33 protein-coding genes and 7 pseudogenes are annotated in these 49165 nt (G+C 56.8%); 17 read left to right on the plus strand and 23 right to left on the minus strand.

Annotated elements, in window-relative coordinates; translation table 11 throughout:
- Positions 1 to 230 precede the first annotated feature (230 nt).
- Together WFJ47_RS14740 and WFJ47_RS14745 are read right to left on the minus strand one after the other, a co-directional pair.
- Complete coding sequence (locus tag WFJ47_RS14740) at positions 231 to 1292, minus strand: hypothetical protein (protein WP_035444282.1); 1062 nt, start codon at positions 1290 to 1292, stop codon at positions 231 to 233.
- Between the two features lie 159 nt (positions 1293 to 1451).
- On the minus strand, positions 1452 to 2081 hold the full coding sequence (locus WFJ47_RS14745) for a recombinase family protein (protein ID WP_023977972.1): 630 nt from the start codon (positions 2079 to 2081) through the stop codon (positions 1452 to 1454).
- 94 nt (positions 2082 to 2175) lie between these two features.
- On the opposite strand from WFJ47_RS14745, the gene WFJ47_RS14750 reads away from it, so the two are divergent.
- Both WFJ47_RS14750 and WFJ47_RS14755 read left to right on the plus strand, forming a co-directional pair.
- A complete protein-coding gene (locus WFJ47_RS14750; RefSeq protein WP_023977971.1) occupies positions 2176 to 5073 on the plus strand; it encodes a Tn3 family transposase in 2898 nt (965 codons plus the stop codon).
- 33 nt (positions 5074 to 5106) lie between these two features.
- Positions 5107 to 5421, plus strand: a pseudogene (locus WFJ47_RS14755) (transposase); the annotation flags it as partial.
- Between the two features lie 106 nt (positions 5422 to 5527).
- Here the strand turns inward: WFJ47_RS14755 and WFJ47_RS14760 are convergent.
- The 7 genes from WFJ47_RS14760 to WFJ47_RS14790 all read right to left on the minus strand — a co-directional run bounded on the left by WFJ47_RS14760 (position 5528) and on the right by WFJ47_RS14790 (position 17865).
- Positions 5528 to 6409 carry a GyrI-like domain-containing protein gene (locus WFJ47_RS14760; protein ID WP_023977970.1) on the minus strand — a complete coding sequence of 294 codons (882 nt, stop codon included), beginning with the start codon at positions 6407 to 6409 and terminating at the stop codon, positions 5528 to 5530.
- Between the two features lie 482 nt (positions 6410 to 6891).
- Positions 6892 to 7770, minus strand: a complete 879-nt coding sequence (locus tag WFJ47_RS14765) for an ABC transporter substrate-binding protein (protein ID WP_023977968.1) — start codon at positions 7768 to 7770, stop codon at positions 6892 to 6894.
- The gene (locus tag WFJ47_RS14770; protein ID WP_023977967.1) at positions 7767 to 8348 is read right to left on the minus strand and encodes an ANTAR domain-containing response regulator; all 582 of its coding nucleotides are present in this window, start codon (positions 8346 to 8348) and stop codon (positions 7767 to 7769) included. The genes WFJ47_RS14765 and WFJ47_RS14770 overlap by 4 nt, the downstream gene beginning before the upstream one ends.
- Positions 8349 to 8351: 3 nt before the next feature.
- On the minus strand, positions 8352 to 12230 hold the full coding sequence (locus WFJ47_RS14775; RefSeq protein ID WP_023977966.1) for a bifunctional nitrate reductase/sulfite reductase flavoprotein subunit alpha: 3879 nt from the start codon (positions 12228 to 12230) through the stop codon (positions 8352 to 8354).
- Between the two features lie 6 nt (positions 12231 to 12236).
- Positions 12237 to 15122, minus strand: a complete 2886-nt coding sequence (gene nirB, locus WFJ47_RS14780; protein WP_336763988.1) for a nitrite reductase large subunit NirB — start codon at positions 15120 to 15122, stop codon at positions 12237 to 12239.
- A 17-nt stretch (positions 15123 to 15139) separates the two neighbouring features.
- Positions 15140 to 16663, minus strand: coding sequence for an alginate export family protein (locus WFJ47_RS14785; RefSeq protein WP_023977963.1), 1524 nt, complete (start codon positions 16661 to 16663; stop codon positions 15140 to 15142).
- The gene (locus WFJ47_RS14790; RefSeq protein WP_023977962.1) at positions 16660 to 17865 is read right to left on the minus strand and encodes a NarK/NasA family nitrate transporter; all 1206 of its coding nucleotides are present in this window, start codon (positions 17863 to 17865) and stop codon (positions 16660 to 16662) included. Before WFJ47_RS14790 ends, WFJ47_RS14785 begins: the two co-directional genes overlap by 4 nt.
- Before the next feature lie 405 nt (positions 17866 to 18270).
- Here WFJ47_RS14790 and WFJ47_RS14795 point away from each other — a divergent pair, with 405 nt between their 5' ends.
- Complete coding sequence (locus WFJ47_RS14795; protein ID WP_023977961.1) at positions 18271 to 18423, plus strand: hypothetical protein; 153 nt, start codon at positions 18271 to 18273, stop codon at positions 18421 to 18423.
- On the opposite strand, the pseudogene WFJ47_RS14800 reads toward WFJ47_RS14795, so the two are convergent.
- Both WFJ47_RS14800 and WFJ47_RS14805 read right to left on the minus strand, forming a co-directional pair.
- Positions 18412 to 18576: pseudogene (locus WFJ47_RS14800) on the minus strand (IS481 family transposase); the annotation flags it as partial. The gene WFJ47_RS14795 and the pseudogene WFJ47_RS14800 sit on opposite strands and share 12 nt — an antisense overlap.
- A 329-nt stretch (positions 18577 to 18905) precedes the next feature.
- Positions 18906 to 20015: an IS110 family transposase gene (locus WFJ47_RS14805; RefSeq protein ID WP_023977960.1), complete on the minus strand. Its 1110-nt coding sequence runs from the start codon at positions 20013 to 20015 to the stop codon at positions 18906 to 18908.
- Between the two features lie 102 nt (positions 20016 to 20117).
- Between WFJ47_RS14805 and WFJ47_RS14810 the strand changes: the two are divergent.
- A pseudogene (locus tag WFJ47_RS14810) lies at positions 20118 to 21306 on the plus strand (IS3 family transposase).
- A 59-nt stretch (positions 21307 to 21365) separates the two neighbouring features.
- Here WFJ47_RS14810 and WFJ47_RS14815 read toward each other — a convergent pair.
- Positions 21366 to 22066 (minus strand): annotated as a pseudogene (locus WFJ47_RS14815) (DDE-type integrase/transposase/recombinase); the annotation flags it as partial.
- Between the two features lie 608 nt (positions 22067 to 22674).
- Here WFJ47_RS14815 and WFJ47_RS14820 point away from each other — a divergent pair.
- Positions 22675 to 23157 (plus strand): phosphate-starvation-inducible PsiE family protein, encoded by a 483-nt coding sequence (locus WFJ47_RS14820; RefSeq protein ID WP_051395821.1) that lies wholly within the window; start codon positions 22675 to 22677, stop codon positions 23155 to 23157.
- A 219-nt stretch (positions 23158 to 23376) separates the two neighbouring features.
- On the opposite strand, the pseudogene WFJ47_RS14825 reads toward WFJ47_RS14820, so the two are convergent.
- Together WFJ47_RS14825 and WFJ47_RS14830 are read right to left on the minus strand one after the other, a co-directional pair.
- Positions 23377 to 24280: pseudogene (locus WFJ47_RS14825) on the minus strand (IS701 family transposase); the annotation flags it as partial.
- 99 nt (positions 24281 to 24379) lie between these two features.
- Positions 24380 to 24505: pseudogene (locus WFJ47_RS14830) on the minus strand (IS5/IS1182 family transposase); the annotation flags it as partial.
- 326 nt (positions 24506 to 24831) lie between these two features.
- Between WFJ47_RS14830 and WFJ47_RS14835 the strand changes: the two are divergent.
- Positions 24832 to 27660 carry a TonB-dependent receptor domain-containing protein gene (locus WFJ47_RS14835; protein ID WP_336763992.1) on the plus strand — a complete coding sequence of 943 codons (2829 nt, stop codon included), beginning with the start codon at positions 24832 to 24834 and terminating at the stop codon, positions 27658 to 27660.
- 199 nt (positions 27661 to 27859) lie between these two features.
- Positions 27860 to 28636 carry an endonuclease/exonuclease/phosphatase family protein gene (locus tag WFJ47_RS14840; RefSeq protein WP_200863457.1) on the plus strand — a complete coding sequence of 259 codons (777 nt, stop codon included), beginning with the start codon at positions 27860 to 27862 and terminating at the stop codon, positions 28634 to 28636.
- Positions 28637 to 28781: 145 nt separating this feature from the next.
- Here the strand turns inward: WFJ47_RS14840 and WFJ47_RS14845 are convergent, their stop codons facing one another.
- Together WFJ47_RS14845 and WFJ47_RS14850 are read right to left on the minus strand one after the other, a co-directional pair.
- A complete protein-coding gene (locus WFJ47_RS14845) occupies positions 28782 to 29123 on the minus strand; it encodes a transposase (RefSeq protein WP_200863456.1) in 342 nt (113 codons plus the stop codon).
- Positions 29120 to 29836 carry a transposase gene (locus WFJ47_RS14850; protein ID WP_200863455.1) on the minus strand — a complete coding sequence of 239 codons (717 nt, stop codon included), beginning with the start codon at positions 29834 to 29836 and terminating at the stop codon, positions 29120 to 29122. The genes WFJ47_RS14845 and WFJ47_RS14850 overlap by 4 nt, the downstream gene beginning before the upstream one ends.
- Positions 29837 to 30250: 414 nt before the next feature.
- Between WFJ47_RS14850 and WFJ47_RS14855 the strand changes: the two genes are divergently transcribed.
- Together WFJ47_RS14855 and WFJ47_RS14860 are read left to right on the plus strand one after the other, a co-directional pair.
- Positions 30251 to 31417, plus strand: coding sequence for an MFS transporter (locus WFJ47_RS14855; protein WP_336763996.1), 1167 nt, complete (start codon positions 30251 to 30253; stop codon positions 31415 to 31417).
- A gap of 160 nt (positions 31418 to 31577) precedes the next feature.
- Positions 31578 to 32307 (plus strand): annotated as a pseudogene (locus tag WFJ47_RS14860) (IS6 family transposase).
- Positions 32308 to 32559: 252 nt separating this feature from the next.
- On the opposite strand, the gene WFJ47_RS14865 reads toward WFJ47_RS14860, so the two are convergent.
- From WFJ47_RS14865 to WFJ47_RS14880, 4 genes are all read right to left on the minus strand, one after another.
- Entirely contained in the window at positions 32560 to 33666 is a 1107-nt protein-coding gene (locus WFJ47_RS14865) for a hypothetical protein (RefSeq protein ID WP_023977953.1), read from the minus strand.
- Entirely contained in the window at positions 33663 to 33953 is a 291-nt protein-coding gene (locus tag WFJ47_RS14870; RefSeq protein ID WP_023977952.1) for a type II toxin-antitoxin system RelE/ParE family toxin, read from the minus strand. The genes WFJ47_RS14865 and WFJ47_RS14870 overlap by 4 nt, the downstream gene beginning before the upstream one ends.
- Complete coding sequence (locus tag WFJ47_RS14875) at positions 33950 to 34192, minus strand: type II toxin-antitoxin system RelB/DinJ family antitoxin (protein WP_023977951.1); 243 nt, start codon at positions 34190 to 34192, stop codon at positions 33950 to 33952. Before WFJ47_RS14875 ends, WFJ47_RS14870 begins: the two co-directional genes overlap by 4 nt.
- A 422-nt stretch (positions 34193 to 34614) precedes the next feature.
- Entirely contained in the window at positions 34615 to 37086 is a 2472-nt protein-coding gene (locus WFJ47_RS14880; protein WP_336763999.1) for a DUF4238 domain-containing protein, read from the minus strand.
- An 844-nt stretch (positions 37087 to 37930) separates the two neighbouring features.
- Between WFJ47_RS14880 and WFJ47_RS14885 the strand changes: the two genes are divergently transcribed.
- Positions 37931 to 38875, plus strand: a complete 945-nt coding sequence (locus tag WFJ47_RS14885) for a hypothetical protein (protein WP_336764001.1) — start codon at positions 37931 to 37933, stop codon at positions 38873 to 38875.
- A gap of 58 nt (positions 38876 to 38933) precedes the next feature.
- Positions 38934 to 39620 (plus strand): hypothetical protein, encoded by a 687-nt coding sequence (locus WFJ47_RS14890; protein WP_336764003.1) that lies wholly within the window; start codon positions 38934 to 38936, stop codon positions 39618 to 39620.
- A 1231-nt stretch (positions 39621 to 40851) separates the two neighbouring features.
- On the opposite strand, the gene WFJ47_RS14895 is transcribed toward WFJ47_RS14890, so the two are convergent.
- The 3 genes from WFJ47_RS14895 to WFJ47_RS14905 all read right to left on the minus strand — a co-directional run bounded on the left by WFJ47_RS14895 (position 40852) and on the right by WFJ47_RS14905 (position 42559).
- Positions 40852 to 41424, minus strand: coding sequence for a hypothetical protein (locus tag WFJ47_RS14895; protein ID WP_336764005.1), 573 nt, complete (start codon positions 41422 to 41424; stop codon positions 40852 to 40854).
- Positions 41425 to 41604: 180 nt separating this feature from the next.
- A complete protein-coding gene (locus WFJ47_RS14900) occupies positions 41605 to 41958 on the minus strand; it encodes a hypothetical protein (RefSeq protein WP_336764006.1) in 354 nt (117 codons plus the stop codon).
- Positions 41951 to 42559, minus strand: a complete 609-nt coding sequence (locus tag WFJ47_RS14905; protein WP_336764007.1) for a recombinase family protein — start codon at positions 42557 to 42559, stop codon at positions 41951 to 41953. Before WFJ47_RS14905 ends, WFJ47_RS14900 begins: the two co-directional genes overlap by 8 nt.
- A 123-nt stretch (positions 42560 to 42682) precedes the next feature.
- Between WFJ47_RS14905 and WFJ47_RS14910 the strand changes: the two genes are divergently transcribed.
- From WFJ47_RS14910 to WFJ47_RS14935, 6 genes are all read left to right on the plus strand, one after another.
- Positions 42683 to 43291: a hypothetical protein gene (locus WFJ47_RS14910; RefSeq protein WP_336764008.1), complete on the plus strand. Its 609-nt coding sequence runs from the start codon at positions 42683 to 42685 to the stop codon at positions 43289 to 43291.
- 87 nt (positions 43292 to 43378) lie between these two features.
- Positions 43379 to 43828: a hypothetical protein gene (locus WFJ47_RS14915; protein ID WP_336764010.1), complete on the plus strand. Its 450-nt coding sequence runs from the start codon at positions 43379 to 43381 to the stop codon at positions 43826 to 43828.
- Positions 43829 to 44024: 196 nt separating this feature from the next.
- A complete protein-coding gene (locus WFJ47_RS14920) occupies positions 44025 to 44354 on the plus strand; it encodes a hypothetical protein (RefSeq protein ID WP_336764012.1) in 330 nt (109 codons plus the stop codon).
- Between the two features lie 413 nt (positions 44355 to 44767).
- Entirely contained in the window at positions 44768 to 45214 is a 447-nt protein-coding gene (locus tag WFJ47_RS14925; RefSeq protein WP_336764014.1) for a hypothetical protein, read from the plus strand.
- Positions 45215 to 45929: 715 nt separating this feature from the next.
- A complete protein-coding gene (locus WFJ47_RS14930; protein WP_336764015.1) occupies positions 45930 to 47366 on the plus strand; it encodes a tyrosine-type recombinase/integrase in 1437 nt (478 codons plus the stop codon).
- Between the two features lie 139 nt (positions 47367 to 47505).
- Positions 47506 to 48186: a ParA family protein gene (locus WFJ47_RS14935; protein WP_336764016.1), complete on the plus strand. Its 681-nt coding sequence runs from the start codon at positions 47506 to 47508 to the stop codon at positions 48184 to 48186.
- The last annotated feature ends 979 nt before the right edge of the window (positions 48187 to 49165 follow it).

Genomic DNA, 49165 nt, shown 5'->3' on the forward strand with positions numbered 1-49165 from the left:
GTGGCGATATCGGCGCTGCGGTCGAGGCAGCGATCGGATGGAATGATCTCGGCCGCGAGGTCGATGAAGCCCGCAAGCTGATCCGCCCCGATTCGGTCGATCCCGTCGCGGTCGCCGCGACCAATTAGGGGTCGGTTCAGGCTGAGGGCGAAATGACACCCTAAGCAGAATGGCGATTGCACGGCAGGAAGCCAGCACGTCTGATTTTGCGTTCTGCTGTGCTTAAAATCTCAAGGTTCCAGCAAGCGTTGCGTGGCGCCGTTCCAGCGCCATAGGGAGCTGCCGGTAAGCCGCGTGCCTCCCCACCAACGGTGAACCGGGTTGTGCTGCGACCAGTTTGCCGCACCGTCCCGCACCCGGCGCCCAAATTCTGTCAGAGTGACCGGCGATTCCATGAATGTCCGCCGTCGGGTCTCGTCATCATGCATGGCAAGGTCAAACGACGTCTCAGTGATGCCCGCCAACGCGGGCATGTGCGCTGTGCCGAGCGCGCACATCGTCTGGCCGAACTCCCAGAAACCGGGTGCCATGCGGGTGCTGACCTGTCCTACCCTCTGAAGCAGCGCCGTTGCCGGGCGATCCTTGTCCTTGAACGGGTAATCGACCGCTTCTCCGCGCGCTTCGATCTTGTCCCACCATTCGTATCGCTCGGTCAGGCGCAATATGCGTCGCGCGCCGGCGCCGAGGCCTGATGCGTCCGGCAACTCGTCGAGCATACCGAGGACGGCGTTGCGCAGGCCTGGCAAGCGACCAAGATCCTCGTTCAGCAGTGCAGCCCAGGCTTGCGGAGTGGAGGTGCGGAATGCCGCCCAGGCGCGGGACGCCAGCCCTACGTCTTTGATCGTGATGGGAACGGGCGGCATGAACCAGTTTCCCGGGTTGCGAGCGCCCAAACGCTCCTCTGATTGCTTAAGGCGCAGTTTGGGCAGGATCTCCGGGATGTGGCCGATCCAGTCGAGCAGCTGGATCAAGGTCAGCTGTGCGTTGGGATCAGGATCGATCCAGAACGTCACCTGGTCGAACTGACGGGCCAGATCCGGCAGGCCGGACCAAACGCGGATTTTGCGTGAGGGCACGCCCTTGGGTTCGACGTCGAACCACCAGTCTTCAAAGGGTAATCCTTCAGCTTCATATAGGGCACGGCGATCGGTGAAGAAGCGTTCTGGCGGGCCCGATGCCGGGATCGGCCCTTCGGCCAATCGGCGGACAAACGTCATGACGCGATCGCCGATACCGGCCGCGAGCAGATGGCCGCCACCGCTGTCGCAAGTGGTTAGAAGAAGCTCTGACATGGGAACCTCCGTGTTATCGCCATATCAGCCTCCATCGGTCACTTCGGGCAAGTGATCCTTGTAAGGTACGTTTGCTTTTTGGTTTGCTAAATTTAGACGCTGACGCTCGAGAGAAGAGTGAATATTGCCATCTTGGCAAGGTCATGGGTCTAGCCCCGCTCACCCCGTAATTCCGATATCAGAAACCGACTCCAGGCGCGATCGCCCAATGATCGCAGCTACTGTGTTTTTGCTGAGCCCGAGGTCGCGGGCGATCCACCGATAACTGCGTCCCTCCTCGACCAGGGCGAGTACCTTGGGCGCGAGCCGATCAGACTTTGGCCGATCGCCAAGTTGGCGTCCCAGCTTGCGACCACGTGCCCAGGCGGCGGCGAGGCCCGAGCGGACTCGCTCGCTCAGCATGTCGCGTTCAAACTGAGCGATACCGGCGAGTAGCGTCGCCATCATCCGACCGTGCGGGGTATCGACCTCGAAAGTCATGCCGCTCATTGCGACGACCGACACGCGCCAGCCCGACAGACGGTTCAGCGTATCGAGCAGGTCCTGCGTCGAGCGACCCCAACGACTCAGCTCAGTCACGAGGATCGCATCGATCCGACGTGCTTGCGCCAGTTTCATCACTTCGGTTCGCGCGGCCCGGTTTGCCTTCATGCCGGATGCGGTTTCGCGGAAGGTTCCGACCACCTCGTAACCGCCGCGCTCGGCAAAACCCGTCAGATCGCGCAACTGCCGCTCGCAGGATTGGTCCGCCGTCGAAATACGGGCGTAGATGACCGCGCGTTGTCCCAATTGAACCCCTCCGGATTTATGCCCCACAAACCCTTGATTGACGTGGGGTCAGTGTTGTCCAAAACAGACATCTGTTCAACTGGGACAATCGTGTATGCCTAGACGTCATATCCTCAGCGCCCGGCAACGAGCGGCCCTGCTCGATCTGCCGGTCGATGAGGTAGCGCTGCTCCAGCATTACATCCTGGCAAACGACGATCTGATCCATGTCAATCAGCGACGCCGTCCGGAGAACCGGATTGGTTTCGCCCTGCAACTGTGCGCGTTGCGTTACCCTGGACGGAGCCTGGCGCCGGGAGAACTGATCCCGCAGGCCATTTCCACCTTTCTCGGTGCCCAGCTCGGTATCGCCGGAGATACGCTTGTCCGGTATGCCGTGCGACGTCAGACACGTCAGCAGCACATGGAAGCCTTACGCCGTATCTACGGATACGGCACATTTCCCAGCCAGGGTGCTCGCGCCCAGGCTTTCCGAGACTGGCTGTCCGTCGAAGCCGAACAGGCGCGATCGAACGAGGATCTCGCTCGACGTTTCATCGCCCGCTGCCGCGCAACCATGACCATTTTGCCTGCGATCTCGACCATTGAGCGTCTGTGCGCGGATGCGCTCGTCGCCGCCGAGCGGCGGATGGAGAAGAAAATCGCCCAGCAGCTTGATCCCGCCGCCTGTTCTCGGCTGGACGACCTCACGACCGAAATACTGCCGGGCGGAATCACCCGGTTCATCTGGTTGCGGCGGATCGAGCCGGGCAACAATTCGGCCGCGGCAAACCGGTTGCTGGATCGCCTGGAATTTCTGCGTGCAGTGAATCTGGATACGCGATTGCTGGCAGGCGTTGCGCCGCATCGCGTCGCTCGTCTGCGCCGTCAGGGGGAGCGCTATTTTGCCGATGGATTACGTGACATCAACGCCGAGCGGCGCCGTGCCATTCTCGCTGTATGCATCATTGAGTGGGGCACCGCGACCGCCGACGCTATTATCGAAACTCATGACCGGATCGTCAGCCGCACCTGGCGGGAGGCGAAACAGTTACATGATGCGCGGATCGCAGACGCAAGAACGTCCGTGGCCGAAACGCTGGGCGGTTTCACCACTCTGGGTAGGTCGCTCCTCGCCGCCTACGGAGACGGTGCCTCTCTGGAAGAGGCGGTAGCGGATTCAGCCGGATGGGAGCAGCTGACCCGCCTCGTCGCCACTGGCATGCAACTGACAGACACGCTGGGTGACGATCCGCTGGCCCATGTCGATCAGGGTTATCATCGCTTCCGCCGCTACGCACCGCGCATGCTGCGGTGCCTGACGCTCGAAGCCGCGCCGGTTGGCCGCCCGCTGCTAGACGCGGCTATAGCCATCGCGATCAAGGGGGCCATTTCGGCAGGTGATGCCTTCCTCCGCCCTCATTCGAAGTGGCGCCGTCATTTGCGGGTGAAAAGCGACGATGACGCGCGCCTACGGGAAGTGGCGGTGATGTTTCACCTGCGAGATGCTTTGCGTGCCGGCGATATCTGGATCGAACGGTCGCACCGATATGGCGATCTCCGGGAGGTCCTGGTGCCGATGCCGGTCGCGCTGGCAACAACGCTGGCGGTCTCACCCGACCCGCATGTCTGGCTGGCCGAGCGCAAGGCGCGTCTCGCTGATGGGCTCGTCCGCCTGGGCCGCGCTGCCCGTAAAGGGACGATCCCGCAAGGCGTCATCGAGGACGGTGTGCTCCGGATCGACCGCCTGACTGCGGATGTTCCGGATGGCGTCGAGGCCCTGATGCTCGACCTGTATCGGCGAATGCCACCCGTCCGCATCACCGATCTCCTGTTGGAGGTCGATACGGCACTCGGTTTCACTGAACACTTCACGCATCTGCGCACCGGCGTACCCTGTGACGATCGGATCGGCTTGCTCAATGTCCTGCTCGCCGAAGGGCTGAACCTCGGGCTGCGCAAGATGGCCGAAGCGTCGAACACGCACGATTATTGGGAGCTTTCCCGGCTGGCACGCTGGCATGTGGAAAGTGAAGCGATGAACCAGGCGCTCGCGGCCGTGGTCGCTGCCCAGGGGGAGCTTCCCATGGCACAGGTCTGGGGCATGGGCACAACCGCATCTGCCGATGGGCAGTTCTTTCTAGCCGCGCGGCAGGGCGAAGCGATGAACACGATCAACGCCCGGTATGGCAATGATCCGGGCATCAAGGTCTACACCCATGTAAACGATCGTTTCGCGCCATTTGCCTCGCGCACGATCCCCGTCACGGTCAACGAGGCCCCCTACCTCCTCGACGGGCTGACGATGAACGAGGCCGGGCGACGGATCGAGGAGCAGTATGCCGACACAGGCGGTTTCACCGACCATCTGTTCGGGATCAGCGCGATGCTGGGTTACCGTCTGGTGCTGCGTATCCGCGATCTACCGTCCAAAAAACTGTATGTGTTCGATTCCGCCGCCACACCTCGGGACCTGAGACCTTTGGTCGGTGGCAAGGTGCGTGAGGCGCTGATTGTTGCCAATTGGCCCGATCTCTTCCGGTGTGCTGCGACCATGAGCGCAGGACAGGTCGCGCCGAGCCGGATTTTACGCAAGCTCGCAGCCTATCCGCGTCAGAACGATCTGGCGGCGGCGTTGCGGGAGGTCGGCCGGATCGAGCGCACCCTGTTCATTATCGAATGGCTTCTTGATGCCGGCATGCAACGCCGTGCTCAGGTCGGCCTCAATAAGGGGGAGGCACACCACGCGCTCAAGAATGCATTGCGGATCGGGCGCCAAGGCGAAATCCGCGATCGCACGACCGAAGGACAGCATTACCGGATCTCAGGCCTCAATCTGATCACGGCCATCATCATCTACTGGAACACGCTGCACCTTGGTCATGCTGTCGAAGCACGGCGCCGGGAGGGTCTCGACACGCCCGATCACCTCCTTGCCCATGTCTCACCGCTCGGGTGGGCGCACATTCTTCTGACCGGCGAATACCTCTGGCCCAAGGACGCAAATGCTTAGGGTGTCATTTCGCCCCCAGCCGGAACCGACCCCACTTATGTCGAACGCGTCCTCGTGCCGGATCTGCGCCCCGGCGACATCGTCGTCATGGACAATCTCGGCTCGCACAAGGGGCCGGGCGTGCAGGCGGCGATCGAGGCCGCCGGAGCCAGCCTGCGGTTCCTGCCGCCCTACAGCCCGGACTTCAACCCGATCGAGATGGCGTTTTCCAAACTCAAGGCCCATCTCCGCCGCGCCGCCGAACGCACCCGCGACGGGCTTTGGAACAGGATCGGCAAACTCATCGATCAGGTCGCGCCCGCAGAATGCGCCAACTTCTTCACCGCCGCTGGATACGAGCCAGATTGAGAGGAAAACGCTCTAGCAGCGCCTCCTTGCAAACGGTGATTGGTCAAGGAGGGGCACCTTTGTTTGCCAAAGGAGTCCACAAGACCAATACCGCCCTGCCACCGCACTATTTTAGCGGCAAGAACAGGTCTACGACCGCCTCATGCTCTGGCACCTCCGGAAAAAAGGCGATGCGCTGGCAATAGAGCGGAAAATCGCGCGCATTCTCCCCGCTGGCCGGTAGCCAATCACGGTAGAGATATAGGGCGGCAGGCTCCAGATTGTCGGTGTTGCCGACGACGCGCAGGACCGCGCAACGCCCGCCGGGGATGGTACCAGCCTCAATTTCCTCGCCGTTTTTCTCGATGGGGCGATCGGTGCCGACGCACAGATCCATCCGGTAATCGGAGGGCAGCGTCGTGCGCGGATCTGAGTGAAAGACGTTGAAGGTTGGACTGGTCTTCGGCGACAATCCGGCTGTTTTGCGCCAAGCGATAAAACGCTGAATGGTTGCGCCAATTGTCGCTGGATCACCGCGATGTTCCATAATCGCCACAGGCGTCGGGGCGACGTCTCGGATCGTTACGTCGGAAGGATTGAACGTGGTCTGCATAAGCTTGCTCCTCGCGTTATTGAGAGGCCGAAAGGCCGCAAGCCACGGCTCCCAACTGGGAGCTTTCCTGAACGATGACGGCGATTGCCCTACCCGTTGTCGAAAGGCGCGGGCAAAAGCATCCGGGGCATTGTAACCAGCATCCATCGCGATTTCGGTGACGTTCTGCGCGTCTCTATAGGCCAGTTGGTAGGATGCCCGTTTCATGCGGGCGAGCTGGATATAGCGATGCACGGACAAGCCGAAGGTCGCCGTGAATTGCCGGTGGAAATGATATTTCGAGAAGGCCGCAATGCCGCTTACCGCATCAAGGTCCAGATCGTCGTCCAGGTGCTGGTCGATGTGATTCAGCACCCTCTGCATCCGGGCATGGTAGTTGTGAAGTGCATCCCTCATCTCATCCTATCCTCCGTGGCAACACCAGCTAGACGGTTCCGGATGCGACGCGCTCGACCGATCTTGCGATTCTAGTATTGTCTGCGGGTATTTCCGATTGCTTATTCTGAAAAAAGCACGGCGTGACGGCAAAAATGGCGGTGTCCATCATGTCGGAAATCATGTATTTTTCGACATTGGACCGATCGCTTGGAAAATGGCTCGGGAAACGGATCTTCTGATATTCGTAAGACGCTGTTGGAATGCCCCTTGCATCGGAAACTGACCACTTCAGGTTTTCCAACACGCTAAACGTATATCCGCGCCCATTTTATGTACCACCCTCTATATTAGACTCTCTTCTGTGCGAATTAATCTTGTTTCGAATGCGCATGAAACTCGAACCTCGCTACCTTCCCATTGCTTTACGTCTTGCCAGACCTCCCTCACGCTCTTCTCTTTCGATCTGATCCCAGAAATCGCCGAATGGTCTTGCAACGGTATTATTTGCTCCATGGAAGGAGGTCGTCATCGGCATTTATCCAGCTTAGCGCCTGCATCTCGGCAGCGATCCAGTCGATGGACTGATCATGTGATCGCCCAAGCTCGATCGCATGTGGAGCAATGCGGCTAGGCATAATCGCCTGTACAGCTTTCGTCGGGAGGGCCAGCCCACCCGCGTCGACGGGACGGCTCAGCATGCCGAGCGACGTTTCATGCTCCGCTGGGTCGAGGCAATGGGCGATCGATGTCTTTAGGACGCGCGTCAGTTGCATGGCATGCACGGGGTGACGTTCCGCCCAAGTCTCGGTCACGACGCACTGCTTTTCCAGATGACCTGGCTTGATAGCTGCCGATCCGCTAACGATTCGCCCAAGTCCAGCCTGTTCCGCGGCAGTGCCCCATGGCGGTCCAGCGCAGAAACCATCGATTGTCCTGTTTGCCAGTGCTTCCAGCATCATATCGGGCGGCATGATGATCAGATGTTCGAGCGCGCGCGGGCACTGTGCGAGCAGATACCGCCTCAACAGCAGGAAATGCGTCGAATAAGGGTGAACAACTGCCATGCATGGTGCAGACCTCTCAAGATAAGTCTGGTCGCGTAGAACGATCGTGTTGCCACCGAAGGACAGATCGGCAACAACCCGTAACGGTGTCGGTCGGCCACGCTTACCCAGATAGGTCATGATCGCAAGCGGCGGGAAGACCACGGCCGCGTCCAGCCGTCCCCAGCTCAACCCGTCCGCGATATTGGCCCATGACGGTTCCACCACGATGTCAGCTTCAATATCGGCCTGCGCGAACAGATTTTTCTCATGAGCCATGAGAATCGGCAGACTGTCAGCTAACCGCAGGAGGCCGATACGAAACGGAACGCTCATGACTTCGGCCCCGGAGCCTTACGGTCGAGATACTGATGACAGATATCGACCATGCGGCGTCCATCCTGCATCGCGCGCTTTTGGAACCATCGATGGGCGGCGGCCTCACTGGTATTTTCAGATTTCATGAATAGTCTCTTGGCTTGATCGATTGCTGCGCGATCAGACAGATGGCGCTGTGCATCGCTCAGGGCGCGCGCCTGGGCCTGAAAGCGACCGAAGAGTGCTATTGCCGCTCTCAGTAGCGGCTTGACGTCGTGTGGGAGGGTCTCAATCACGTTATAGGAGCACACACCTGCATCAAAGGCTTCGCGCATCAGCGCCTCGTCATCCCGATCAACGAACAATGCGATTGGGCGATCCGTGCCTGCCCCAGCCAGCACGCGTACACTGTCAAGCGCATCGCGATCCGCACGGTCCAGATCGACCAGCACAATATCGGGTTGCACCATCCGCACCGCATCAAGCAGGGTCATGCCCGGTTCGGGCCGCATGACCGTCAATGCTGCATCGACACTCAGTATGTCTGAAAGGGCGACGGCACGACGAGGACTGGAATCGGCGATCAAGACACGCATGCCTTAATAGACATCCCTTGCATATCGTCCGGACCTCGTCATTTCATCCACATATCCCGCCGCTTGCGCGGGTTCCATATTCCCATGCTGCTCAATGATTTCGCGCAGGCACAGATCGACATCGCGAGCCATGTGGCTCGCATCGCCGCAGACAAAGACATGTGCGCCACGCGCGATCCAGTCCCATAAGGCAGGGCCAGCGGCCTTCATGCGATCCTGAACGTAGATGCGAGCCTCTTGATCACGCGAGAAGGCCAGATCGATCCGGGTGAGGATCCCGTGTGCCTGCAACGCCGCGAGTTCGTCGCGATAGTAAAAACCAGAGGCTGCATTGCGTTCACCAAAAAATAGCCATGCTTCGCCAGGTGCCCTCATGGCTGCGCGATGCTGCAGGAAGCCACGGAATGGGGCGATACCGGTGCCCGGTCCGATCATGATGATTGGGGTCGCGGTATCGTCTGGCAGACGGAAGTGTCCGGATTTCTGCACGAACAACGCCACATCTGCACCGATCTGCAGTCCCGCGAGCCAAGGCGAACATGTTCCGGGATAGGGCTCGCGCACGACCCCCACCGTGAGATGGACTTCGCCCGGATGGGCAAGAGGTGAGGACGCAATGGAATACAATCTTGGCTGCAGCCTGCGGAACAGGGTCGGAATCTTGTCCAGCGTGATCGCGCGCCCAGCGGACTGAAGCATCTGAGGCAAATACCCCGATTCTACCTCAAGATGCTCTTGCATGGCGGTATTGGCTCGCGACAGGTCAAAATGAGTCGTCAACGCCTCGCGTAATGTCACAGTACCAGACAATGGCAGATCGATTGGTGTTTCACCTTCGTATCCAAGGGCACATAATACTTGGTCGACGACCTCGACCCGATTGTGCGGCCAGACACCCAAAGCATCGCCTGGCTCATAGGCAAGATTTGTTTGCGCAATGTCGAATCCGATCAACCGTGTTTGCCGGCTGGCGCCTTCGGGCGTCAGCAGAACATTTTGGCACAGTTTCGCTATTACGGGCGTATTGCGTGGAGTGAGCGTAATGGTTGCAGGAGGGATCGACGCGCTGCTTTCTCCTAGGATCGCGCATAACCGTGCTTGCCATTCGGCGCGGCCGACGTCGTCATCAGGCTCGCAATCGTAGCGTCCCTGCAGCGTCTTGCTCCCAAGTTCCGCCAGTCGAGCATCCAAAGCGCGACCGAAACCGCAGAAATTCGCGTAACTCGAGTCCCCGAATGCTAGCACGGCATGGCGCATGTCGATGATCGGTGTGGAACGGGCCTGAAGCGCACCCCAGAATGAGGCAGCGCAATCGGGGGGATCCCCATCCCCGAATGTCGACACGACAAAGATTATATTCCCTTGGGGCAAATCATCAACGCTGGCTACATCAAGGCAGATGCATCGGCCACCCAGTGCAGCAGCTAGCCCTTTAGCTGCGTCTTCCGCTCGTCCGGTCTGAGAGGCCCAGAATACCGTCGGATGCGGGGAGTACGTTTCTAAGTTGCTCATCGGCGCGTCGTGCGGTTTGCGTGCATACAGGCCTGCCAGCAACCCATCGATCCGCAAGCGTTCCGTCTCGGAGAGCGGCGCGCGATGCGGCACGACCGGTAAATCATCCGAAGGGGGCGATAGGCGTAAGCCTTCGAGAAAGCCTGCAAGCCAGTGCTGTGCCATCTCTGACAAGGGAGCCGATGCTATCTCCCCGACCTTCAACTGAGCTGCAAGGCGAGAAACAATGTCTAACTCTGGCATAATTATAGGCGCTGCTACTCGCGTTAGGTTGACCGCACACAGCTTGAATCCGGGCTGGAGCGAGATCGGATCGACCGCGTCAGGCGTCAGGACATTAACCGCCAGATCCGCTCCGAACGCATCGTTCCAGTGAAACGGGGCAAAACACACACCCGGCGGCACACGGTCGCTGATCCGGACAGGCAAGGTCGCCGACCCGCGACGCGACCGGATCAGCACACGATCGGCAGGATCGAGCGCCAGATCGTGCGCAGTATCTGGATGCACCTCCAGAAACGGCTCCGGATGCAGCTTGCACAAGGAGTCGACCGTGCCTGTCTTGGTCAGCGTGTGCCAATGATGCTGCAGACGACCCGTATCCAGCACAAACGGATACGTTGCATCCGTCCGTTCGCCCTTTCCCAGAAAAGGCCGCGCAAGAAACACGGCCCGACCGTCATCGGTTGCAAACCGCGGACCCGACCGTGGATCGGGCCGGTAACGGATCGGGTGACGTGCCTTCGAATCGCCGGGGGGGCTCGGCCACTGAACCGGACCCTGCATCAGCCGCGCATGACTGATTCCTGAAATATCGTAGCCCGTCCGGGGGTTGGCAAACCCGGCCGCCTCGGCAAATACCTCGGCGGCACTGGTAAAATCGAATCCTTCATATCCCATGGCGCGCGCGACACGGGCTATAATGTCCCAGTCCGGCAAAGCCTCGCCTGGCGGCGGCACAGCGGCACGTGTCAGGGTCATGGTCCGCTCGGAATTGACCTGAACGCCATCCCCTTCAGCCCAAAGGGCACCAGGCAGAAGGATGTCGGCATAGGCCGTCGTTTCCGCACTCCTGAAAGCGTCCTGCACAATCACGCATTCCGCCTTCTGCAATCCGGCAATCACGCCATCGCGTCGCGCAACGCTTGCCACCGGATTGGTACAGATAATCCAGACCGCCCTGATCTCGCCCCGGGCCATCGCCTCGAACAGGCCGATCGTTCCGAAACCCTCTGCCTCGCGGATCGTATCGGGCGGTAGCCCCCAGACTTTCTCGGCAAAAAGACGATCCTCTGCCACCATTGCACTGCGCTGACCCGGCAGACCCGGCCCCATATAGCCCATTTCCCGGCCACCCATCGCATTGGGTTGACCTGTCAGGGAAAACGGACCGCTGCCGGGTTTGCAAATCGCCCCGGTCGCCAGATGCAGGTTGCACAGCGCGTTGGTATTCCAGGTTCCGGTCACACTCTGGTTCAGCCCCATGGTCCAAAGGCTCATCCAGGCCCCCGATTCCGCAATCCAGTAGGCAGCCTGCTTGAGATCGTCGATGGCAATACCCGTCGTTTCGGCCACCTGCTCAGGCCCGTACTGCGCCAGAAACGGGACCATTGCCTCCCATCCTCGGGTATGAAGGGCTATGAACTCCCGGTCGATTGCATCCCAGGCCAGAAGCAGATGCAGGATACCGTTCAGCAGGGCAAGATCGGTTCCCGGCCGGATCTGAAGAAACAGATCGGCCTTGTCGGCTGTCGCGGTCCTGCGCGGATCGACCACAATCAGCCGTGCGCCCTGCCGCTTGCGATCCAGCAGCCGCAGGAACAGGATCGGATGGCAGTCCGCCATGTTCGCACCGATAACGAAAAACAGATCGGCGTGATCGAAATCCTCATAGGAGCCGGGCGGAGCATCCGCGCCCAGCGAGGTTTTGTATCCTGCCCCTGCAGACGCCATACAGAGGCGCGAATTGGATTCGATATGCTGCGTGCGCCAGTACCCCTTGGCCAGCTTGTTGGCGAGATACTGCGCCTCCATCGTCATCTGACCGGATACGTAGAGCGCCAGAGCATCCGGCCCGTGCGCATCGAGAATGGCACGCAACCGCTGCGCCGTCCGCCCGATCGCATCCTCCATGTCCAGGCGCTGCGGCTCCGCATCCCGCGCAGGCCGGATCGCCGCATGGGTCAACCGACCGGGTGCTGTAATCGGCTTGTCACAGGAACTGCCCTTGGTGCAGAGCCGCCCGCGATTGGCCGGATGGTCCGGATCGCCGCGCAGCTTCACGATCCGGCCAGCCTCAACCTCGAAAACAATGCCGCAACCTACTCCGCAATAGGGACAGGCCGACCGGATGGCATCAGGCAGGGCCATATCGGCTCAGACCGGAACGAGGGCCGGTTCCGGCGTCCGGATCTCCACCCGTCCCTCATGAATCCGCGCATCCCATACGCGCAGGGCAACGCTTGCATCCTCTAGGCATTCCCCGTCACGCAGACGGAAATGCTGCTTGTAGAGCGGAGAGGCCACCACAATTTCTCCTTTCAGATCGCCTATTATTCCGCGTCCGATGACATTGGCCTTCGAAAAGGGATCATGATTGTCGATGGCAAAAATGCGCGCCGGCCCCCCCGTCGTTGCAGGCAGATAAAACAGGGCCACCTGTGCGCCTTCCCACCAGGCGACCACACCTGAATTGGGAACGAGATCTCCCTCCTCGCACAGTGTCTGCCAGTCACGGGGACCGACACCCGCCGGACTGCCGGAACCATTTTCCGCAGGTCTGACCTGATCACGCTCGGGCACGGTCTGCACGTTCGGGTCGGGTCGGCTGTCATTGACAAAGGTCCGGAACCGCTTGAGCTTGTCCCGATCCGAAAGTGCATCGCGCCATTCGCAGTGATAGCTGTCCACAACGCTCTGCATCTGGCGCTCGAGCTCGTCAGCAATGCCCAGGCTGTCCCTAATGATGACATCCCTGAGGTAATCGAGACCGCCTTCGAGAGTCTCCCGCCAGACGGAGGTCCGCTGAAGCTTGTCGGCCGTGCGGATATAGAACATCAGGAAACGATCAATATATCGGACGAGAGTCTCCGAATCGAGATCGGTCGCGAACAGTTCAGCATGCCGCGGACGCATGCCCCCGTTGCCGCAGACATACAGGTTCCAGCCGTTTTCAGTGGCAATCACCCCGACATCCTTGCCCTGCGCCTCCGCGCATTCGCGCGTACAGCCGGACACCGCGAATTTCAGCTTGTGCGGGCTGCGCAGTCCTTTGTAGCGGTTTTCAAGGTCGAGCGCCTGACCGACACTGTCCTGCACGCCGTAACGACACCAGGTACTCCCCACACAGGATTTCACGGTACGGGTCGACTTGCCATATGCGTGACCGGTCTCGAAACCCGCCTCGATCAGTTCAGCCCAGATATCGGGAAGCTGATGGATCTGCGCGCCGAACAGGTCAATGCGCTGTCCGCCCGTAATCTTGGTATAGAGCCCGTATTTCTTTCCGACCTGCCCCAGAACAATCAGCTTGTCCGGCGTGATCTCGCCGCCCGCAATACGCGGCATGACGGAATAAGTGCCGTTTTTCTGCATATTGGCCATGAAGGTGTCATTCGTGTCCTGCAGCGGAATATAGGCCGGATCGGTGATCGGCCTGTTCCAGGCAGAGGCAAGGATCGACCCGACTGTGGGCTTGCAGATATCGCAGCCCAGTCCGCCATTGCCATGCTTCTCCAGCAGCTCGCCAAAAGTCCGTATATTGTGAACCCGGACAAGCGCATAAAGCTCCTGTCGCGTATGGGAAAAATGTTCGCACAGGGAATGATCGACCTCGATCCCGCGTGCGGACAATTCCGTTTCGAACACGGATTTGAGCAGACCCGCACATCCGCCGCAGCCTGTCGAAGCCTTGGTCTGCGTCTTCAGCGCACCGAACTCCGTGCATCCTCCTTCAATGGCCGCGCTGATCGCCCCTTTGGTGACATTATGGCACGAGCAGATCATCGCCGTATCGGGCAGTGAATCCGCACCCAGAAGCACCGCACCCTCACCGCGGGGCAGGATTAGGGCAGCCGGATCGGCTGGCGGCCTGATGGCATTTTGTACGAATTGCAGGATCGTATCGTAGTAGGAATTATCGCCCACCAGCACGGCACCGGTTATGCGCTTTCCATCGGCTGAAAGCACAAGACGGCGATAGGAACCGTCCGCCTCCCCGATAAAGCGATAACTGGTCGATCCGGGTTCGGCCCCCTGTGCATCGCCGATCGAACCGACGTCCACCCCGAGCAGTTTCAGCTTTGTGGACATGTCTGCCCCGGTAAAGGCCGCATCTTCCCCCGCAATGACGGCCGCCGCTGTACGCGCCATGGTGTAGCCCGGTGCAACAAGACCGAAAACACGCTCCTGCCACGACGCACACTCGCCAATCGCAAAGACATGCGGGTCACTGGTGCGGCACTGGTCATCCACCGCAATCCCACCGCGTGCGCCCGTCTCCAGTCCGCAACCACGCGCAAGCGCATCATTGGGCCGGATCCCGGCCGAAAATACGACAAGATCGGTTTCCAGCATGGATCCGTCCGCAAAGACCAGTCTGTGCCGCAGGGTTTCCCCCGGCTCGATCGCCTGCGTTGCATGCGCGGTACGCACATCGATCCCCATGGTTTCGATCCGGTGACGCAACGCCCGCCCGCCCTCCTCGTCGAGCTGGACCGGCATCAGGCGCGGTGCAAATTCGACCACGGCCACATCCAGCCCGAGGGACTTGACCGCATTGGCCGCTTCCAGGCCCAGCAGACCGCCGCCGATTACCACGCCATGCCGCGCACCCTGTGCCGCCACGCGGATCGCATCGAGATCGTCGAGCGTACGATAGACGAGGCCGGCCGTTCCAGAATTGCCCGGCACAAACGGCACAAACGGATAGGAACCGGTCGCAATCACAAGGGTCCCATAGGGAAAATCTCCCTGTCCGGTGCGGATCATCCGGGCCTCGCGGTCGATGGCCGTCACAGCCACACCAAGATGAAGCGTGATCCCGTGCGCATCATGAAAACCTTCCTCATGCAGGCGCAGGGAAAGAGCATCCTGTCCGGTCATGTATTCGGTCAGATGCACCCGGTCATAAGCGGCGTGCCGCTCGGCTCCGAACACGTGGATCCGGTGCGTCTCGTGCAATCCATGACTGACGAGCTGTTCGGCGCAGTAATGGCCAACCATGCCGTTGCCGATGATGATGATATTGGTCGTGTCAGTCATGTCCGGAATGTCCTTTTTCAGAACTTGAGCATCATGGTCTGCATGATGAAGACGCCGCTACGGGCACCGGCCCGTAGCATGGCGTGCGAGGCGGAAAAGCCCGCGAAATCCTGGGTCCACGTCCAGTGCGGCGCGAAATTCCAGGCGGCCTGTGCCTGGGGTATGGTACCAATATAGCCCCCTGACAGTCTGTCACGCCAGGAATAGGTCTTTCCAACAGCATAGACGGCATCATTGGTACTCTCCCGCCAGAAAAACGGAAGATGCAACTTGATATGAAAGGTCGATGACGGCGCAAGATCAAGCAATGGTCCAACACCGACAAGATTTTGCGATGTAAGCGACAAGGTTACGTCATTGTAATAGGGCAGCGGAAAACAGGGCGTGGCAAAGGTACCGACCGCCTCGCCCTGCGAGCGGTAGGAGCCGCCCGAAAACAGATCGGCCTGCACACCGAGACTGGGTTTCCAGGCTCTGGCAGACGCGGCGTAAAGAACAGCCGCATTCACCGCATAAGCCCGGACGGCCCGGTTCGGCAGGGTCCGGTCTACCGGACGGTACTGCCCGCCCTGGAACACGCCTGTCAGATTGATCGCGATCGGCCCTGCCTTGCCCCACAGCCGCGCACCCACATTGTCACGCCGTGTCGATCCGGCCTGCGTACGGCCCTGGGCCAGCAGGGGCTGGGCAGCCAGGGAACCGGAAAAGAGATAACCGATATAGAACAGATCAGCGAAGAGCTGTCCCGGCTTGCCCCACAGTCTGAAGCCCGGAAGAGCCGTCGAGCTGTACCCACCGAACATCCGCGCAGCATAGTTCGTCCCGTCTGAGAAAATCCCGACAGGCAGCTTGTTGGTCTGTGCGAAATCGAACAGATCGAGCCGTGTCCGCTTCCAGATCGCATAGCCGCGCACCCCGTCCCATGTCTGCTGCGCATTGGTCAGATCACGCGCGGACTGCATCGAGACCGGGGCATCGAGAAACACCTGCCGACCTCCGATGACACCTGCCTTCGCGCCCAGAACGGTGCCATGTATCTCCAGAATACCCTGTTGCAGGTCCAGCCGTTCGCGCTGGATACCGGTCTGATACCCGTAATAATTCGAGCCACCAGCCAACGCCTGAAGCAGTTCGGCATAGACCCGGACATGCTTTCCGATATGCAGATCCGCACCATACTGGCTGCGCAGGAGCAGACGGGAGGCATCTGTCTTGCCTGCCGTCCCCATCAGGGGCTGGTTCTCGAAAATATACCGTAGCCGCTCCTCACCGAAAAAACTGATCCAGATATCGCCCTTGTCTGTCAGGGAGACATGCTTGAGACGCGAGAACCAGTCGCGCGGGCGCTTCTGACCAGGTATCGTCGTGATCGTGGACCAGTCTTGTGCCCAGGAGACCTGTCCGACCCCGCCAACCGTCCCGAAACCCGCCGCCGCGCCATCGCCCGTACTGAAGACACCATACGGCCCGGCAGCGGCCTGTGCTGCAAGCAGTGCGAGAAAGACCGGAAGAGCCGACAGCGCACAAAGCCACCCCTTCATATTTGCCCGCCGGAAGCGAGGCTCCGGGTTGACGCCCAGCGCGTATGAGCCAGCCATACAGAGAGCAGACCGAATGACGAGAAAGCAGCAAACACTAGAAAAGCCGCCCCGTATCCCCCTGTCGCATGACGGATGGTCCCCAGAAGAACCGGCAGACAAAACCCGCCAATCCCGCCGCTCATGCCGACAAGTCCAGTCAGGATCCCCACGGATTGTGGAAAACGAGTCGGCACGAGCTGGAATACGGCACCATTTGCAAGACCCAGAACCATCATGCCGACAAAAAAGGCGCCTAGTGCAAGTATAAGGGATGGTAGACCGATACCGATCGATAAATAGATAAAGCTGGCGGCGGCAAAGAGGATGGCCAAGGCACGGATTCCTCCGATTCGGTCAGCTAGAGCGCCACCCAGTGGCCGAACGAAAGATCCTGCAAAAACAATGGTTGCGGTACAAAACCCTGCTGTCGCAGGCCTTAGGCCGTACTGATCATTGAAATAGATGGTCAGAAAAGAGGCCAGACCGACGAACCCGCCAAAGGTTACGGCATAAAATCCCATCAGGATCCAGGCATCACACCGGCGCAGCAAAGGTCCCCAGGCGCGCAGCCCCCCGCTCGAGCGACGCTGGGGTGGCTCTCGGGATATTGCTAGAAACACGATCAGCACAACTGTGAGCGGTATGACCGCGAGCCCAAGGACGTTCACCCAGCCAAACCTGACGGCAAGAACAGGCGCAACCAGCGCTGCAAAGGCGGTGCCGGAATTTCCGGCGCCTGCGATGCCCAGAGCTGTCCCCTGATACTGAGGGGGATACCAGCCCGAAACCAATGGCAGTGCCACAGCAAAAGACGCACCTGCTATCCCTAGCAGAAGGGCAAGTGGAAACATCGCCACATATGAGGAGGGCGACGCAAACCATGTCACGATCAATCCCAAAATTACAGTGACCTGTGCTGCAATCGCGCTTCGGCGCGCTCCAAAGAGGTCCACGCAGGCCCCAAGCACGACACGAAAAACGGCGCCTGCCAGCACCGGCATCGCCACCAGAAAGCCCTTCTGACCTGCGTTAAGATGCAGGTCGTGAGAGATTGCAATTCCTAGAGGACCGAGTAGCACCCAGACCATGAAAGAAAGGTCGAAATACAGGAAAGCAGCGATGAGTGTCGGCAAGTGGCCGGCTTTGAAGAATGACCTGTCCAAGGTAGTTCCCGAATGGCAGCATGCGCGACGGCGCAAGCCACCAAGCCCTCAAGGCATCAGGGCCGCCCTTGGCCCTGAATTCGATCATGATGCTTGTGAGGCCAGTGCCTCCATTGACACGGCTTTAAACTAGAAGTCTTTTACCAGGTGTATCGATCCGATGTCAAAACGAAATACATAAAGAAGCAACATTACGGGTATGTAATTAATGGGATATGAAGCCGCAGGGTAACCTGCATAGCATTTTCTATCGATTAGCATGCGCGCAGAATTTGATGCCTTTGAATATCAGCAAGCCCCGAAATTAAGCATCTGAATTATCACAAGCATCAAAGGCGTTGCCTTTTGAACAAAGCAGACGATAATTTCTATTTTTATGGTTCAAATCACTCTTGAGGGGCTGTAATGAATTCAATCGTCAGTCAGATCGGTGATCTCGCTGAGGCTGGCGAGCGCATGATCGAGCGACTACGCCGTAAGGCTTTCCTGCCCGATAGCCGCAAAGGACTCAATGTGCGCATTGGCATTGCCGACGCTGCCCAGTTGCTAGGTGTTTAGTCCCGGGGTTTGATGGGTTGGATTGATGATGAATCTTTCTGGCTCTGAGGTCCATATTTTGCAGATATATTCGTAAGGTGTGAGGCCACTCAGCGTTTTGAGCCTTCGCCCGAAATTATAGGCTGCCATGAAGTCGTTGAGGTGTGCCCTCAGAGGTGGCCCCGGTTTTTCGGACAGGGGGTTAAGCTCTCATGACCGTCATATGGGGAATGTAGCTACGGCAATCTTACACCAGACTGGCGTCTGATGTGACCAAAAACTGATGATGAACCTGACAGGTGTGCCGCGAGCCGATCGACGACGATTGATCATGCTCTCATCCGCGGATTGGCTACCGCATTTCCCATTTCCGTCGTGGGCCTTCCTCTCTCTATAGACGGGCGTCGGTCGAGACCTGCCCCAGCTTAAAACGAGGGTTACCCATCCTGCCTGGTCTTCGCGGCACGCCCGTCAGGTCCAATGATCGGGCGCGGAATTCTCTGTCAGATTGGCTGTATGCGTCGGCCGATATCCCAGATGAACCCGACCAGCTCGCGGGCGATCGCCGTAATCACTTTTGGCAGGGCCTTTCCGGTTGATGCCAACGAGCGGTAGCGCTGACAAAGACGGACCTGAGCTTTCCACGCGATGGCCCTGATATCCTCCGGCAAGCCTTCGACGCGCATTTGATATCGCCTCTCTTCGCGCGCCGGCAGGCGATACGACCATGCCGCCTCTACCAGCATCGCCCGTGCCTCCCGGTTCCCCGTCTTTGTTATCGCACCACGGCGGGTGCGGGTGCCGCTGGACGCCTCGGAGGGAACCAGGCCAAGCCAGCCCATCAGTTGCTTGGGCGTATCAAAGCGACTGAGATCGCCAATTTCGGCAGCCAAGGTCGCGGCCACCACGAGCCCGACACCACGGAGGGCCTGCAACGCCTGAACCAGAGGAGCCAGCGACCATTGCGGCAGTGCTTCCACCAGCATGGAGTCCAGCCTGTCGCAGCGATGCTGCGCCTCCTCAATCCGCCGGATGCCCTCACCGAACACGAATTGCTGATGCGGTGCGTCGAAGGCCTGCTCACCGAGCCAGCGCCAATGCGCCTTGGTCCAATTCGATCGCCCGGTGAATTTGCGCCCATGGCGGAGCAGGAAGCTCAATACTGTTTGCTGGCTGGCAACCAGATCCTGTTTCGCCTGCCGACGTCCCCGGATCAGATCCCGGATGGCTTCGTGCGCCTCGTCCGGCACCCAGATTGCCGTCAGTTCGCCCGAGCGCAGCAGGCGCGCTAGCATCTGGGCGTCGCGTCGATCGGTCTTCACCCGATCCGCCGACTTGCGCGGGATGACCGACGGCGCGATGACGCTGCATTCCACGCCCAGGTCAGTCAACTGACGATGGATACCATATCCACAGCCGCCTGCTTCATAGCAGAAGTGGAGCGTGACATCGGGCGCTGCCAGGCGTGTCACCAGGCGCCGTATGGCAGCGCCCGTGTTGGGAATAGTCCCGTGGAACCGGATTTCTCCCGATCGCCCGTCATTGGCGACCGCCACGGCAATTGTCTCCTTGTGAACGTCCAGGCCAATGAATTTCGCAGTCGACATTGTCATTCTCCTCTCCTGACAAAGTGAGCTTACGCTCCCCCTGACCTCGGAAACCGAGGCGAATGACGGTCATTGGGTCTATAGACCGGCCTGAAAGAGGACGGGTTTATGGGTAAGGTTACGCGGAAACGGTATTCGTGTGAGTTCAAGTCCCGGGTTGCGCTGGAGGCGATCCGGGGCGAGCAGACGCTGGCAGAACTGGCGTCGAAGCACGGCGTGCATCAGACGATGATCGCCCAATGGAAGCGCCAGGCGATTGAGGGCATGTCGGCAACGTTCTCCGGCAAGCAGGCAGCTGAGGCGACAATCAGCCCGATCTTCGCGTGGAGAAACTCCACGCGAAGATCGGGCAGCTCCTGGTGGAACGGGATTTTTTACGGGATGCCTCTGTGCGGTTGGGCGTGCTCAGAGGCGGCAAATGATTGACCTGAAGCGGCCCCGGCTATCCGTGGTGCGGCAATGCGCGCTGCTGCAGCTCAACCGATCGGGCGTTTACTACCGGCCCGTGCCGGAGAGTGAGACCAGCCTGGCTTTGATGCGGCTGATCGACGTGCAGTTTCTGGAGACGCCCTATTACGGGTCGCGGCAGATGACCCGGCATCTCAAGAGGCTTGGTCATGATGTCGGGCGCAAGCGCGTTCGTCGGCTCATGGCGACGATGGGGCTGCAGGCGATCTATCAGAAGCCACGCACGACCGTGCCGCATCCGGCGCATCGGAAATATCCGTATCTGCTGCGGGATCTGGTGATCGACCGGCCTAATCAGGTCTGGTGCTCGGACATCACCTACATCCCTATGCGCAAAGGCTTCCTCTATCTGGTTTCGATTATGGACTGGGCGACCCGCAAGGTTCTGTCCTGGCGGCTGTCGAACACGATGGATGCCGAGTTCTGCATCGATACCCTTCAGGAGGCGCTGATCCGCTACGGGGCACCGGAGATTTTCAATACGGACCAGGGCTCGCAATTCACGACACCCCGGTTCACGGACGTGCTGGAGCAAAGACAGATCCGCATCAGCATGGATGGGTGTGGCCGCTGGCTGGACAATGTCTTCATTGAGCGTCTGTGGCGGTCTCTGAAATACGAATGCGTCTATCTGTACGCGTTCGAGACAGGATCAGAACAGCGAGCCGGGCTCACCGCATGGATCGCGCACTACAACGCAAAACGTCCGCATTCGGCACTGGGTGGACGAACGCCCGATGAGGCGTATCATGACGTGCCGACGCCATTGGGTCCGGGGTTAACCCCGGACCCAATGGCCAACAGCAACGCCGTCAAACAGGCGGCATAACAACAATCGGGTATAGCTTATTCAAACCCCAAAACTGTCCGAACAGACGGGACCACCTCTCTCAACTGCTCATGACTGTCGTAATGGAAGCGTTTGACGGTTGCTTCCTTGATTGTCCGGTTCATGCGCTCAACCTGACCGTTCGTCCAGGGATGATTGGGTTTCGTCAGACGATGTTTGATCCCGTGGGCTTCGCAGATCATGTCGAAGCGCATGGGACGCGACCACGCCGTATTGCGATTACGAGGCTGCTCAGCTAACTGGATGCCGTTATCGGTCAGAATGGTATGAACCTGATAAGGGTTCATGCTCTGGAGATGTTCGAGGAATTCCCAGGCTGTCTTCCGATCGGCTTTCCCGACGAGTTGTGTGACAGCGAGTTTGCTTGTCCGGTCGATTGCGACGAAGAGGTGCAGCTTGCCCTCAGCAGTCTGGACTTCGGCAATATCAATGTGAAAAAAGCCGATGGGATAGCGTTTGAAGCGCTGGCGTTTGGGCTTGTCTCCCTCGATGTCCGGCAACCGTGAGATCTCGTGACGCTGAAAGCAGCGATGCAGGGTCGAACGTGCAGGCTCGTTGAGCGAGGCTCTTTAGGGCCAGTTTTCTGATCTTCGACAGTCTGGCGCTTGCGCCATTTTGCAACTGTTTTCGGGTTGATCCTGAACTCCTCGCTCAGCGCCGCGAGCGAAGCCTGCGATCGCTGTATTGCTGCTCGCACGGCGTGCGTGGTCGTGGCGCTGCCATGACGTATCTGTCTCATAATGCTTCCTTCCACTTTCGTGAAAATACCACACCATCAAACCCCGGGACTAAACACCTAGACTATGTCGTAAAAAGGACTGCAGACGCAAAGAGCAGAGGCGAGATTATCCGATGCCTCAAGCGATATATTGCTCGTGAAATCTTCAATGCCTTATGCCGACCCAAGAAAGTCGGATTGGCCGCTTGACGAATATAGGAGCTTCAGCACCCGAAATTCTGTTTCAGATCCCAGCCCCCGGAATGGGTTCGGCCAGGACGACGAGACCAGTCTCGCGCTCCCCCATACCCTTGCACGCCACCTCGATCAACGCCCGGGGATGGGTCGCCCGAGTTCGGAACAGTGGTCGCGATAGCGCGCGCAATGAGGATGGGACAAAAAGGCGTCCTGCAGAGCGATGTTGCGCTCGTAACCAGGGAAAAGCGCCTTCTTGTCGAGGGTAGAGTTTTCGACTTAAGATCTCGCAAAAATTCGCCATCTGCCGGGACTTTCGGCAAGCCAAACGCGCCGTCCAAGCGCCTTTCAGAAGAAGTCGCGATCCCATGTCCACCGATCAACCCGCCATGAAGAACCGGTCGAACTCCCATCGTCACACAGCATGGCGTGCAATGCTGTCTCCGACCAGCGGACTAAGCCTTTACGAGCGCTTTGAGCAGGCCATCATGCTAGTCGTCATAGCGCTTATCATGGCTGTAACCGTCGCCGCCACGCTGCATCTCGTCGTCGCCGTTTGGCGCCTACTGACCTCACCCGCTATCGATCCCACCGATCAGGCCGTTTTCCAGACCGTCTTCGGCGCCATGTTCGTCGTCATCATCGCCCTTGAGTTCAAACGCTCGCTCCTCGCCGTCCTCGCCCATAACGAGAACGTCGTGCGCGTGCGCACCATCGTGCTGATCGCCCTGCTGGCGATCGCCCGCAAGTTTATCCTGCTCGATCTTCAGGCCACGGCCCCCATGGAGATCTTCGCGCTGGCTGCGGCCGTTCTTTCTCTTGGCATCGTTTACTGGCTGATCCGGGAGCAGGATGCTCGCGTCATTGCCCGCAAGTCTGCGTCCGGCGTCGAGACCGAGGAGCGGACCCGTAATTGATGGCGTCTTTGTCGCTGGCTCCCGTATCGAGGCTTGGGAAGCACTTCTCGAACGTGTCGACCGACTTACCCGCCGCAACCTGGTGGGCTCGAAGAACACCCTATCGCTACAGTTGCGCATTCATTTTCGTGCGTGAGAGGTTTGAGGCTACCTGATGGGCGCGCCGAAAGACGGACCAACCGAGGATATGCTGGATAGGGATCTGAACCTGAGTGATCTTTACAGCAAGGCGTCGAATTTCCTGGATCGACCACCGGATAAGCTTCTGCGTGCTGGCATTGGACTTTTTTTGAGCGCGGCGGCGTTGACCTGGGAGCGCGCGGCGGCCATCATGGCGTAGGCGAGCATAACGAGCGAGACATGGCGGTGCCAGCCGTGCCAGGAACAGGTCTCGTTATGGTCGAACCCGAACTCATTTTTCGCGGTTTCAAAGCCTTCCTCAATCCGCCAGCGCGTTCCTTCGACCTGCACCAGCGTCTCCAGTTGTGTCCCCTGTGGGCGCCAGGTTGTGAAATGGCGTAGATCGCCATCAGCCGGATTGCGGCGGACCAAAAGGCCCCAGGGCCGTCAGAATATTTCTGATGCCTGGAGATCGGCCATGGGGCAATATAGCCAGTCATACCATCGATCACCCCTGGTGCCGTGACCGGCCGAACAGCGGATCCAGGCCTCATCAGGCAGCATCTTGATAATCTCGCGTGCCTCGCCGACCCACGTCACGTCGGGACGCCAGGAATGGAAACAGTGGTTGGCATTCACGCCCAGCACGAACTCTTTGCCCGCGCGACGCAGCGATATTTCCAGGTCGCCGACACCATAAACGCTGTCACCGGCAACCCAGGAAAACGGCACTTCAGCTGCAAGCGCCTGCTCGATCATGGTGGTGGCCAGAGACGGCTTGGTGGCAAAGCGGATATCATCGGGCACATGGGCGGATGCCAGGCGCTCCGATGTATCAGTCCAGCTTTTCGGAAAATAGAGCGCCCGGTCGAGAAAAGCATGCCCCTTGTCAGAGACATTAGGTCGCGAACACGCCAATCTGGCTGTTGGTGATCTTGCCAGCAGATCCTGTGTATTGCCGACCCAAGGAAGTCGGACTGGCCGCTTGACGAATATAGGAGCTTCATCACCTGCCGCCTTCCCGCGCAACCGGAAAATGCTCGGCCTCAACGTCGCGTGCGACCAACGAATACGCGGCCTGCATCGCGATCGGACCGGGCATGCGGCGTTCCGCTGCGATCGTCGCTGCCTTCATCGCAACCCATTCCCCATCGGTCAGATCAGGCGGATAACGCTTCGTCTTGCGCTTGATATTGGCCATCCGGCCTCGTTGTTCTGGCATCCACATCCCGAGTTTGAATCACGCGCCAGACGTCCTGAAAACCCCTCGCGCCGAATTTTCAAAAGGGCTCTTATACTTCAACAACTTAAAGATAACCACGCCGGGATAGGAAAGAAATGAACATTTAATGCGAGGATACTGGAGGCGATATAAATACGCACAATAAAATTTTTATCAATGCAAATAACATATTATATAAGTTGGCAGACTTACAGCGTCAGTTTTGTTTACGTTATATTATATTATTGTGACTGCGTTGTAAGATCAAAGCCAACCAAATAGAGGCTCACGAAAGTTTGATATTTTGAAACTTTTATGTGGGACAGTAGTCTATGCGCTTTCAGATTTCTGCGATCACCTCAGTAGCTACAAGAGCATTCCTCCTTGCCAGCTGTGCTATTATCGCTCAAACAGCTGTAGCCCAGACGCCTGCAGCCCCCACGCTTCAGAGCACGGCGAAAAAACCCGCCAAGGGCAGCACAAAATCTGTTGTCCCAGGGAGCGAACGTCCAGAACATATAACCGTCGTTGCTCGCAAATCCTCAGCCCTCCTGCAGCTTAGGGCAAAAAATGATGTCTCGGTCGCCGATGCCGCGTTTATCGCAAGCCACCCGGACACGAACATCGCAGAAACGCTCGCCCGCCTCCCCGGCGTGAATGTCTTGTCGACAACCGTTGGCAGCAGCATCGGTGGCACAGCCTCAATGATCGACAACGCCTCACGCGGCGAAGGGCAGCTTATCTCGGTGCGCGGTATTGGACCAGACTATACGCTCAACCTGATTGATGGCGTAAACGTCGCAACGGCGAAACCAGCCAGCCGTCAGGTCCAACTCTCTCTCATGCCGCCACTCGGGTTTTCGGATGTCGTTGTTAACAAGACGGCCCAAGCCTCCGAGATGGGTGAATGGATCTCCGGCTTTGTGGATTTCCACACTCCCAACGCTTTGGAACTCGGTCATGACGCCTTCTCTCTCAAAGGTCGCGGCGACTTCAACCAGCAGGCCTATCGCTACGGCGTCCAGCGTGGCCCGTTCAATGGCGGAGGCGTCGTGCAGGCGGACGCGACGAAACTTTTCGGGTCGCACAAACAGTTTGGCGTTCGTGTCGTTGGCTATTACCAGTCTCGTAACTTTGCGACCCAGGTCGCCAACAATAATGAGTACTACTGGGACTTCGTCCATACGCTGACCGGATCGGATCACACACCTGTTCCCTCGACCCCGCCGACGAACAATCTTATCGCTGCGTTCATCAACCCTCAAGCGTCCTTCGGCAATTCCCTGCGCACGGGCGGCAATCTGGCTCTCGACTGGCAGGGCGAGCATGTGCATGCCTTCGCGCGAGGATCTTTCGCCTATTCGAATACACAGCAATATACGGTCCAGCGCTCGCTTCAGGCCATGTCAACGAACTGGCTTCCCCAGCCCGACGGCACTTTTACCGTCCAGGAAGGTGGCGTAAACGGATCCTATTGGTACGAGACCAATCCGGAGATCCAGGCGCTCTCGACTATGCAAATAGGTGCAGCCTTTGACTTGAACAAATGGCACGCAACGGTTGCGGCGTTCGGCAGCTTTGCTCGGGACGACTCCTCCTCCGTGCAGGTCTCCTACAAAAATTACCAGCTCGACCCGTCCGGCCAAGCGCTCATTCTCAACCAGCAATTCGCCGGGAGGCCGCCTTACCCGGTTGCAAACCTGACCGCGCCTCAAATATCCGAAATGAACAACTTCAGCGATTATGTGCCGCAGACATCGGCGAATTACGGTTACCCCGGCGTTGAAACAACTGATTACAAGAACAATCAGGCACTTGGCGGCGTGAAGTTCGACAACATGGTTGACACGGGCTGGACCCATGCCCCGCATATCAACTTTGGCCTCCGCTATTACGACACGATCCGCAATGCTACAAACCGCGACTACTCCTACGACAACCCTGACGGCCTCCTCCCAGGCCTTGCGCCAACCCTCGCTTCGGGGCAGTTTCAGACAGGGTCGATTTCTTCGCCCTATCTTGGCGCGCTTAGCAGAATCATGCCTTTCGAGACGCCGATCCTGAGCATGCCTGCCCTGAAAAATTATATTTCCGGTCTCCCACTCTCCTACGCAACCTCCGGTGGTGATCTGCCGTGGACGGGCAACGCAATCGACAGCGCCTATAACGCAAATGCAAACACCCAACGAGCCAACGAAGGCTTAATCGCAGGCTATTTCTCCGTACCCATCACGTTCGGCGCTTTCACCCTTGAACCGGGCCTTCGCTTCGAGCACTCGGACATCACCAACCGCTACTGGAACGCAGTTTACGACACAGACGGGAACCTGACCGGCGGAGCGTTTCAGTCAGATAACACACATTATAATCAGTTCTTACCAAGTGTTTTCGCCACTTATCGGCCGACGAGCCTCTCAGTCTACCGCGCCTCTGCCGTCACCTCCTATGTTCGGCCCAATACATTCCTGCTTGGCGGCGGCCGAACCGTTACGCCAGACGGGAACGGCGTTTTCACGGTGCAAGAAGGCAACCCCAACCTCCGCCCCGTAGTCTCACGTAATTTCGATATCGGCGGACAGTGGATTGCCCAAGACGGATCGAGCCTCGCCCTTACGGGGTATTACAAACTGCTTAGCGACTACTTGTTCGACGCTGGCTCCTCGACCCGTACGGACGGCACGCATTACGTCAGTTCGGACAGCACGACGAATTCATCCCCGTCCCTGATCATCAACAAGCCTGCAAATGGTGGCAATGCGCAGGCCTACGGGCTTGAAGTGGCAGCGGAAAAAAAGCTTCGGTTCCTGCCGTCATTTGCCAGAAATCTCTCCTTGTCGGGCAACCTCACCCTGCAGCGGACCCATGCCAACCTCAACCTCTCCGGCATCGCCAACGGCACGCCGATCCAGTATGCCCCCGCATGGATGTTTAATGTCGCGCTGAGCTATACGTCGGCCCGGGTCAACAGCAATCTCTCTTTCCGCCGCAGCGGAAAATTCATCGAGACATACTACCTGTATAAAAATACAAATATAAAAATACAAACGGGAGCAACATTGATCTCTCATGGTGGGATCAGCCCATCCAGCGCCTCGATTATTTCTTCCAGTACAAGTTCACCCCGCATGTCGCGGCCGCCTTCGCAGCACAGAACCTACTGAACGACGTTTCCTACTATTCAACACGAGGCCGCAGCTCAATTGACGTGCCTCAGATCGTCCAACCCGGACGTTCATATTTCATCACGCTCTCGAGCGATTTCTAATGCGACCTCATATCCTTCTCTGCGTCGGCATGCTCCTCCTCCAGCCGGCAGCCGGAGCTTCAACTGCGGCCAGGAGAGAGGATACCGTCTCGGTCATGTCCTTCAACGTCCGCTTTCCAAGCCCCAACGACGGTTCAAATATTTGGGATAAACGTAAGAGCTTGTTCATCGAGACGATCCGTCGTGCACACCCGGATGTAATCGGCACGCAAGAGATTTTCCAGTCTCAAGCTGACGCCGTGATCAAGGCCCTCCCCAAATATCGCTGGTTCGGGCTGGACCGCTTCGGGGCCCACACAAGCGAGCATATGGGTATCTTTTACGACCCGACGCGTCTCTGCCTACTCGAACATGGCCAGTTCTGGCTCTCCAAAACCCCCGATAAACCCGGCTCCCTCGGTTGGGGCGCCCCGCTGCCCCGATCGGCGAACTGGGCAATTTTTGCACAAGGTTGCGATAGAAACCGTGCCTTCTTATTTATGGACACCCATCTAGCCAATCGCGATATTGAAGACGAGCAGGCCCGGGTCCACTCCGCCGAGTTGATCGTAAACATGGCGCGCAGATACGCTGAAAAACGACCAGCGATCCTAACCGCCGACCTCAACGCGGATCCCGAAAGCCAGGCTCATGCCGTCTTGGCTACTTGGTTCACTGACGCATGGACCGCTGCGGCAAATCGCTCCGGCCCGCCAAAAACTTTCCATGACTTCACCGGCATACCGACAGACAGGATCGACACTATCATGCTACATGGCGCGATAATCTCCAGCATCAAGACCGATACGTTCCATAAGGGCCGCGCCTACCCATCGGATCACTTCCCCGTTGAGGCTGTGATATCCTTCCCAATGCCGACGGACACTCATTAATAGATAGAAACTAACGCGGCCAAATGAAAGCGATTCAGTATTGATATTCACCGGCGGTTTTGAAAAGGGGGTTTTTGCACGGCGGATACGTAGAGGGCTGATCGCCCTGACTGGGTGAAGGGCGGCAACGTAGGCGCCGGATTCGTCAAGCGGCCAATCCGACTTTTTGGGGTCGGCATAAGGCATTGAAGATTTCGCGAACAATATATCGCTTGAGGCATCGGATAATCTTGCCTCTGCTCTTTGCGTCTGCGGTCCTTTTTGCGACGTAGTCCAGAGTTGGCGGATGAGTGCGCATTCTGACGATTTCAACATGGTAGAGAGCGGCATTGGCCTGCCTGTTACCGCCGCGGTTCAGCCGGAAGCGGTTTGTCCTGCCGCTTGGTGCCGAAATCGGACAGACCCCGCAGAGACGGGCGAGGGCCGCTTCGGACCTGATACGAGCCGGATCATCGCCGACCAGGATCAGCATGTCTGCGATGGTCATCGTGGCAATACCATGAGCCGCCTGCAGTCCGGCTGCCTTGCTTTCGACCAGAGGATCGAGGTCGCGATCCAGGGCGGCAATTTCGTCATGGAGCGCCAGCCACCGCCTGGCGAGCGCATGGATGTCTTCGTAGACGACAGCAACGTTCCCTCCCGCGAGATCCGAAAAGCAGCGATCAGGCGAATAAGCGCCATCTTGCCGCGACAATTGCCGAGTTTCGCCCGCAAAGCCGCAGGAGCGTTGATGATCAGCGATTTCAGCGTCACCATAGCCTGTGAGCGGCTTTTGACCGCCGTATCACGCATGATCTTGAACTGGCGGATCATCTCCGCCGTTCCATCGTGGGGATTGGGAACGGCGGCCGCCTGTCCGTTCAGGACAGAGCGTGGAGCGCCCTCGGCGTCGAAATGATCGTTTTTGCCATGCCGGGCACTGATCAGACGATTGGGACGGCTGACCTCGATAACCCTATGCCCGCGGGCATGCAGCAGGCGTGACAGCCCGGCTCCGTATGAACCGGTGCCCTCGACGCCAAAGGCCTTTATCTTGCCAAAGGTCAGTGCCCATTGCTCGAGGTCAGGATAGCCACCCGTATCCGCCTTGACGGATCGACGTCCCAAAGTCGTTCCCTGGCCGTCGAGGGCTACGGCAACATGTTTGTCCTTATGTGTGTCTACACCGATGATGATCGTCGGAACCAGGCATGGTGTCATGAAGGGCCTCCTTGCGAAAAGAGTGCCCGTGCATCGGACGAAGAGGACAGGACTGTGAGGGGACGAACCCGCCAGGCTCCTATCAGGTCACATCGCCGCCCGATGTCCGGGGCGGGCCGACACCCTACACATCATCACCAGGGCATAATGCCAGTCACAGCAAGGGTCAGGGTGTCGGCCCGCCAAAGCATACTCACAGTCACATTAACCGTGGCGCCACGGTTAATGTGACATCACCCTTCTACCTGCATTTCAAGGGGCATTCCTATACGGCGCGGTTCACAGTGGACAGTCTGATCCTGGGATATGCAAACCGTACCCCTCAACCCACGATAGCCTTCCTACTGCAGAGTTGTTTAACTGACTCACAGCGAGACGTAGTATCCCTTTGATAACAGAAGCTAGGACTCCAGTTTGCCCTACGTAAGCAGTCCCCCGCCGTACTCGACACTGGCGCAGCGCTCGACCCGACTGGCGTTTCTCATTGCCGGTTTTTCGGGCGCAGCTTGGGCGCCTATCATCCCCTATGTCAAACTGCGATGCGGGCTCTCGGATGCGCATCTTGGCCTCCTGCTTTTGTGTCTTGGAATGGGGTCGATCGTCGCCATGCCCGTCGCCGGGCTTCTAACCGGGCGTTTCGGCTGCCGTTGGGTGATCGCGATCGCTACCCTGGCGGTGTGTTGTACTCTGCCAGTTCTGGCATCCTCTGCTTTTCCGCCTCTTCTTGCCGTCACGCTGATCATCTTCGGTGCCAGCGTCGGTTCGATCGATTGCGCCGTGAATGTGCAAGCCATCATTGTCGAACGGGCTTGCCAGACAACCATGATGTCTGGTTTTCATGGTTTGTTCAGCGTGGGCGGTCTGCTGGGTGCCATCGGCGTCAGCGGCCTGCTCAGCTTGGGTCTGTCGCCGACCCACGCCTCTTTCGCCGGTGTCGCTTTGCTGATTATGGTCGGAAGCTTGACAATCCCTGGATTGCTGACCGAGCGAAAAAGCGTCGACGACGGGCCTATTTTCGTCCTGCCGCACGGGATCATTCTTGTTATCGGGATCATGTGTTTCATCACTTTCCTAGCGGAAGGAGCGGCTTTGGACTGGAGTGCCGTCTTTCTGGCTACGGTGCGTCATGTCGACATGAGGTATACCGGCCTAGGATACGCTGCATTTGCCGCCATGATGACGTTTGGGCGATTGCTAGGAGACCGGGTGGTTCGACATTTCTCTGGACGTATAATCATCGCGGGGGGAAGCCTACTAGCCTGCCTGGGAATGCTCTTGGTGGCGACCGTACCAGTCTGGCAGATCACATTTACCGGTTACGCGCTGGTGGGTGCAGGCTGCGCCAATGTAGTGCCCGTACTTTACTCGTCGGTCGGGCGGCAGACCTTTATGCCTGAACATCTCGCGGTCTCAGCCATAACCACCTTGGGATATTCGGGCATTCTGGCCGGTCCCGCCGCACTTGGGTTCGTATCCCAGACCGTCAGCCTGCCATTTGCCCTTGGAAGCGTGGGCGTATTGCTCGCGGCCGTGGCGATGATGGGAATGGCGCTGCCATTTGCCCTGACCAAAGAAACATGAGCGCCGTGAGCCATTCTTCTTTCGGCTCTGTTGCGAAGTCTGCGGTCCTTTCCTCGTGGCGCCACGGTTAATGTGACTGTGAGTATGCTTTGGCGGACTCTGTTGCAAAGTCCGCCTCCCTGTTTGAAACCGGCCACGGTTTTGGCGTGGGACATGGTGTATGAGCGACTTCAAGGGACGACATTTCCGGGGTGAGGTGATCCTGTGGGCTGTGCGGTGGTATTGTCGCTACGGGATCAGCTATCGGGATCAGCTATCGGGATCTTGAAACCATGCTGGCCGAACGCGGCGTCAACGTTGATCATTCGACGATCTATCGCTGGGTCCAGCGCTATGCGCCCGAGATGGAAAAGCGCCTGCGCTGGTACTGGAAACGCCCGGGCTTCACCCGCAGCTGGCGGGTGGACGAGACTTATATCAAGGTCAAGGGAGTATGGGCGTATCTGTATCGGACGGTCGACAGGGACGGCGATACCATCGATTTTTACCTGTTACAGACCCGGAACGCGAGGGCGGCGAAGCGTTTTCCGGGCAAGGCGGTGAGTGGGTTGAAAGACTGGAAGAAGCCCGAGACGATCAACACGGACAAGGCCCCGACCTACGGCATCGCGATTAGAGAACTCAAAAAGGCCGGAAAACTGCCGGATACGGTGGAGCACCGTCAGGTGAAATATTTGAACAACGTAATCGAGGCCGATCATGGCAAGCTGAAACAGCTGATCAGGCCGGCTCGTGGTTTCAAAATACTGAAAACCGCTTGCGCCACGATCAAGGGTTTCGAAGTCATGCACGCCCTGAAAAAGGGGCAAGCCAGACCCTGGCAGCAGGATAAGGGCATCATGGGAGAAGTGCGCCTGATCGAGAGGCAGTTCGGGGTCTACACATTCTGAAAAGCCCTGAGCCTCGAGTTTGCGCTACTAACCCAAGATTTTGCAACAGAGCCCTTCACCAACGGATGGTCTCATTTAAGACGACAATGCTTCACTCGGTTAATATTCGTCCATCAGGCAAGAGCTCACCGGGAGGCGGAAATACAGTCAGATCGCATGTAAGATCAGCTAACGCACAAATTGGTGCCCTTTGTAGCTCACAGCACAAATGACGCTCTTATCACCCGTTTACCTTATCCATACAACCTGACATCACCGCGAGAAGGCCTGCATACGCCCAATTGCAGCATCCGCCAGAGCTAGAGCCTCTTCAAGGGGGCCATAATCGATCGCAAGGGGCCCGATTAGTTTAGCTGCCGGCTGAGCGTACTCAGCCTTATTTTCTTCCTCTGTGAGATCCACAAGGAAACACCTGTCATCACGTCGCGGCCGTCCTTGTTTCCTGCCAGCTACGGCACGTTTGGGCGGACGAACCACTTCACGCAAAGGTTCGAATCCCTTGAGCGCGAAAAGCCTTCGCGCCATGCGGTGAGTGACTTCGGTAATGAGGCCTGCAGCGAGAAAGCGCTCAAGCATAAGATACGCGGATTTTGAGGAGATGCCGAGCAGACTGGCAAGCCGTGTCGCGGATAGCAGGGGAAAAGCTGCAATCAGATCGATCGCTGTGTCTGCTCGCGAATTGCAGCGGCGGGATCCGCTATGAGCTCTCGCATGATGCCACTGACGCTCGATCCCGGTGATACGCGCATGGATACCTTCTGCCTCGTCGGCCAGAGCATTAAGAAAACAGGGGATCCACACCGAGCGCTCCCAGCATGTACCGGATGCGAAGGATCGGGCCCCTGTAAGGGGGAGCCCAACGCGCAAAAGCTGTGTTTCCTGCCAGAAAGAGACAAGAGCGCCGCGCATAGGCGAGCGGCCGTTTCCGGCATCGATCCAGCAATGAAAAGCCCGGGCAGCTCCAAGAAGCGGCCCTACGGCTGTAGCCTCGGAACGCAGAAGCTCAGTGGCCTGCTGGATATGCGCTTTTTGAGTCGATGTCGGATGCGCAAGCCATTGATACTGCTCGAATGCGATTTTCGCATTGTCCACGAACACGCCACGATCGGCTACGCCTTCGCCCGGCATCGTCAGGCGCAGGCCTTCCAGTTCGGCGGCAAGATACCATGGATCGATGACATAACCATCCATACTTGCGCAGACACGTGCCGCTTCGAGCCGCTCACGAAACAGGATGGCTGGGAGTAAGGGATGATTATGAAGGCGTTGATCCAATCGCCCTATGGAGACAGCGGCCCGGGTGAGCGCGGCGTAAAGCCTGTCGCCAGGAGAGTGGGGCGGGTTCTGCCGACCGCTCAAGAGCGCCTCGCAGCGTTCCGATAGATCGCGTCACCGTCGTGTCGACCTATAGCGATGACAAGGATCAGGATTTTGCCGTCATCGACCCTGTAGACGAGCCGATATCCGGCATCGCGTAGCTTGATCTTATAGCAGTCTCGAAGGTCCGCTGTGAGACGGGCTGAGAGGACATGCGGCTCTTCGAGACGTCGCGCCAGAACCTTCTTGAACTGCGTCTTTATACTGCCATCCAGAGCGTCCCACTCGCGTTTGGCGCGTGGATCGAAATGGAGCGCGTAGCGGGTCACAGGTCATCCAGACTGACGGCAATCGAACCCTGGGGCGAGGCAAGGCGCTCACGTACGAGAGCCAGAAGATCGCGATCGTCATTCGACAGGATGACGCGCTGGACCGGCAGTTTTCCGGTTTCGACGACGTACTCAAAGGTCTGGCGGATAAGATCCGAGGGCGTGATCCCGAGTTCGGACAGGCGCTGATACGCGGCATTTTTCAGAGCCTCGTCAATGCGCAGATTGATGGACGCCATGGCCTCTTATCCTTTCAGACTGAGGAAGGTTATACGTCTTTACATTCGTAAAGGCAAGAGATACAATTTACCCTTAAGCGGCACTAGGTTCAAACTGTGCTTTTTTGCAATTTAAGCCCCCTCGCCCACACCTACTTCCGATAATTTTACTTATCGGAAGTAGGGTAGAAAGGCGCGATAGAGCGGAGGATGAGCCGGAGGGCCTGCATCAGAAGCTCGCGTTCCCATCAGCGTGCTCAGGGCCAAACGGCAGCATCCGCCTTGTTTCGGTCATAGATCAGCAACTAGGCGCAGCCTGAGGACGGACATGAGTAGCTCGATCTCTCGTGGGGGAGACTGGCCCACAGCAGACCAGCAACTTTCGGTACATAGCCAAGCTTGAACAGTCGACAGACTAACACCGTGCTCTAAGCTCAGTGTAGCTAAGATTTCACGTTATCTGCGCTTGGTGCAGGATCCCAACGCTCTATCAACGTCGCCATGGGAACGGAGTGCAAGTGGTGCTCGGAGCTCGACATCAGCAACAGCCTATTGATGGTATTGTCCTGAAAACCTCCGTATTGGAACGCGGTCGTGAAGCGCGCCGCAACGGCGGGGACTTTGGCGCGAGCGATCAAGGATTTCATCGAGTTCCGCTGTCGCCGGAAGCGTGCCGCAAGGTGTGCCTCGAAGTTCGGCTTTAGCGTGTCCACGTTCCGAGCCAGCGTGTAGGCGAAGGCAGCTCGGAAAAGCGACTCCATCCTCGGGAACGACGGATCGTTGTATATTTGGAGTATTGCTTCGGGACCTACCGGAAATTCAACAGAAGTCGATGCGATCTCGCGTTGCAACGGGATCAAGGCAGGGGTGGGTCCGAAGTGCCTCTTGGCGAGCACTATCTGGAGTTCTTTCCAACGCAAAGGACTGTCTGTCAGTATCTGCGCGCCGGTCGCCTGGGCCAAGTACATCGCCACCTCGAAATTAGGTGCTAACTTCATGAAGTTGAATTGGCCGCCGTTTGTGAGCGAGTCGTCCTGAAGAATAGCCAGCCTGTCTTCGACTTTCATCTTTTCTATGAGATCGATAAGGGCATCCCTCCGAATTGGCTTATCATCGCCCGCGATGTCCGACATGTGCTGAACAAGGTGTTCCTTGGGCATACTCAGCCGCAGGCGAAACTCATCCTCCTGCGCTACTGCCTTGATCCTTGGGTCGTCGTAGGGGTCTATCTTGATGGTCCGGGAGCGGGCCCGGGCCATGTCCATTATCTGGTCACGGAGGTGAAAATCGAAATCGCATGGATCCGGGATTAGAGTGATCAGACCAGCTTCAACTAGGGGCATGAGCTGGAAAAAGGTCATCAGAGTTTTGAGCGCTTCTCCTCGATATAGGCGAGGGTGCTCAGTCGGCCGCATGTCCTTTCGCAGGGTCCGAGAGATTAAGAATGGGTTCTGGATAATAACCTCCCCAAAATACAGCGGTGCCCCGAGCGCGAATTCCTCGATCATCTTGGGATGCAACAATCCTGTATATACCGAGCGCATCTTGCCGTCCGGTTTGGGCAACAGGGCTAGAAGATCAGTCTCGATCGGCCACAGGGCTTCGTACAGGCTGTACATCTGCGCGATTTTGCCGTCAGTCATCTCTCTGCGGATCGTATCCCAATCCTTGGTCTCCAATTCAAAGAGTCTGAATAGGGCGTCCATGAACATTATGTTGCGCTCACGGATACTTCGCTCCGTCCACGACATGCGCAGGTGCATTGGCTTGTCACGACAGCAATTCCCAAAAGACTGGCCGGACCCACAAGGGCAGTAATCGCGTGGCCGGCGCCGGGTGTTCAGCTCCTTCTTAAGCAGCCATTCCCGCGGTTTCTCTGATCGACCGAACTCGTCCTGATGATAGACATCTCCGTTCTCGAAGCTGGCAAATATCTCTCCGCCAAAGTGGTGGAGTTGATCCGTCGGCGGTAGAAACGTCGTTCGCAGGTCAGCCCATGACTTGGAGACAACCCTTTCAGGGTAAAGATCCTCACGACGGGATCCAGCGACATAACGGCACGCACCAGTCTTGATCACGAGGTTGACCTCGGCAACCTGATCGTCGGTGAGGTACCGCCTCCTGATGAACTCTGTCGCGGACACGATCGTGGAGTGGTAGTTTTTTGCGAATGTTCGCTTCACACAGGGGTCCGTCTCGGGGTTCCTTGCGTATTCGAGGTTGGTCAAGATCAGAAGGTGATCCGACCCCAACGGGAAAAGCGTTTGCGAGCCCTTGAGAGCGGTCGATGGGTCTGCGGGATACCGGTTGCGTGCGTCGGACGGCGGTATCGCATGATTGTAGACAGTGACAGGGTGGTCGCTTAGCAGGAACTTGACGTTGGCCTGCTCCGCCGAGACGATCTCTCGAACTCCCGTGGTCCAGGTTGTCACGTTCAGCATGCGGATACCCTGCATCTCGACCATCAATTGATTCTGGGCAGCACGCGGCAATATCTCACCGAGCCGACCGATCTCCGGATACTGCAGGCGTAGCCATGCAAGACCTTTAGGCGTCCGCAGCTTCTGGATATCAAGAAAGTCGAAGAGGTCCCTGAAATGTTCACGCCAAGCACCTTGGTCTTCGCCACAGAATGCCCGGACCGCGTCAGCACCGCGCTTGTCGATGTCACCGAAAAATATTCTCTCGATCTCGTCGTTGATCTCGAACCCAAAGAATGTCGAGTATAGGTCCTGCTCGACAAATGCCCGCGAGGTAGGTGAGTAAAAAAGGGAGCGCCCGCTAGCCGTCGTTCCGTCCCGACGTTTGAAGGTGGATGGGCTCAGGTCAAGGAGACAATGCGTGGTTTTCGCAGGGGTGAAGAACCTTTCTTGATGCCATTGCGGGACATAATGGTTTTTCCTGGTGGCCGACATAAGTGCTCGTTGCGTCCTATACGGGAGATCCAATCAGCCTGATCTGATAGTTGACCGGCTGTCAGTGTCCATCATCAAGAATAGCCAGAAGCTTACCAAATGTCAGGAATGAGCGCGCATAGAGGCCGTCATGTACGGCTGGATGAACGGCAGAAAACGTCGTTTGAGCGTTCCAAAGCGGACGTTCTCGTTTTCCCCCATTCCGGACAACGAGTTTCGGTGTGGCTTCTTATGCGCCGACCTACTTCAGATAGATTATCTTATCGGAAGTAGGTAGGGTGCGCGAAACACGGCGGTGGACGGGCCGAAAAGCGTGCTTCAGAGGCACGCTTTCGATGCGGCGCAGATCGTCTGTCTGCCTATACGGCCGCGCTCAAGCTCGGATGTCAGCTTCCCCGGTCATTTCGGTCATCAAGGAACGTGTTGCCAATGCGGGGCGAAGACGGTGTGTTGCACCCATCAATCGGTGCAGCACATACCATCTAGCAACACGTCCAGCGTGGCCATAACCCGTTCTGGCACTGACAGCAGGCTCGCGCCGCTGTGAGGAACTGCGTGCGTGCAAAGCATATCCGGGGACATAATCCCGTTCAGATTCTCCCCCAGCCCAACAAAACCGATTTGCGCCACTGCCCGCAGGGTGAAGGTCCAGTGCTGATCTGCCCCTACCGTGGCAAGAGCTGTGTTGATAGGTGCTTGAGGCTGATCACCGTGATGGTATGGGTGATCTTTGGTTTCACCAAATTTATTGGTGTAGTTTTTAACAGTAGGACAAAGAAAATTAATGTAGGTGGTAGTATGGTCGGAGGATATATATGATAATAGAAATTCTCCGAGGTTACCAATGACTGTTTATTCATTCGCCTGCTCGACACCTGATAACTGGTCAAGTTGGCACATGTGGGCGAAGACATTCGGACCGGGTATAGTTACTGCTTGTGTCACAGGTTCGATAGCGTCTGCCGCATATATTGTGGCGAGAACGCAAAGAGAAATTGCGGCAAACAAATATGATTTGGATTTATTTGATAAGCGGTACCCTCTTTTTGAAAAAATCAACGAGGCTGCAGAAAAAACTGAAAGTTATGATACAAGAAATGAATGCGTATATGAAGACATAAAATTAGCAGATTATAGTAAGGAAGTCAATTCCCGCCGCAAGTTGTATATTAGTCATATCAATAAAATTAGAGCTTTCGATACCAGTTCGATTGAAGTAATTTATGATGAAATAAATAAGTCTGTTAGGCTCTACAGAAATATAACTCCTGAGATGGTGGATTTATTAAAGAAGAACATAAAAGAGTTTAATGAAATCAAAAACAAAAAGTATGAACTCAAAGGCGTGGAATATGAATTTTGCGGTAATGCAAACAATCGCCTTGGTGAATACATTATTTTTATTGCACAAAATACCATAAAAGTTTCAAGGAATTTGATATTAACGCAGTATACGGATGATATTCGTCAACACGAAAAACAAATTAGCGTTTTGGAAAACGAAGAAGACCAAAACAGCAATTACGAATTTGGGGAACGTCAAAAATACATAGACTTCCATAGGAAAAATATTGATGAGATTGGTAAAAAATTAGAGGAATTTATTGAAAAAGAAAACTATTGCTTAGGATTGTACGATGGACTCATTTTTTTTATATCTGATGCATTCAGTGCGGCAAATGAAATTAAATCAGGCATCAATTTTATTAGAGACGAAATGAATAGACATCTCAATGTAAGTGAAGTTTCTTACCGGAGAAAGAGAACCTTTTATCGCACTGGCTTATAGAAATCTCGTCTTAGCACCAGACATCTATCATAGAAATCTCCTATTTTGGAATGTGACAATGACTTTGATTGTTTGTTTGAAGGCAGAAGACTGTATTGTATTTGCTGCCGATAGCTTGAGCTCGCGGGGAGATGCAATAATCAGCTGCACAACCCAAAAACTGCATGCGGTTGCTCAGGACGCAGTGATCGCTAGCGCCGGTTGTTCCCGTGTGCTCGGTCGTAATTGGCAAGAGATCCTAGCCGATTTTAGCCAGCTCAGGAGTGGTACGGACCCTTCCATCACTACATCCGAGCTGCAACAGTTCCTTGGTAAGGTCATCGGAGAGGTACCGAGAGACATTCATGGAGCCTGCCGAGGCGGGAACACCTTTTTGCTGGCTGGGTACGGCGTTGCCAGCCCTGGAATGGTAGTCAACAAGCTGACACGAGTTTCGGACTTAAGGTATTTCGAGCCGGTAAAGACAGTTTCGGACGCGGCGAGCGACAACTATATTGAATGGATCGGAGACACCGAAAAGGTGAGTGGTTATACTAGGGCAAAGAACGCACTGTACATTCCGAACATGGCGAAAGATGTCGCTGTTAATTTTGCTATCGCAGCGATCAATGAGGGCATCGCCGCAAGCCTTGCAGTGGGTAATCATACTATTGGCGGCGAATTTGTATCGGTCGCGTTAGTGTCTGCGGGCCAGGTCGAGCTCTCGCGTCATCCGGCTAGCTCTCCTTGCACGGTTACGACGTAGATAGGGGTGCCATGCCAGTGCTGAGACTGTTGTTGCACTCACAGCCATGATCCCTCATGGGTCTCAAGGTTCGGTGGATACTTCGATTCTAGATGCATTGAGAGATGCGGGAGACAATAGCGTCCAACGCGTCTCCAGTGCCTGCGAGGTTTATTCCCACCTCGCAGCCTACCTAACTCGTCTTATGTTTCATGTAACAGGTATGGGATGTTTAATCGCAGGACCATCGTCTCTGTTCTCAAAGCTTGTGCACGTCCCCACTCCGGCTGGTGATGTCACATTAACTGACGGCAGTTAGCCGAAGCCCGGGGAACGGGAATTCCGAAGCTGAGAGCGGTTGCGCTGCGCCATTGGGCAGAGGCCCTGATCCGATGGATGTGACGGGAAGGAGTTCTAGTGACGGAGGCCGGGGGGACGAAGAGTTTACGGATCGCAGAGAAGACGGAGACGAAGCGCTGACACCCGCGCAGTCGTATCCTCGAGCCGCGATCGGCAACATTACGCCATCCGAGGCCGAGCAACAGTTTTACGCTTCTCTGGGCCATCTCCCTATGGCCGCGTAATTCGTGCAAACTGGTCTCTGTCAATCTCGATGCAGTTCAGAGGTTATCCAGCATTGAGCCTGTGTCGAGAACGAAGACGGCCCTGTCGCTGTCATTGTTACTACGGTTCCTGTCCAGGAGGATTTCCTAGGTCGCTCTTGGCAGTGATCTTGGCCTTGTGCGAGTCTACCCATTCCCACCACTCAGGAACTGTGACTTGCCTCCTCGAATTAGCAATTTGCGCGTGCCGGCCGGTTAGCTGGACAAAGATCACGGCATTCCCCACAGGCGATCCCTGGACTAGCCGTGCCGGTTCAATATTGCCGGGGATAGTTGTACGCCAAATCTGCTCATGTTCAAGTGTCGACCGGGTCGTCTCGTTGTCAGGCATCTTCGTCCTCTCCCGGTATGCTGCTGGCGAAGGTCCTCTCGCCAGACGGAATAATGATTGGGGTCGGCGTCTGCCCAAGGGCTCGCTTCAACAAAGCGAGAGACATGGGATCGAGGTTGGTCTCGATTGCTATCAAGCCTTCGGTCTTCAGTCCTAGATCAGCATCATCTGATCTACGTCCAGTCGGCCCCGACATGATAATTAGACCAGGTGCCACGGTCGTCTGCTTTTCACGCATCCGGGTCTTTTATCTCTTCAAAAACGTTCATGAAATCTGCTTTTGTTCGGGGTTTGGCGGTCAGCTTTCCTGTTTAAGCAAGTTGGTAAGACCTTCCTTGCTTGCAGGGCCCTCTTGGCCAGTTGTGGGGTCGAAGATGATATGTTCGCGCTCGACATAGCGGAGGCGATTGTAAATCTGTTTCGTGAGTGCGTGAGCTACCGTGGAATCATTCTCGCCGGTCTCTCTCGTCTGATTCATGAGAACGACGACTATCCAAATAAATGCCCCCGCAATGCAAGCTGCTCCACCCCAATGCATCAAAGTCGTGATTGCTCTCAGAGCGCGGTCGCCAGGATCGATTGAGCGATACCTCAACATCATGTCTGGTAAGTACATGATAAAACCGGCCGCAACGGAAGTCATCACAAGCTGCGGTATAATCCCAAAATCGACACCAGTCTTTATCTGAGGCGCTGCCAGATCTCTTGCTCGCTCCGTCCGGGAATATGCTGACCCGGCTGCAAAACCGAGCATCGGCGCAATGCCTGCGCTCGATAGACCGAAACCACCGCCGGCTCCATTCCAACCTGTCTTGACGCTCTCTTTTGCGACAAGAGCGGTCAAAGGTATTCCATCAGTCACATTACGCATTGATCCATATCCTTGTGACATTTCGCGCGTCGAGATGTAATCAACATGCTTGTAAGTGGTGGGTTAAAAATAAGTGAACGGCGAACGGATAGTCGTTTGGCCCTCATTCATAGTAGCTTCGTTATCTGCCAATCAGTGCGCGGGCTTTTGCTCGGATTTCCGTCGTATGGTTGTCCGTTTTCATGGCGTCCAGCAGCCTATGCCGCCCCATTGCCCATTCAATAAATCGGCGCTGATCTTGTAGTGTTCCTTCATCGTATAGTGCCCAGCCGTCATTATCCGATGCCCCTCAATTTCATCTTTTCCGAGGGAATTGAGCGCGGCCCCCAAATTGCTGATGCGCCGATAATCTATATCTATGCGCTTTGGATAACCATGCATTTCCACTACCAGGAGCGCGGTCAGTTCGGAAAAAGCTGGGGCGACACGTTCGGAGGCTCTGTGTTTTCTAAGAATGGTAGCTGACGACTCTAATGAGAGTCTCAGGTAGAGCTCATCATTCGCTCTTGCGCCGGTCGTTTGATTGTCAGCCACCTTCGATTTCCTTTCGCATGTTTTTAGACCGTTTGTAGATAGCTTGGCGCGATACCCCATATTCGGCGGCGACCGTCTGAGCATTCTCGCCTGCCTGTATCCTGGCCAGTGCTTCGGTGACCTGTTCATCTGTCAGGATAGGCTTGCGTCCCCCCTTTTTTCCTCTTGCGCGTGCAGCAGCCAATCCGTTTCGGGTCCGCTCAACGATTAGTTCCCTCTCCCACTGCGCCATGGCGGCGACAACCGCGAAGATTAGACGTCCTGTAGGTGTTCTCGTGTCGAGATCCATCGTCAACACTTTTAGGTCGGCGCCCCGATCATGTAAGGCTTTGACTGTCTGTACGACCTCGACCAAATCGCGACCGAGACGATCAATAGAGTGAACGACTAAAATATCTTTCTCTCGAATGTCCCGCCAGCAGTCTTTCCAACCAGGCCGTGCCATGTTTTTGCCGCTAGCTTTGTCTTCAAAAATATCCCGAGGGTCCACCCCGAATTTAATAAGAGAGTCGATCTGGTGTTCATTATTCTGATCGGATGCACTGACCCGCACATAGCCGACCAAATGTCTTTTTGTCGTGGATGGATCGGAGTCAGACAAATTATGGATCCTGTTCAACCGGTCTGGATTTTAGATAAGGCGATTTGTATTTGTTGTCAAGTTGGTTGACTTTTATGCGCTGGCAGCTTATGGTGATAATATAACTTGAAGCAGGGGATAACGATGCAGACTGTTCCTGAAGAGCCGCAAGCGCAGATCGAACGGCCGGACGTTATCGTTCCTGACACTGGTCCACTGATTCATCTCGCACAGGCAAAGGCATTGCATCTCTTGCATGAGGTCGGAGGCCGTGTCGTGGTAACGGACATGGTCGCTCTTGAAGCGACTGCCTCGCTCGATAAGCCGGGTGCTCAAGAGATTCAGGCTTGGCTTGATGTTGGCCTCATACCTGGATCAAATGCGCCAGTTTCTGTTGAGACAACTGACGTTGGCCGGGCATTTCTCACAGCGCGGCGTGCTGATCCTGCGTTCCGGTGGAGAGGTGCTGGGGAATTATCGATCGTCGGGTGGCTCCGCGACGAAGTTGATCAGTCGTCCAACGCGGTCTTGATTGTCTACGAGAACGGTCGTGTGCCGCGCATGATTGGCGATTATGGGGTGAGCGCCGATATCGACATTCTTACAACGCGCGCGTTCCTGGAATTCGCTGAACGACGGGGCATAATTCCGAGCGCAGAAGCGTACTGGCAGCGTATCGTCGCAGCAGCTCCCACGGCGAACCCTGATGATGTAGTAACGATGCATCGCAAGAGACGCCCGTCCGCTCATTGAACGGAAAGCTGGGTGCCTATTGCACCATGTTTGTGACAACCAATCCCCGGCTCACAGAAATTCAGCGGTCAAGGAAGGATTTACATCGTGGTTCTAGGTGTATTGGCTGGTCTCGCAATAATGTCGATTCCGGATGTTTGTGTAGGAGCAGCAGCTCTTGCTGGCGACGCTGTTGAAGCTGTTGGCAGGCGCCTCGCCGTTGGCATTTTGAGCGAGGCCTCAAATCAAGCGAGTGGGATGCTTAAGAGTTTCGCGGCCCCCGCGTGGTTCTCCGGGGCGGCATCCCAGAGACCAGATCCATCCGCTATCGGGGACAAGGCTACGGAGATTCTGCGCTCAACCTTGTCGGATCTGGATGTCACTCTGATTGACCGCGAAGAACTTGTATTACTGCGTAAAGTGGCTGTGGCGGCTGACAACAAAGATCCTGATCAGGAGCTTTGGCTTAAAAAATTAGCTGAGTTCTATCGAAAAAAAGAGCAGGCGAGTGACGATTTGAAAGGGTCCAGTTCGTCGCCTCAAGTACGTCCAGCCTGAGATCTGGCTCACTTCTTGTCTGTGTCATAACGCGCAGTGAAAACATCAATGGCGCGCGGCGATTGGACGGATTGGGAATAGGTGATGATTGGCCCGTTTCTGCCACCTAAGCGGGGCCGTTGGGTACCTCAGATCACCGCTTCAATGATCGATTATTTAAAACACCCTCATTCCGTGAGTGTACACTGAGGAAAATATGTCGCAGTTCATCACTGTATTAACAGTCGCCACCATATTGTGCTTGTGCGTCATCGTTGCAGCATTCCGATGGATGAAAACAGTCACGATAAGGATACCGGGCCGGGCGATCCAAGAGCGGATCGATAAAAAAATACCCCTCGCAGTTGAAAAGGCCGGCTGCAAGTTTCGTCTGATGAAAGCTACGACGACCCTGAATGCTGGCAACCGGATCGCGATCGAAGTATCGGGCACTCTTGCGGTGGGCCCGGTTGAAGCTCCAATCAGCGCGAGCTTATCCGCCGGTCTTCGTTATGACGAAGCGCGCTTTTTCCTGTCCGATTTTTAGGTAAACACCTGCCAGGTCGAACCTGTTTCACTGTCCAAGATAGGGGTATCGCCGGATTCATCGTGGTCATGGGTCGGCGCGCTGCAAAGCGCAGCCAATATCCTTAATCTGGAGGACAAAGTCGGAAAGGCAACCGAAGAACACCGGCTCGGCCTGGGCAATTATTTTTCCCAACACGGCGGACCGCTCCTCGCGAAGGCACTCGAGCATTATCCAGTGTATACAATTGAGGGGCGGCAAGGGCTACATCGCGTGGCTCGCATGACCCTGGTTTCGGTTCATACTGAGCATGAAATCCTTGCCGTGACGCTCAAACTACCGGGAGCATGAAGTAGGCGAACTTAGTGAGGTGGAAGACCCGTCGCCGAAGAAAGTCCTGCCTGACAACCAATCCCCAGAATTAATAAAGGATCATGCCGATCATGACATTATCACCGCGCCAAGTATTACAAGCTGCCCATCGCTGCGTAGAGCTGGTCGAGGGTGTTCCATCACTTCTATTCCTACAGCGAAGCGGGGCCCGTTATTACCTCGATAACGTCAAGGCGGAGCCATCAGACGAGCAGATCGACGAGGCAATTTCCTTCTACAAGTTCAGGTTGGAATGGAATCTTTCAAGGGACGAGTGCCGGGCGCTACTCGAATTGAATCCAAAGGCTCGCATCAAGCTAGCCGACCACGGTGATGTGGACAGTGAGGTCCGCGATCTTCTCGCTGACGCAGTGGCTCAAATTCTGCTCGGATGTTCTTGGCCGACTTACGGTGATGATGTGGACATTTCGGAATTCACCGTACTGCTTCACCGTCAAGCGGCCGCAATAGGTTTTGGTTCACCCGTCACCGAAGAAAGTCATGCCTGACAACCAATCCCCGATACTAGACTGCTCTTCGTAAATTATACGAAACAAAGATTGAGGAGCAGCAGCTCATGAGCTAGATTTACCATGTATTACTCAGCTTATGGATTTACGAGATGGTTAGAACGAGTAAGCCCTTTCCTTGGGAAGGTGACAGCGAACTCCGTGATCGTCTCAGCGACGCCGGGTTTCGCTATGCAGCGCTGATTGGGATAGTTGACGCTGATGCAGCAAGCGGCAGCGAAGTCCTGGCCGCTGACAGAATGAAGTTTGCATCATTCATCAGAACAGAGAACGGGACCCCAGTTTATCACACACAGGAGGCAGTCGGATTTGTGCAAGCGGTGACGGACCTCCCTCTAGAGGTGTGTGACCAGTGGATGATGCACGATTGGGATGCAGATCCTTATCATCCTGCCGCTCGTATCGATGAGGATGAGGTGCTGATCTGTGGACGATGCGGATGGAAAGGAAACCCCGGTGGAGGGTATTGCCCACAGTGTGACCTAGACGGGATCTACAAAGACAAAAAAATATCGTCAGCAGAACGGCGGGATCCTGAACCGGACTTAGCCGTGATCAGATCTTAACGGCGTGCGGCATAGGGTTCGTTCGCCGAGATTCCCAGCACTTCCATCGCAGTCGCAATCCACGCGTTCGCACCCTGTTCCGACCGTGGTATGGGAGTAGGGATGAGATTGAGTCGGACTACACGTCGATGATTGATGAGGTGCGGTTGTTTGGAAGCCGATCGGCAGGCCGGCAAGCCGTCCTCGATCGCCTGGATGGCACCGCCACTGGTCTCATCGGGGATGCAGAGCTGCGCAACTCGACCGTAATCTTATCGCAGGCGGTATTCACCCCTCCCCTTCCCGTAGTTCTGGCCGGTGGCCAATTACCAAACGGCGATTTTGCTGCCGACACATCGATCGCGGCGCCGGCTGAAACGAGTGATCAGGCTCTTGTAGCGTTACGAAGGGTGGTGGGCGTTCTCCCCAGGCAGCACAAGTTGACCTTGTGTCTGGAGGTAGAGAGCGGTGTGCCTCGTTTCGTTGGGGCGCTGGAGAATGCGGACGGCGCCAGGCCAGGCAAGGTGCTCGCCGAATTACCCCCCTGCCCTATCGGCCAACCGCCCGCGGCCGTTTCGGCGTGGTTCTCGCACGTCTCTTCCATCGTCTTGCCTGAGCATGATGGTACCCTGCAGACGGCCCGGGATGCGGCCGAGGTGTTCAACCAGTTAGCCAAGTCAGGTAACACGCTGCGGACTTACCGTTCGGCAGTGCGTGGCTGGTGCCGTTGGGCGAGCGACCACAACCTCCCTGCCCTTCCCGCACGCAGTGATGATGTCGCTGCCTATCTCTCTGATATGGCACTGCGTGCGCGCAAGGTATCTACGATCGATATCCACCGCGCCGCGCTGCGCTATCTGCATCACTTGGCGCAGATCGCCATTCCTACAAGCCATCCTCTGGTCTCAGGGGCTCTGGCAGGTATTCGCCGCAATGCAATCAACCCACAGCCGGAGCAGAAGACGGCTCTCACCTGGGAGTCATTGACGGAGGCAGTTGACGCAATACCAGGTCTGGATCCGACCTCGCGCAGAGACCGGGCCATTCTGCTTTTGGGCTTCGCCGGGGCGTTTCGTCGTTCTGAGCTGTCAGGCCTGCTCGTATCCGACCTGACCTTTTCCGAAGACGGCTTGATCGTTCGTCTCCGACATTCGAAGGGTGACAAGGCGCGCAAAGGCGAACTGATCGGCATCCCTTCTGGGATAACTCGTCACTGCCCTATCCTCGCGCTTAACGCCTGGTTCCGTGTGGCTGGTATAAAAGAGGGGCCAGTGTTTCGCAGGGTCTGGCTACCTGCCCAGGTCAAAGCCGGTATGCCCTCCCCTGCCCTGCCGAAGATCGGCGAGGACGCGCTTTCCGACCGTGCGATCGCGGATATCATTCGCAAGCGGTGCTCGGCTGCTGGATTGGAGGGTGATTTCTCAGGTCACAGCCTGCGGCGCGGTGCGATCAACACCGGCGCCCAGGATGGATACGACCTGCTCGAGCTCAAGCGTTTCTCGCGTCACAAGAGCCTCCAGGTCGTCGAGACCTATATTGACGAGGCCAGTGTGAAAGCACGTAATCCGGGTAGAAGTCGGTTCTGATTGATGATCAGGCGTAGGATACCAATTCGCATCGCGTTTCATGAAAGTCTACCGAAGGTATACCGTTGACTTACCGTGTTCCCTAGGTAGACTGTCGGTAGTTTCAACGGTGCGTTGCACCGAGCAGCGAGAGATACTGATGCCAACAATCGTTTTTGCTTCTCCGAAAGGTGGCGCGGGGAAATCGACTACCGCCATTCTTCTCGCCTCTGAGCTGGCCCACAATGGAGCATCTGTCACTCTGATCGACGCCGATCCGAATAAACCTGTCGCTCGCTGGTCGACGCTTCCAGGAAGACCGGACGGCGTGAAGGTTATCGAGGACGTCACGGAAAAAACGATCATCACGACTATCGATAAAGAGGCTGAAGAGAGTGCCTTTGTTATTGTCGATCTAGAGGGTACAGCGTCTCGCATGGTCCCCTACGCGATGAGCCGCGCAGATCTGGTTATCATCCCGACCAGAGGTTCGGCCTTAGATGCGGTAGAGGCAGTTGCAGCAGTTAGGGAAGTACGCCAACAGGAACAGGCATTTCGGATAACCATTCCTTGCGCCATCTTATTTACGTGCACGAGCGCGGCCATTCGGCCTCGTACGCTTTCAGCGATTGAGGCTGATTTCAAGGACAATGGGGTGCCAGTATTCAACGTTCAGGTTCACGAACGTGATGCCTATCGGGCTATATTCTCGTTCGGCGGTTCTGTTCGATCCTTAGATCCAAAAAACGTGCGCAATTTGGAGGGTGCGACAGCTAATGTGGCCGCTTTGGCGCGTGAGGTGATACTTCGTATTCAGCAAAATCAGGGAGAGCTGAGATGAGCCAGAGGATCAGCGTTTTCTCGAATCCGGTTTCGGATACCGGGCTCGATCTATCGTCCTTCAAAGCGAAGGGGCGTAGAGATCAGCGACCCGACGCTTCAGAGATCGATCGAGCCTCCGAGGGGTCACGTTTTGTAAGCCGAGAGAGCGTCGAGACTCCAGGTGAGGACAGACGACCGGCCGATATTGAAGGGCGTAGAAAACCTAGGGCCTACAGGACCGGGCGCAACAGGGTCATGAGCGTCAAGACAACCGAGGAATATGCTGAGCGCTTTTACGCGATTGCTGAGCGTCTTGGCATGAAGGTCTCTGAGACCTTTGAGCGCGCAGTTGAAGCTTTGGAGAGAGAGGGTAATTAGTCTCGCGCGCTGCAAGCGAGCTGACACTGTGGGCGACAGTGGATATTGCCTTTCTCCCTCCCCTCTCCTGGGTTGTTCAGCTTCTAGAACGGGAGACCTACGGTAGACTTACCGTCTACTTCTCTCCACCCTCCATCGCCTGCATCGCGTGGCGGTGGAAGCGGAAGACCTACGGTAGACTGCTGACCTCCCTGCCCCGGCAGGGGAGGGAGCGTATTGTCGAAAGGCCCGCTGCGCGCGCCTCGCGGTAGACTTACCGTCTACTTCTCTCCGCCCTCTATCGCCTGCATCGCGTGGCGGTGGAAGCGGAAGACCTACGGTAGACTTCTGACCTCCCTGCCCCGGCAGGGAGGGAGCGTATTGTCGAAAGGCCCGCTGCGCGCGCCTTCCGGTAGACTTACCGTCTACTTCTTTCCGCCCTCTATCGCCTGCATCGCGTGGCGGTGGAAGCGGAAGACCTACGGTAGACTGCTGACCTCCCCTGCCCCGGCAGGGGAGGGAGCGTATTGTCGAAAGGCCCGCTGCGCGCGCCTTCCGGTAGACTTACCGTCTACTTCTTTCCGCCCTCTATCGCCTGCATCGCGTGGCGGTGGAAGCGGAAGACCTACGGTAGACTGCTG

The organism is Asaia sp. VD9 (genome assembly GCF_037150015.1).
Lineage (GTDB): Bacteria > Pseudomonadota > Alphaproteobacteria > Acetobacterales > Acetobacteraceae > Asaia.

Excerpts from the sequence above, each read along its gene's own strand:
- WFJ47_RS14740 (WP_035444282.1), bottom strand. The coding sequence starts at position 1,292 with ATGTCAGAGCTTCTTCTAACCACTTGCGACAGCGGTGGCGGCCATCTG.
- WFJ47_RS14750 (WP_023977971.1), top strand. The coding sequence starts at position 2,176 with ATGCCTAGACGTCATATCCTCAGCGCCCGGCAACGAGCGGCCCTGCTC.
- WFJ47_RS14760 (WP_023977970.1), bottom strand. The coding sequence starts at position 6,409 with ATGAGGGATGCACTTCACAACTACCATGCCCGGATGCAGAGGGTGCTG.
- WFJ47_RS14765 (WP_023977968.1), bottom strand. The coding sequence starts at position 7,770 with ATGAGCGTTCCGTTTCGTATCGGCCTCCTGCGGTTAGCTGACAGTCTG.
- WFJ47_RS14770 (WP_023977967.1), bottom strand. The coding sequence starts at position 8,348 with ATGCGTGTCTTGATCGCCGATTCCAGTCCTCGTCGTGCCGTCGCCCTT.
- WFJ47_RS14775 (WP_023977966.1), bottom strand. The coding sequence starts at position 12,230 with ATGGCCCTGCCTGATGCCATCCGGTCGGCCTGTCCCTATTGCGGAGTA.
- nirB (WP_336763988.1), bottom strand. The coding sequence starts at position 15,122 with ATGACTGACACGACCAATATCATCATCATCGGCAACGGCATGGTTGGC.
- WFJ47_RS14785 (WP_023977963.1), bottom strand. The coding sequence starts at position 16,663 with ATGAAGGGGTGGCTTTGTGCGCTGTCGGCTCTTCCGGTCTTTCTCGCA.
- WFJ47_RS14795 (WP_023977961.1), top strand. The coding sequence starts at position 18,271 with ATGAATTCAATCGTCAGTCAGATCGGTGATCTCGCTGAGGCTGGCGAG.
- WFJ47_RS14805 (WP_023977960.1), bottom strand. The coding sequence starts at position 20,015 with ATGACAATGTCGACTGCGAAATTCATTGGCCTGGACGTTCACAAGGAG.
- WFJ47_RS14820 (WP_051395821.1), top strand. The coding sequence starts at position 22,675 with ATGCTGTCTCCGACCAGCGGACTAAGCCTTTACGAGCGCTTTGAGCAG.
- WFJ47_RS14835 (WP_336763992.1), top strand. The coding sequence starts at position 24,832 with ATGCGCTTTCAGATTTCTGCGATCACCTCAGTAGCTACAAGAGCATTC.
- WFJ47_RS14840 (WP_200863457.1), top strand. The coding sequence starts at position 27,860 with ATGTCCTTCAACGTCCGCTTTCCAAGCCCCAACGACGGTTCAAATATT.
- WFJ47_RS14845 (WP_200863456.1), bottom strand. The coding sequence starts at position 29,123 with ATGACCATCGCAGACATGCTGATCCTGGTCGGCGATGATCCGGCTCGT.
- WFJ47_RS14850 (WP_200863455.1), bottom strand. The coding sequence starts at position 29,836 with ATGACACCATGCCTGGTTCCGACGATCATCATCGGTGTAGACACACAT.
- WFJ47_RS14875 (WP_023977951.1), bottom strand. The coding sequence starts at position 34,192 with ATGGCGTCCATCAATCTGCGCATTGACGAGGCTCTGAAAAATGCCGCG.
- WFJ47_RS14880 (WP_336763999.1), bottom strand. The coding sequence starts at position 37,086 with ATGTCGGCCACCAGGAAAAACCATTATGTCCCGCAATGGCATCAAGAA.
- WFJ47_RS14885 (WP_336764001.1), top strand. The coding sequence starts at position 37,931 with ATGACTGTTTATTCATTCGCCTGCTCGACACCTGATAACTGGTCAAGT.
- WFJ47_RS14890 (WP_336764003.1), top strand. The coding sequence starts at position 38,934 with ATGACTTTGATTGTTTGTTTGAAGGCAGAAGACTGTATTGTATTTGCT.
- WFJ47_RS14895 (WP_336764005.1), bottom strand. The coding sequence starts at position 41,424 with ATGCGTAATGTGACTGATGGAATACCTTTGACCGCTCTTGTCGCAAAA.
- WFJ47_RS14910 (WP_336764008.1), top strand. The coding sequence starts at position 42,683 with ATGCAGACTGTTCCTGAAGAGCCGCAAGCGCAGATCGAACGGCCGGAC.
- WFJ47_RS14920 (WP_336764012.1), top strand. The coding sequence starts at position 44,025 with ATGTCGCAGTTCATCACTGTATTAACAGTCGCCACCATATTGTGCTTG.
- WFJ47_RS14925 (WP_336764014.1), top strand. The coding sequence starts at position 44,768 with ATGCCGATCATGACATTATCACCGCGCCAAGTATTACAAGCTGCCCAT.
- WFJ47_RS14930 (WP_336764015.1), top strand. The coding sequence starts at position 45,930 with ATGATTGATGAGGTGCGGTTGTTTGGAAGCCGATCGGCAGGCCGGCAA.
- WFJ47_RS14935 (WP_336764016.1), top strand. The coding sequence starts at position 47,506 with ATGCCAACAATCGTTTTTGCTTCTCCGAAAGGTGGCGCGGGGAAATCG.